A 56,626-nucleotide genomic window follows, 5' to 3' on the forward strand; every position below is an offset into this window, starting at 1 on the left:
CCCCAACACCACGACCGGCACCCCACACCCGCCCACACCCGACACCCACCCCGGCCCACCGGCCCCCCGGCGAACCGGCGCCCCCTCGGGGCGGTTTCTTGCCAGGGCGACGTTGCTCTCGGCCGCACTGTCCATGGCCGGGGCGTTGCTCGGGCTGGGGCGGGACCAGGCGCTTGCGCATCTGTTCGGTGCCGGTGCGGACACCGACGCCTTTCTGGTGGCCTGGACGCTGCCCGAGATCGCGTCGACGCTGCTGATCGAGGACGGTATGGCGTTCGTGCTGGTGCCCGCGTTCAGCGTGGCGCTGGCGCGGCGGGCGAGTGGGGTCGGGGCCCCGGACCCGGTGCACGCCCTGGTCGCCGCCACGCTGCCGCGGCTGTGCCTGGCGCTCGCCGGGACGGCTGCCGTGCTCGCGGCCGGGGCGCCGCTGCTGGTCTCCGTCCTCGCGCCCGGCCTGCCCGACCCGTCCCTGGCCGTGTCCTGCACCCGGCTGACCGCGACCTGCGTGCTGAGCTTCGGGCTGGCCGGGTACTGCAGCGCGGCGCTGCGCGCCCACCGCAGCTATTTCGCGCCGGGCTCGATCTACATCGCGTACAACGCCGCGATCATCGCCGCGATGTTCTTTCTCGCCGAAGGCTGGGGCGTGCGGTCCGCCGCCCTCGGCGTGGCGCTCGGCGGGTGCCTCATGGCCGCCGTACAGGCGCCGTCCCTGTGGCGGCGGATCGCCGGGCGGCCCGGCCGGTCCGCGTCCGCGGCCCCGTACGACGGGGACGGTGGCCGGCCGCCAGGGACTGTGCCGGAAGCGGCGCCTGCCGGGGTGCACCTGGCACAAACGCCGCCCGGCCCGCCCTTCGGCGGGACGACGCCGCTTGCGGCACAGGCCCTCGCGGTCGGACTGGTCTGCGCGGTCCTGCTCTTCGCGCTGTGCCGGCAGTCGCAGGTCCTCATCGAGCGCTACTTCGCGTCCGGACTGCCCGCCGGTGCCATCTCGCACCTCAACTACGCCCAGAAGGTCGCCCAGTTGCCGATGTCGCTGTCGCTGATGGTGTGCGTGGTCACCTTCCCGGTGGTGGCGCGGGCCATCGCCGAGGGCGACACACGGCGGGCCAGGGACCGGGTCGAGCGGGACCTGGTGCTGACGGCCTGTCTGGTGCTGCTCGGCGCCGCCGTGGTCGTGGCCTGCGCGCCGCAGATCGTCCAGCTCCTGTTCCAGCGCGGCGCGTTCACGGCCGAGGACACCGCCGCGACCGCCGCCGTGATGCGGGTGTACGCGGTCGGACTGCTCGGGCACACGCTGGTGGGGGCGCTCGTGCAGTCGTACTTCTCGGCCGGCCGTACCACCTGGTACCCGCTGGGCGCGATGGGCGTGGGCACGCTCGCCACCGTCATCATCAGTGTCTGGGCCGTGGGTCCCTGGGGGGCGCGCGGCATCGCCGGGGCCAACGCGGCCGGCATCACCCTCACCGCGCTGCTCCTGCTGCACGGTCTGGGCCCGCGCACCGTGCCCGTACGCGTCCGCCGGGTCGTAGCCGCACTGGCGGGACCGGTGTACGCGGCCGTGTGCGCCACCGCAGCGGGGCTGCTCTGCTCGGGGCTGTTCGCCTCGCCCACGGCGGCCGTCGCCGCCTGCTGCATCTGCGTGACCGCCGTCTTCCTGGTGCTGACCTGGCTCCTCGACGCGGCGGACGCCCGGTCCCTCCTCCTTTCCGTCGCACGTTCTGTCGCACATACATTCCGTCGCTCCGTCACACGAAAGCCTCGCCATGGTCGCTGACATCTTGGCCGCGCCACGCGCGGACGGGCCCGATCCCGAACCACCCGTGGGGGGACGCCCGAGACGGCGTCCCGCCGCCTGGGTGGCCATGTACCACTCCGTCTCCAACTGCCGCGACGACCCGTACAACGTCACCGTCACGCCCGCGCGCCTCGATCGGCAGCTCGCCTGGATGGCCGGCCGTGGTCTGCGCGGGGTGAGCGTCCATGAGCTGCTCGCCGCGCGCGCCCGTGGCGCCGCGGGCGGACTGGTGGGGCTCACCTTCGACGACGGGTACACCGACTTCGTCACCACCGCGCTGCCCGTGCTGCGCCGCCGGGGTTTCACGGCGACCGTGTTCGTGCTGCCCGGACGGCTCGGCGGCGAGAACGCGTGGGAGCCGACCGGCCCGCGCAAGCCGCTGCTCGACGTGGACGGCATCCGCCGTGCCGTGGCCGCGGGCATGGAGGTCGCCTCGCACGGCCTGACCCACCTCGATCTGACCAGGGCCACGGACCAGGTCCTGCACACCGAGGTCGACGACAGCCGCCACCGACTCGCCGAGATCACCGGCGGCGACGTCGAGGGTTTCTGCTACCCGTACGGCCGTCTCGACCAGCGTGCCGCCGACGCCGTGCGCCGGGCCGGTTACCACTACGCCTGCGCGATCGACCCCGGCCCGGCCGGCTCCGGCGACTTCGCGCTGCCCCGCATCCACCTCGGGGAGGCGGACACCTCGGTGCGGCTGGAGCTGAAGCGGCGCCTGGCCCGGTTCTACGGCCGTGCCCTGGAGGCGGTGTGAAGGCCCTGCACATCATCACCGGCCTCGGCGTGGGCGGGGCGGAACAGCAGCTGCGGCTGCTGCTGCGTCACCTCCCCGCCCAGTGCGACGTGGTGGCGCTGACCAACCCCGGCCCGGTCGCCGCGGGCCTGACCGCCGACGGTGTCCAGGTCACCCACCTCGGGATGACCGGCAACCGCGACTTCCGCGCGCTGCCGCGCCTGGCCCGGCTGATCCGCGACGGCGGCTACGACCTCGTCCACACCCACCTGTACCGGGCCTGCCTCTACGGCCGGATCGCGGCGCGGCTCGCGGGAGTCCGCACCGTCGTGGCCACCGAGCACTCGATCGGCGCCACCCGGTTGGAGGGCCGGCTGCTGACCGGGGGCGTCCGCGCGCTGTACCTGGCCGGCGAACGCCTCGGCCACACCACGGTCGCCGTCTCGCCGACGGTGGCCGAACGGCTGCGGCACTGGGGCGTGCCCGGGCCGCGCATCCGGGTCATCCCGAACGGCATCGAGGCGCCCCGGTTCCGCTACGACGAGGGGCGCCGCAAGGAGGCACGGGCGTACCACGGGCTGCCCGACAACGCGTACGTCGTCGGGGGCGTGGGACGCCTCGCCCCGGGCAAGCGCTTCGTCCTGCTCCTGCAGGCACTGGCCCTGCTGCCCGGCAACGTATGGCTGCTGCTGGTCGGCGGCGGGCCCGAGGCGGAGGTGCTGCGGCGCACCGCCCGGGATCTGGGCGTCGCGAACCGGGTGGTGCTGACGGGCGAGCGGCCGTATCTGCCCGACCCCGGCGACCATGCACCCGACCTGGTCGCCCTGCTGTCCGCGATGGACGTGCTCGCCTCCCCCTCGCCGGAGGAGTCCTTCGGCCTGGCCGTGGTGGAGGCGCTGGCGGCCGGGCTCCCCGTGCTGTACACGAGCTGCCCCGCCGTCGAGGACCTGCCGCCGGACGCGGCACCCGGTGCCCGGCGCGTCATGGGCAGCGCCGGGGCGTACGCGCGGGAGCTGCTGCGGCTGCGGGCGGCAGGACCGGGCGAGCGGACCGCCCCGGACGTCGTACACCGCTACGACATCGCCTGCACCGCCCGGCAGCTGATGGATGTGTACACGGCCGCACTGGCCGGATCGACCCCGGAAGTGAGTTCCTGATGACCGACAACCCCGATCGGCGTGCCCCGCTGTCCGACCGTGCGCACCCGCGTGGGAAGCGGCTGCCCTCGTGGTGGCTGCTGCCCGCCGGCGCGCTGCTCGGTGCCGTGGCCGGCGGCGCGTACGGGCAGCTGAGGCCGCCGCAGTACACGGCGACGAGTTCCGTCGTCGCCGTGGCGACCGGCGAGACCGAGGCCGACTGCACCGATGCGCTCGGTTTCGCGCAGGCGTACGGCCGGGTGGCCCCCCAGCTCGCGGTGCTCGGCGACGCCCAGATGTGGGCGGGCGTGCCGGTCGCGACGTTGCGCGAGAGCGTGCAGGTGGCGACGTCGCCGGACGCGCCGATGGTCGCGGTCTCGGCGACCTCGTCGAAGCCCGCCCAGGCCGTCGACATGGCGAACGCGGTCTCCCGCGCGCTGGTGACGCAGGCGGACTACACCAAGGGCAACACCGGAATCAAGCTGGAGCGCCTCGCCCGCGCCCTGAAACCCACCGAGCCGTCGTCCGCGTCACCGGCACTGACCTCGCTCGTCGGCGCGAGCGCGGGAGGTCTGCTGGGCGGGCTCGCGCTGCTGGCCCGGCCGCGGCGGCCCGGCGAGGACGACGACCGGAGCGTGGCGTCGGTACCCGGGCCGGCAGGCGCCGCCGACGCCCGCGGGACGCTTGGATGACGGCGTCCGGCCGCGCACTGTCGGTGGAGGTGTGCACCGAGGAGCACGCCTTCGCGGAGCTGGCCGGGGAGTGGCAACGCCTGTACCGGGCGTGCCCGTCGGCGACGCCGTTCCAGAGTCATCCCTGGCTGCACTCGTGGTGGCTGTCGTACGGCAGCCCCGGCAGGCTGCGGCTCGTCCTGGTGCGCAGGAGCGGTGAACTGGTGGCGGCGGCACCGCTGATGCGGGTGCACCACCCGCTGCCGGCGCTGGTGCCGATCGGAGGTGCCATCACCGACTTCTGCGATGTGCTCCTCGACCCGGCGGCGGGCCCACAGGGCGCCGGGGCGCTGGCGGACGCCCTGACCGACCTGGCCCGCACCGCCCTGATCGACTTCCGTGAGGTGCGGCCGGGCGGCGCGATGGAGCGGGTCTACCTCTGCTGGCGCGGCCCGCGTCACCGGGTGCGCGACTCGGTGTGTCTGGAGTTGCCGGCCGTACCCATGGGCGAGTTGGTCGAGCGGCTGTCGTCCAGGCACGCCCAGCGGGTCCGCAACAAGGTCAACCGGCTCGCCCGGCTCGGCATCGAGTGGCGCGACGTGAGCCCCGAGGAGGCCGGGGCCGCGCTGCGCCGGCTCCTCGAACTGCACCGGCTGCAATGGCAGGGCAGGGGGATGTCGCCGGAGCACGCACGGCCGCGGTTCCTGGAGCACCTGGTCCGCGCGGTGGTCCCCATGGCCCGATCCGGCGAGGCTGCGGTGACGCAGTTCGTGCTCGACGGGGAGGTGGTGGCGGTCAATCTGAACGTGCTGTCACGAAGGTTGGCGGGCACGTACCTGTACGGCTTTCACCCGCGGTTGCGGGAGGAGCGGAAGGTGGACGTGACGGCGATGCTGCTGCACGCGTCCACCGAGCACGTCGTGTCCGGCGGCGAACCCCGGGTGCTGAGCCTGCTGCGCGGCGCCGAACCGTACAAGTACCGCTGGCACCCCGAGACGGTCCCCAACCAGCGTTTCCTGCTGGCCCGGCGCCGCACCGTCCCGCTGCTGGCGGCCGCAGCCGGGGAGGCGGCCGCCCGACGCCGCGCCAAGCAGGTCCTGCGCCGGACCCCAGGCCCACCGCCGGATCACCACTAGGGCTCCGCCCACTGCAGGCAGACGGTGAGCTTGCCGCCGACCTGCTGCTCGAACCACTTCGCGAGGTCCAGCGGCACGCAGTACGGCAGCTGGGAGGGCATGGGCGTGGGCGTCGCGGGCCCGTCCGGCGCCGGTTTCGCGTCCGGCTCGGCGGGGGTTGTGGGCGCGGTCGGGACGGAGACCGTCGGCCTCGGTTCTGGCCCCGGTTCCGGCCGGGGGTGCGGCTGCGGGACGAAGGGGCTGGACAGCAGCAGGCGGTACAGGGCGGAGGCGCGGGGATTGTCGGTGCACGTCCACACGCCGTGCGGGCAGTAGTCGGTGATCGTGTTGTACAGCGGCTTGTGCTCGTCCATCCACGCGAGCATGCGCAGCATCCACGTGATGTTGTCGCCGTTGCGGAACAGGCCCCATTCGGGATACGAGATCGGCTTGTCGTGAGCCCGCGCGAAGTCCACGTGGTGCTGCAGTCCGTAGGGCTCGGACACCTGCTGGTCGAAGGTGAGTCCGCGCGGCTGGTCGTAGGCGTCCATGCCGACGATGTCGACGTAGTCGTCGCCGGGATAGCACTGGGTCCAGGGAATCGCGTCCCGGCCCCGGCTCGGCGCGAAGTCGAACCTGAAGTCCTGTCCGGGAACCGAGCGCATGACGGTGACGATGCGCCTCCAGTACTCCTTCCAGCGCTCCGGGTCGGGGGCGCAGCGATGGGTGTAGGTGACGCCGTTCATCTCCCAGCCGAGCACGATGACCGTGTCTTCGGCACCCAGGTCGACCAGGCGCTCCGCCAGCACCTCGAAGTGGTCGTCGAACTCACCGTCCGCGGCGCGCCGCAGCAACTGCCGGACGTCCGCGTCGGAGACGTTCTCCTCGTTGCGTTCCATCATCGGGACGTTGAGCACGAGCATCCGGTCGGCCTTGTCCTGCCGCCACTCGGCCCAGCTGTCGAGGAAGCCGTTCCCGCCCTCGATGTTGCGCCACAGATCCCCCGGCAGATACGTGTGCCCCACGCGCGGTTCATGGCCGCCCAGCCAGCGGCCCAGCTCCTTGATGCGCTCCAGCCCGGCGGGCCCGTAGTCGAGGTAGGCGCCGAACGCCGGCTGACGCGCGATCCTTCCCCCAGGGGAGTGCGCGGCGTCGGCGGGCGAGGGGGACGGGGCGGGATCGGCCGGGAAAGCCGGGCCCGGAGCGAGAGCCGCTGACACGGCCACTCCGGCGGCGACGAACGCCAGCCGCCTGACGGCGGACCGGCGGTGTTCAGGGGCCATGCATCCTCCCTCGGGGCGGCTCCTCCCTCACAGTGGCGCATGGGCATATATACGCCTATTGCACCGATTGAGTGCAGCCTCGCGGCAGGGATCGCCCGCAAGGGTGAGCGACCCGGCGACCGCGAGCAGGTCGCCGAGGGGCCCTCAGTTGCCGTACAGCGCCTCGATCTCCCGCGCATACGCCGCCGCCACCGCATGCCGCTTGACCTTCAGCGACGGCGTAAGCAGGCCGTTCTCCTCGCTGAACTCGCCCTCAACCAGGGCGAACGCACGAATCGACTCGGACCGGGAGACGGCCTCGTTGGCGTAATCGACGGCCTTTTGGACGGCGGCGCGCATCCGGGGGTCCTGGGTCACCTCCGTCATCGGGGTGTCGGCGGGGAGTTTGCGTACGGCGAGCCAGTGGGCCACCGCGTCCGGGTCGAGGGTGATCAGGGCGGCGATGAAGGGGCGGTTGTCGCCGACGACGAAGCACTGGCCGACGGGCGGGCGGCTGCGCAGGCGGTCCTCCAGGACGGCCGGGGAGACGTTCTTGCCGCCGGAGGTGACGAGGATGTCCTTCTTGCGGCCGGTGATGGTGAGGTAGCCGTCCTCGTCGAGGGAGCCGAGGTCGCCGGTGGCGAACCAGTCGTCCGTCAGGACGGCGTCGGTGGCGGCCTGGTTGTTCCAGTACGAGCCGAAGACGATGCCGCCCTTGATGAGCACCTCACCGTCGTCGGCGATGCGGACGGCGGTGCCGGGGACGGGTTGACCGACCGTGCCCGGGCGGGGTTTCAGGGGCGGGACGATGGTGGCGGCGGCGGTGGTCTCCGTCAGGCCGTAGCCCTCGTAGACGATGATTCCGGCGGCGTAGAAGAACAGGTTGAGGTTGCGGTCGAGGGGTGAGCCGCCGCTGATGGCGTAGCGCATGCGGCCGCCGAGTTCCTTGCGGACGCGGCGGTAGACCAGCAGGTCGTACAGGGCCCACGCGGCGTAGAGGCCTGCGCCAGGGCCCTTGCCCGTGCCCAGGAACTTGTTCAGGTACGCCTCTCCGAAGCGGACGGCGATGCGGTCGGCGCGGTCGAAGGAGGAGCCGCGGCCCATCTTCTCGGCCGTCGCACGCCCGGTGTCGTGGATCTTCTCGAAGAGGTACGGGACGCCGACGAGGAACGTGGGGCGGAACTCGCTGAGGGCCGGGCGGAGTTCGTCGGGCTTGATGCTCGGGCAGTGGCCGATCTCTATGCGGGCCATCAGGCAGGCGATCTGGAGGGTGCGGCCGAGGATGTGGGCGAGGGGGAGGAAGAGGAGGGTCGAGGCGGTCTGGTGGGTGACCTCCTTGAAGATGGGGTGCAGGAGTTCGACGGTGTTGGCGGCCTCGGCGTGCAGGTTGGCGTGGGTGAGGACGCAGCCCTTCGGCCGGCCGGTCGTGCCGGAGGTGTAGCAGACGGTGGCGATGGTGTCGGGGGTGAGGGCCGCGCGGCGCTTGGTGACCTCGTCGTCGGGGAGGTCCCTGCCGAGGGTGGTGAGCTCGGCGAGGGCGTCTGCGTCCAACTGCCATACATGCGGCTGCTGTTGGTGCCGGGCCGTGCCCGTCACCACCGTTTCGGTGTTCTCTTCCGTCTCGGTGATGACGTAGCGGGCCCCCGAGTCCCGGACGATCCACTCCACCTGGTCGGCGGAGGAGGTGGCGTAGATCGGGACCGTCTGGCCGCCGGCGGCCCAGATCGCGAAGTCGAGGACCGTCCACTCGTACCGGGTGCGGGACATCACGGCGACGCGGCCGCCCGGTTCGAGGCCGGCCGCGAGCAACCCCTTGGCGACAGCGGTGACTTCGTGCGCGAAGGCGGTGGTGGTGACGGGGTGCCAGGTCGTGCCCTGCTTGCGCCGGAGGGCCACCGCGTCGGGGGCCTCGGCCGCGTTGGTGAAGGGCAGTTCGGCGGTGCTGCCGGTGGCGGCGTGCGGTGCGAGGGGTGGGGTGCGGGCCTCGCGGACCACGCCCTCGGCGTCCCTGATGACCTCGACCCTGGTGCGGTCCATCAGGTCGGTGCGCTGCTTCGCCCGCTTCAGATCTTTGCGTACGCCCATGACGGCTCCCGGTGCCAGTCGGACTTACTCGGGAGTCAACTTACTCACGCGTAACGGAAGGTCAATGGTTCACGCGTAGTGAAGGCGTGTGCGTCGGTAGGTTGCTGTACGACCGCCCCCACGGAAGGAACCCCTGTGCACCCCCGACTGCACTCCCGAACTCTCCGGTCCGCTCTGCTCACCGTCTGCGCCACCGCGGCCCTGTCCCTCGCCGGCGCCGCACCGGCCGCCGCACACACCCCGGCTCCGGTTCGCGCGGCCGCCGTCGCCCCCGGACTCACCCCGCTGACCGACCTGTTCGCCGAGCGGCTGCTGGTCGCCGACAAAGTGGCCGCCGCCAAGTACGGCACCGACAAGCCGATCGACGACCCGGTGCGCGAGCAGCAGATCCTGGACGACGTCGCCGCGCGGGCGACCGGGCTCGGGCTGGACCCGGCGGCCGTGCAGGCTGTCTTCCGGGACCAGATCGAGGCGAACAAGCTGGTGCAGCGCGGGCTGTACGCGCGCTGGGACGCACACCCCGAGGAGCGGCCCACCGAGCGCCCGGACCTGGTCAAGGAGGTGCGCCCGGTGCTGGACCGCATCACCACCCAGCTGCTGGAGGCTCTGCAGGACACCCAGCGGCTGAGGACGTCGCCCTCGTGCGAGCCGCGGCTGGGGGTCGCCGCCGTCCGGTCCGCGTACGGCCATGAGCTGGACGCGCTGCATGTGCGGGGGCTGGTGCGGGCGCTGCCCTCGGTCTGCGCGGACTGAGCCGCCGCACCCACCCCTGCCCCGCCCCCGCCTCAGTCCGTCATCCGGTCCGCCCGGCCGATGGCCTCGGCGAGCTGCCGCACCGCCCCGTCCTCCGTCTCCTTCGCCAGGCCCTCGGCGATCTCCCCGAGCTCGCGGAGGGACGGGGCACCGGGCAGTGAGCTCCAGCGCTCGTCCCCGCCCCCGTCGCGCAGAGCGTCGGCGAAGTAGGCGGCCGTCGCGGTCACCTGGAACCTCGGGGAGGCGTCGCCCAGGGAGTCGTGCAGGGAGCCGGTCTCCAAGCGGCCCGACTCCTCGTGCGGGGCGCGGGTCTTCGGGTCGAGCCAGCGGACGCTCGCCGTGGCGAGGTGGCCTGAAGTGCCGGGCCTGGTGCGGACGGCGTAGAGGGCGGTGACCGTGTGGCCGGGGCCGATCTCGCCGCCGTCGACGCGGTCGTCGCGGAAGTCCTCGTCGGCGACCTGGCGGTTGTCGTAGCCGATGAGGCGGAAGTCGGAGACGGTCGCCTGGTCGAAGGCGATCTGGGCCTTGGCGTCGCGGGCGGTCAGGTCGATGTTGCGGGGGAGGTCGTCGCAGAAGACCTTGCGGGCGTCGTCCTCGTCGGAGACGTAGACCGTGTGGCCGTCGCCCTTGTCGGCCAGGCGTTCCATCAGGGCGTCGCCGTAGTCACTGCCGACGCCCACGCCGAAGAGGGTGATGCCGTGTTCGCGGCGCTCGGAGGCGATGCGTTCGAGGATGGTGTCCGCGTCGGTGTCGCCGGTGTTGGCCAGGGCGTCGGAGACCAGGACGACGCGGTTCGTGGCGCCCTCCCTCAGGCCCTCCTCGGCCGTCTCGTAGCCGGTTTCCATGCCCGCGCCCAGGTTGGTGGAGTCGGTGGGCTCCAGGCTGTCGACGGCGTCGTGGATCTCGTCACGGTTGCCGTCCAGGCGGGTCATCGGCAGGACCGTCTCGGCCTCGTCGCTGAAGGTGACGATGGCGACCGAGTCGTCGTCGCGCAGTCGGTTCGTCATCACGCCGAGGGAGTCCTTGGCGAGGTCGAGGCGGCCCGGTTCGCCCATGGATCCGGAGATGTCGATGACGAAGGTGAGGGCGGCGGGCGGGCGTTCACCGGAGTCCTCGGCGGGCCGGGTGGCCAGGCCCACGCGGACCAGGGACCAGTCCTCGCGGTCGGTGCGGGCGCCGTCGACGGTGACCGTGAAGCCGTTGCCGTCGGGGCGGTCGTAGTCCTGGCGGAAGCTGTTGACGAACTCCTCGGGGCGGACCGTCGACGGGTCGGGCAGGCGGCCCTCGGCGAGGGTGCGGCGAGCGTAGCCGTAGGAGGCGGTGTCGACGTCGAGGGCGAAGGTGGACAGGTAGTCGGGGGCGGGCGCGAACTCGCGGGAGTCCGAGTCGCCGGAGTCGGAGTCGGTGCCCTTCTGCTCACCCGTTCCACCGCCGCTGCTGTTGTTGTAGCCGGGGGCGGGGAAGCCTTTGCCGTTGCTTCCGTCGTCCGCCTGGTAGCCCCCGCTGTTGCTGCTGTTGCTGCCGTCCCCGGCGCTGCAGCCGGTGAGCAGCAGGCCGCCTGCCGCGGTGAGTGCGAGCAGGGCGGCGCGCAGCCTTCGTATGCGGTACCGCTCCATCATCCGTGCCCCCTTGGTCCGTTGACGTCGACTTCTGTGACTGTGACGGGCCAGGGGGCCGGAACGTGCGCTACGGAGCGTTGCGGATGAGTCTCGAAGAGGGCACGGGAGCGGCCCGTCGAGACCGGTGGGTGATCTTCCGGTGACCTAGGACACGATGTCCTTACGGGCGAAACCGCGGAAGGCCAGGGCGAACAGCACGAGGGCGTACGTTACGGAAATCGCCGTGCCCTGGATCATGCCGGACCACTCGGGGCGGGCCTGTACGGCGTCCGCCCAGGCGAACTGCCAGTGCGCGGGCAGGAAATGGCGCCAGTCGCCGAGGGCGGTCACGGCGTCGAGGACGTTGCCGACGATGGTCAGGCCGACCGCGCCGCCGACCGCGCCGAGCGGGGCGTCCGTCTTGGTGGACAGCCAGAACGCCAGGCCCGCGGTGACCAGTTGGGACACGAAGATGTACGCCACGACCACCACCAGGCGCTGCGCCGCCGTGCCCGTGTCGAGCGAACCGCCGGTGGGGATCTGCAACGGACCCCAGCCGTACGCGGCCGTACCGACTGCCAACGCCACCACCGGCAGCAGCACCATCGCGGCCAGGCTGAGCCCCAGCCCGACCACGAGCTTGGACCACAGCAGGCGCATCCGGGGCACGGGCGCCGCGAGCAGGTAGCGCAGGGAGGACCAGCCGGCCTCCGACGCCACCGTGTCCCCGCAGAACAGCGCGACGGGGATGACCAGCAGGAAGCCCGCGGAGACGAAGAGGTTGACGGCGGCGAAGTTCGCGCCGGACGCGGTGGCCGTGTCCATCAGGTTGATGCGGTTGCCGGAGCCGTCGTCCGTGTCGCCGCCGATCGCGAAGGCGACGACCAGCACGAACGGCAGCGCGGCCAGGATCGCGCCCATGACCAGCGTCCGGCGGCGCTTGAGCTGGCGGACCAGTTCGACCCGGAGGGGCAGCGTACGGCCCGCCCGGTAACCGGAGGCGACCTCGGTGCGCTCGGTGAGCGTGCTCATGCGGAACCTCCGATCAGAGTGAGGAAGGCGTCTTCCAGGCGCCGGTGCGGGCCGACCGACTGGACGGGCACCTCAAGGCGTACGAGTTCGGCGACCAGGCGCGTCGCACTGCCGTCGGTGTCGAGCCGGACCAGGAGTCCATCGTCGGTGCGCACGGCCGAAGCCACGCCCGGCAGGGCGGCGATCTTGTCGACGACCGGTTCCTCCACGGCTGTGGGGGTGCCGACGAGCAGTGTGTCGCCGGAGCCGATGATCTCGGCGACCGGGCCCGCCTGCACGAGGCGGCCGCGGTCCATCACCACGAGGTGGGTGCAGGTCTGCTCGACCTCCGCCAGCAGGTGGCTGGAGACGATCACCGTACGGCCGGCGGCGGCGTAGCGGATCATCACCTCGCGCATCTCGCGGATCTGGGGCGGGTCGAGGCCGTTGGTCGGCTCGTCCAGGATGAGCAGGTCCGGCAGGCCGAGCATGGCCTGGGCGATGGCCAGCCGCTGGCGCATGCCCTGGGAGTACGTGCGGACCGCGCGGGCCAGTGCGTCGCCGAGACCGGCGATCTCCAGGGCCTCGTCGAGGTGGGAGTCCTCGGGCGGGCGGCCCGTGGCCTGCCAGTACAGTTCCAGGTTCTCCCGGCCGGACAGGTGCGGCAGGAAGCCCGCGCCCTCCACGAAGGCGCCGACCCTGGACAGGACGGGCGCGCCCGGGCGGATCGCGTGGCCGAAGACGCGGATCTCACCGGCGTCCGGCTTGATCAGGCCCATCAGCATGCGCAGAGTCGTCGTCTTGCCGGCGCCGTTCGGGCCGAGCAGGCCGAGGACCTGGCCCTTCTCGACGCGGAAGGACAGATCCCGTACCGCGTAACGGTCCTCGGAACCCGCGTACCGCTTGCTCAGGTCGGTGATCTGGAGCGGCACTTCGGCCAGCTCGGGGTCGGGCGCGGGGGTGGCGGTGCGGCGGCGGGCCGTCAGCAGCAGGGCCAGGGCGATGAGCGCGCCGGTGAGCGGCAGCCACCACACCCAGGACGGCAGCGGGGCGGCGGCGGTGCTCACGCCGGGGGCCGTCGGGACCGACAGGTCGCCCTTCAGGGAGACCGTGTACGTCGCCGGGGCGACCGGGGAGGCGTAGCCGAGGTCCGTGGAGGACAGGACCAGGCGCAGGCGGTGGCCGCTGTCGAGGTCGTGGTCGATGGCGGGGAGCGTGATCGTCACGTCCTTGCCCGCCTTGGCGCCCTCGACGCGCAGGGGCGTGACGAGTTGGGACGGCAGCACCTGCTGGGTGCCGCCGGGGCCGACGTCGTAGACCTTGGCGAAGAGCACGGCGTCCTCGCTGGTGGACTTCACATGGACGGTCGCCGTCGGGGAGCCGGTGATGCGCAGGTCGTCGCGGACCGGCGCCGACTCGAAGCGGGCGAACTGGCCCGGGAAGTCCAGTGACACCCCGACACCGAGCGAGGACAGCTGGGCGAGCCCGCCGGAGCCACCGAGGCCGGGCAGGGCCGAGACGGCGGGCGGGTTGGCGCCGGCCGGGTTGGCGAAGCTCTGCTCGCCGCCGGTGAGGGAGACGGACTTGCGGCCGCTCTCCAGGCCGGGGTAGGAGTCGGCGCTCGCGCCCCTCAGCGTGGCCTGGCCGTCGGTGGAGTCGACGCCTCCGGTGCGGGTGACGCGGAAGGCCGGGCCGGTGTCGGCGCTCTTGTCGTCCTTGAGGTAGCGGTCGAACCAGGACTGCAGGCGCGCCTGGATCCGGCCCGTCTCCGTGTCGCCGCCGTCGTGGCCGCCGGCGATCCAGTCGACGTCGACGGGGGCGCCGTTGGCACGGATCGCCTTCGCCGCCTGGTCGGCCTGACCGAGCGGGAAGAGGGAGTCGGACTGGCCCTGCACGAGCAGGGTGGGCACGTCGATGCGGTCGCCCACGGCGGACGGCGAGCGCTCCTCCAGCATGGTGCGGGCCTCGGCGTCCGGGATGCCGGACTCGGCGACCCGGTCGTACATCTCGCAGATCTGCGTCTCGAACTTGTCGCAGCCGCCGCCCGAGTTGACGAAGATGCCCGCCCAGAGCTTCTTGAAGACGCCGTTCGGGAACAGGGCGTCCGCCAGGTTCCAGTACGTGATCGCCGGGGCGATGGCGTCCACCCGGTCGTCGTGCCCGGCGGCCAGCAGCGCGATGGCGCCGCCGTAGGAGCCGCCCGCCATGCCGACCCGCGGGTCGCCGGTCTTGTCGAGCTCGACCTGGGGCTGCTTCGCCAGCCAGTCGAGCAGCTTGGAGACGTCGGCGACCTCGCCCTTCGGGTCGTTCAGCCCGATCTTGCCGGTCGACTTCCCGAAGCCACGGGCCGACCAGGTCAGCACCGCGTAGCCGTCCCGGGCGAGGTCCTCGGCCTGCTGCCGTACGTCGTCCTTGCTGCCGCCGAAACCGTGTCCCAGCAGGACGGCCGGTCGGCGGCCTGAGGGGCCGGACGTGAAGTACGAGGTGTCGATGCGTACCCCGTCGCCCATGTCCATGACCCGGTCGGTGCTGCGCACCGGCGGCGCGTCGTCGTCGGCGACGGCCGTCCATGTACCGGCACCGGCGAGGACGACGACGGAGGCCGCGGAGGCGAACCACCGTCGCGGCCTCCGTACGCGCCCTCGCAGTCCGGGCAGTCGAAGATCCATGTTTCAACGGTACGGGGTGAAGCTGTCGGTCAGTTATCGACCGAAGGCTGAATCGCGGGCCCTTCCGTGGGGGTACGGCGCGGGATTTGTCTACCGCGTTCGTGGTACGGGGCGGCTCAGAGCTCGGGCAGATCTGTTGTCGGCCAAGTGCGGGTTCATGGTGGTTGATCGCGCCCACGCGGCGGAGCCGCACATCGGTACAGCCCCGCGCCCCTAAAGGGCGCCTACTCGTCCGTCGGTATCGACACCAGCCATCGGGTGTCCCGGCGCGGGCGCAGGTACAGGGCCCAGTACAGAGTGGCCACCGCCGTTATGCCGCCCGTCCACAGCAGATAGCTCGTCTCCTGCTGGCTCAGGATGTACACCAGCACCGCGATCAGCAGGACCGGCATCGCCGGCCACAGCGGCATGCGCCATGCCGGCCCGTGCTTGTGGGTGCCTCGGCGGGACAGCAGCGCGGCTACCGCGACGAGCAGGTACATGCCCGTCACCGAGACCCCCGTCACGCCATACAGGGTGTCGAGGTTGACGAAGCACAGGGCGGCTCCGGGGACGCCGACCGTGAGGGTGGCGACCCAGGGGGAGCCGAAGCGGCCGAGTTTGGCGAGGACGTTGTTCACCGGGGCGGGCCAGGCCTTGTCGCGGGCCGAGGCGAACAGGACGCGGGAGTTCTGGATGACCATGACGATTCCCGCGTTGATGATCGCAAGGGCCACGCAGAGGCTGACGAAGGTGCCGACGGCGGAGTTGGACCAGGCGGTGACCATGGTGCTGATGTCGCCGCCGGCGAGTTCGTCGAGGTTCGATGCGCCCAGGGTGATCGCCACGACCGGGACCAGGATGATCACGGCGGAGAGGCCGAGGGTGGCGAGGACCGTGCGGGCGACGTTTCGGCGCGGGTTCTCCATTTCCTCGGAGAGGTAGACGGCGGTCGAGAAGCCCTGGGTGACGAAGAGGGCGATGGCGAGCCCGGAGACGATCAGCAGAGCCGTCACGGTGTCCGTGCCGCCGTCGGCGCCGGCCACCTGCATGGAGACCAGGCTGTCCGGGCCGCGCTCGGCGTGCGCGAAGCCCAGCACCGCCACCACGGCCGCCGCGATGACCTCCAGGACCAGGAAGACGCCGGTGATCCAGGCGTTGGCGCGCAGGTCGAGCAGGCCGGCGAGGGTGGCGAGCAGCATGACGCCGGCGCCGGCCAGGGACGGGTCGAGGTCGACGATCGGCGCGAGGTAGTCGGCCGTGCCCATCGCGATGACCGGCGGGACGACCATGACGACCAGCAGGGAGAGCACGAAGACCAGCCAGCCCGCGAGGCGTCCGGCCAGCGTGGACACCATCGCGTATTCGCCGCCCGCGCTGGGGACCAGCGTGCCCAGCTCCGAGTAGCAGAACGCCACGGCGACACAGAGGAGGGAGCCGATGGCGATCGTGAGGGCGGTGGCGGTGCCGAGCGAGCCGAACAGGTCGGGGACGACCACGAAGAGGGTGGAGGCGGGGGTCACGCAGGAGAGCGTGAGCAGGGTGCCACCGACGATGCCGATGGAGCGCTTGAGCTTCTGAGGGGTGTCGGACGCCTCGGGGACGGCGGTCTCGACAGGGCGGAGCGTGTCGGTCATACGGGGGTTCCGATCGACTCGTACAGCGGGACTGCGCTGCATGGAACCCCGACGAAAACCAACACGTCAATGGCCTTCCTCCTACGAAATCCGTAGACGGAAGGCCATTTGACTGCCTTATGCATCAGAAACTGCTGTTCCCTGACGAGCTTTCGCGCCCTACGGGAACCGCAGGGCGCGCGCGCAAAAAAACCTCAGTGGTTGCGCGGGAAGCCCAGGTCGACGCCGGTCGGGGCGTCCGCCGGGTCGGGCCAGCGGGTGGTGACGACCTTGCCGCGGGTGTAGAAGTGCGTGCCGTCGTTGCCGTAGATGTGGTGGTCGCCGAAGAGCGAGTCCTTCCAGCCGCCGAAGCTGTGGTAGCCGACGGGGACCGGGATCGGGACGTTCACGCCGACCATGCCGGCCTCGATCTCCAGCTGGAAGCGGCGGGCGGCGCCGCCGTCCCGGGTGAAGATCGCGGTGCCGTTGCCGAACGGCGAGGCGTTGATGAGGGCCACGCCGTCCTCGTACGTCTCGGCGCGCAGCACGCACAGCACCGGGCCGAAGATCTCGTCCTGGTACGCCTTCGCGCTGGTCGGCACCTTGTCGAGGAGCGAGATGCCGATCCAGTGGCCGTCCTCGAAGCCGTCGACGGTGTAGCCGGTGCCGTCGAGGACGACCTCGGCGCCCTCGGCCGCCGCGCCCGTGACATAGGAGGCCACCTTGTCACGGTGCGCGGCGGTGATCAGGGGACCCATCTCGGACGTCGGGTCGTTGCCCGGGCCGATCTTGATCTTCTCGGCGCGCTCGCGGATCTTCTCCACCAGCTCGTCGCCGATGGCGCCGACCGCGACGACCGCGGAGATGGCCATGCAGCGCTCGCCCGCGGAGCCGTAGGCGGCCGATACGGCGGCGTCGGCGGCCGCGTCGAGGTCGGCGTCGGGGAGGACCAGCATGTGGTTCTTGGCGCCGCCCAGGGCCTGGACGCGCTTGTGGTTGGCGGAGGCGGTGGTGTGGATGTAGCGGGCGATCGGGGTCGAGCCGACGAACGACACCGCCTTGACGTCGGGGTGCTCAAGGAGGCGGTCGACGGCCACCTTGTCGCCGTGGACGACGTTGAACACGCCGTCCGGGAGACCGGCTTCCGCCAGCAGCTCGGCGATCTTGATCGAGGCCGACGGGTCCTTCTCGCTCGGCTTCAGCACGAAGGTGTTGCCGCACGCGATGGCCATCGGGAACATCCACATCGGGACCATCGCCGGGAAGTTGAACGGCGTGATGCCCGCGACGACACCCAGCGGCTGCCGGATCGACGAGACGTCCACCCGGCTGGCGACCTGCGTCGACAGCTCACCCTTCAGCTGCACGCTGATACCGCAGGCGAGGTCGACGATCTCCAGGCCGCGGGCCACCTCACCGAGGGCGTCGGAGTGCACCTTGCCGTGCTCGGCGGTGATCAGCTCGGCGATCGCGTCGCGGTTGGCGTCCAGCAGCGCGCGGAACTTGAACAGGATCGAGGTGCGCTGGGCCAGCGACGACTGGCCCCAGGTCAGGTAGGCCTCCTTGGCGGCCGCGACCGCGGCGTCCACCTCATCGACCGAGGCGAACGCGACCTTCGTGGTGACCGCGCCGGTCGCCGGGTCGGTGACCGGCCCGAACGTTCCCGACGCGCCTTCGACGGTCTTGCCGCCGATCCAGTGGTTGACGATCTTCGTCATGACCGGTTACTCCTTCACAGATGGCGGCGTCGGGTCGAGACGTGCCGTTCGTACAGCTCACGTGCCTTGACCGCCGACGCTCGGGTCGCGGTCTCGGCCACAGGAACATCCCACCAGGCCTGCGCGGGCGGCGGGCCCGACACTGTGTCTGCCGTTTGGGTCTCGACGTAGACACATGTGGGAGTGTCGGCCGCGCGGGCCTCGGCGAGCGCCTCACGCAGATCGCTCACGGTCTTCGCGCGCAGCACGCGCATGCCGAGACTGGCCGCGTTGGCGGCCAGGTCGACGGGGAGCGGGGCGCCCGTGAATGTACCGTCGTGCGCACGGTGGCGGTACGCCGTGCCGAAGCGCTCGGCGCCCGTCTCCTCCGACAGGCCGCCGATGGACGCGTACCCGTGGTTCTGCACGAGCAACACCTTGATCGCGACGCCCTCCTGCACGGCCGTCACGATCTCCGTCGGCATCATCAGATAGGTGCCGTCGCCGACCAGCGCCCACACGGGCCGGTCCGGGGCGGCCATCTTCACGCCGATGGCGGCCGGGATCTCGTAGCCCATGCAGGAGTAGCCGTACTCCAGGTGGTACTGGTCGCGCGAGCGCGCCCGCCACAGTTTGTGCAGGTCGCCGGGGAGGGAGCCGGCCGCGTTGATGATCACGTCCGACTCGTCGACGATCGCGTCCAGCGCGCCCAGCACCTGCGGCTGCGTCGGCCGTACGTCCGGCTCGTCGGCCTCGTAGCAGGCGTCGACGCGCTGCTCCCAGCGCTCCTTGTCCTCGGTGTACTCGGTGACGTACGACGGCGCGACCCGGTGCTCGTGCATCTCCAGCCTCCCGGTCAGCTCCTCCAGTCCGGTGCGGGCGTCCGCGATCAGCGGCATTCCCGCGAGCTTGTGCCCGTCGAAGGGGGCGATGTTGAGGTTGAGGAACCTGACGTCCGGGTTGCTGAACAGGGTGCTGGAGGCGGTGGTGAAGTCGGTGTAGCGCGTGCCGACGCCGATCACCAGGTCGGCGGTGCGGGCGAGTTCGTCGGCGGTGGCGGTGCCGGTGTGGCCGACGCCGCCGACGTCCTGGGGGTGGTCGAAGCGCAGGGAGCCCTTGCCCGCCTGGGTGGAGGCGACCGGGATACGGGTGACCTCCGCGAACTCGGCGAGCGCCTCCTCGGCGCGGCTGTGGTGGACACCGCCGCCCGCGATGACCAGGGGCCGCCTCGCCGCGCGGATCGCCCGTACGGCCTCGGCGAGTTCGGTCGGGTCGGCGCCCGGCCGGCGGACCACCCAGGTGCGCTCGGCGAAGAGGTCGTCGGGCCAGTCGTACGCCTCGGCCTGCACGTCCTGCGGGAGCGCGAGGGTGACCGCTCCCGTCTCCACGGGGTCGGTGAGCACGCGCATGGCCTGGAGGGCCGAGGGAATCAGGGCCTCCGGCCGGGTGATCCGGTCGAAGTACTTCGACACCGGGCGCAGGCAGTCGTTGACCGACACATCGCCCGCGTACGGCACCTCGAGCTGCTGGAGGACCGGGTCTGCGGGGCGGGTGGCGAAGATGTCGCCGGGGAGGAGCAGGACCGGGAGGTGGTTGATGGTCGCGAGGGCGGCGCCGGTGACGAGGTTGGTCGCGCCGGGGCCGATGGAGGTGGTCACCGCGTGCGTGGACAGGCGGTTCGACTGGCGGGCGTAGCCGACCGCCGCGTGCACCATCGCCTGTTCGTTGCGGCCCTGGTGGTACGGCATGACATCGCTGTACTCGACGAGCGCCTGGCCGATCCCGGCCACGTTTCCATGGCCGAAGATGCCCCAGGTGGCGCCGATCAGACGCTGCCGTACGCCGTCGCGCTCCGTGTACTGGGCGGCCAGGAAGCGGACGAGCGCCTGCGCGACCGTGAGCCTCGTCGTTGAGGTCATCGGTAACCCTCCGTGTGGTTCGGATGGGGGTTATCGGGGACCTCCGGCGCGGGGCCGTAGCGGGCGGGGAGTCTTCGCTCGCACTTCGCTCCTGCCAAAGCAAAGCGGCTACCCGCGCCGGAGGCGTTCTGTGGGCGGAACGTACGGCTCGTGGTCATGGCGACCTCACAGGAGTCCTACGGCAGTGTCCACCGCGGCGGCAACGTCCCCGTCCGCCGGGTAGAGCAGCGAGCGGCCGACCACCAGGCCCCGCACGGTGGGCAGTTGGAGGGCGCCGCGCCACTTCTCGTATGCCCCGGCTTGTTCCTCTGCGGAGCCGCCGACCTCACCCCCCAGGAGTACGGCGGGCAGGGTGGAGGTCGCCATGACCTCGGCCATGTCGTCGGGGTTGTCGGTGACCGGCACCTTCAGCCAGGTGTAGGCCGAAGTGCCGCCCAGGCCGGAGGCGATGGCGATGGACTTGATGACGGCCTCGGCGGACAGGTCGTTGGTGACCTTGCCCTCGGGGGTGCGGTGGCTGATGAACGGCTCGACGAAGACCGGGAGTCGGCGTGCGGCCATCTCGTCGATGGCGCGGGCGGTGGACTCCAGGGTGGTGAGGGAGCCCGGGTCGTCGTAGTCGATGCGCAGGAGCAGCTTGCCGGCGTCGAACCCGAGGCGCTGGATGTCCTCGGGGCGGTGGCCGGTGAAGCGGTCGTCGAGCTCGAAGCTCGCGCCCTGAAGGCCGCCGCGGTTCATGGAGCCCATGACGACCTTGCCGTCGAGGGCGCCGAGCAGCAGCAGGTCGTCGAGGATGTCGGCGGTCGCGAGGACGCCGTCGACGCCGGGGCGGGACAGGGCCAGGCAGAGTCGTTCGAGCAGGTCGGCGCGGTTGGCCATGGCGAGCCCCCGGCCGCCGACGCCGAGGGCGCCGCGGGCCGGGTGGTCGGCGGCGACGATCATCAGCCGGCCGGAGTCGCCGAGGAGGGGCCGCCGGGTGCGGCGGGCGGCGGCCTCCGCGATCGCCTCGGGGCGCTGGGTGCGGATGCGGACGAGTTCCGCGATGTCGACGCTCACTTGACGGCCCCCGCGGCGATCGCGGCCTCGATCTCGTCCGGCGTCGGCATCGCGGAGGAGCACTCCAGGCGGGAGGCCACGATGGCGCCGGCGGCGTTGGCGTGCCGCATGATCTTCTCCAGGTCCCAGCCTTCCAGCAGCCCGTGGCAGAGGGAGCCGCCGAAGGCGTCACCGGCGCCGAGGCCGTTGAGGACGTTCACCGGGAGGGGCGGGACCTCGGCCTGGTCGCCCTTGCTGTTGACGGCGAGGACGCCCTTGGGGCCCTGCTTGACGACGGCGATCTCGACACCGGCGTCGAGGAGCGCGCGGGCGGCGGCATGGGGCTCACGGACGCCGGTGGCGACCTCCACCTCGTCGAGGTTGCCGACGGCGACGGTGGTGTGCTTCAGGGCCTCGGCGTAGAAGGGGCGGGCCGCGTCCGGGTCGCTCCAGAACATGGGGCGCCAGTCGAGGTCGAAGACCGTCGCAGCGGACTTGGCGCGGTGGGCGAGGGCCGCCAGCGTCGCCGTACGGCTGGGCTCCTCGCTCAGGCCGGTGCCGGTGATCCAGAAGATCCGGGCGTCGCGGATGGCGTCGAGGTCGAGCTCGTGGGCGTCGATCTCCAGGTCCGGGGCCTTGGGCCGGCGGTAGAAGTACAGCGGGAAGTCGTCCGGCGGGAAGACCTCGCAGAAGGTGACCGGGGTGGGCAGGCCCGGGACCGGGGTCACCCAGCGGTCGTCGACGCCGAAACCCTGCAGGGCCTCGTGGAGGTAGGTGCCGAAGGGGTCGTCGCCGGTGCGGGTGATCACCGCGGTACGCCGTCCCAGGCGGGCCGCGGCGACCGCGACGTTCGTCGCCGAGCCGCCGAGGAACTTGCCGAAGGACGTGACCTGCGGCAGCGGGACGCCGGTCTGCAGCGGGTAGAGGTCCACTCCGATCCGCCCCATGGTGATCAGGTCGTACGCCATCGCGTTCCCTTCGTATCGGCTCTCCCGGCTTTGTAGTCCGCCGCACGCAGCCCTGTCAATGTTTTGTCCAGACATTCGGACCAGACCTTGACAGCGCTTGCCGTGCGCGCTGAAGCTGACCGCCATGACGTCGTTGTCACCTCAGTCCTCACTGTCCCGCATCCGCATCGGGTCGGCTCCCGACTCGTGGGGCGTCTGGTTCCCGGACGACCCCGCCCAGGTCCCCTGGCAGCGCTTCCTCGACGAGGTCGCCGAGTCCGGCTACGAGTGGATCGAGCTGGGCCCGTACGGGTACCTGCCGACCGATCCCGCCGTCCTCACCGAGGAGACGGCCAGGCGTGGCCTGAAGGTGTCGGCCGGGACGGTGTTCACGGGGCTGCACCACGGTGCGGCCGTGTGGGAGAAGACCTGGGCGCACGTCGCGGACAACGCCGTGCTCGCGCAGGCGATGGGGGCGAAGCACCTGGTCGTCATCCCGTCCTTCTGGCGGGACGACAAGACCGGTGAAGTGCTGGAGCCGGACACCCTGACGCCCGAGCAGTGGCGGAACCTGACCTCGCTGACCGAGCGGCTGGGGCGTGAGGTGCGCGAGCGGTACGGGTTGCGGATCGTCGTCCATCCGCATGCCGACACGCACATCGACAGCGAGGAGAACGTCGTCCGGTTCCTCGACGGGACCGACTCCGACCTGGTGTCGCTGTGCCTGGACACGGGGCACTACGCGTACTGCGGCGGGGACAGCGTCAAGCTGATCGAGACGTACGGGTCGCGGATCGGGTATCTGCATCTGAAGCAGGTGGATCCGGAGATCCTGGCCGACGTACGGGCGAAGGGGACGCCGTTCGGGCCGGCCGTGGCTCAGGGCGTGATGTGTGAACCGCCGGGCGGGGTGCCCGCGTTGGGGCCGGTGCTGGAGGCCGCGGGGAAGCTGGACGTGGATCTGTTCGCGATTGTCGAGCAGGACATGTACCCGTGCGAGCCGGACACTCCGCTGCCGATCGCGCGGCGGACGCGGGCCTTTCTGAGGTCGTGCGGGGCGTAGCCCTCCGGGGGTGGGCCGGGCGTATACAGGGGTGCCGGGTGCTGTGGTTTTGCGGGTGAGGGTTCGCCCCTGAGGCGGTGGCAGCCCGGGCGACCTTGTCGCTCGGCCCCGCTGACCCCCGTTGTCAATGCGCCGCGCCCTTGCGCTCGCGTGCGCCTTTGCGTCACCTGTGTCACAAACGCACCTTTCCTGTCACGTGTGTCGCAAGTACGCGGGCCTTGCGTCACACCCGGTGCACAGGCCCTTTCCCCTTCTCACGCTGCGCCGTTCACGGGGCACAGGCTTTGTGATCGCCAGCGCAGCGCACGGTCCCCCCGACGACCGCACCTGGTCGCCGCCGCGGCGCGCGCAGGGAGGTGCAACTGATGACCGACCGAAGGCTCTGGTCGTACAAGGAGATCGCGGCGCACATCAAGGTGCAGCCGGACACCGTGCGGTCGTACCGCAAGCACGGGTTGCTGCCATCGCCGGACCATGTGGAGGGCGGCAAGCCCTTCTGGTACGCGGACACCGTGCGGGCCTGGGTGGAGTCCCGGCCGGGGAACCGGGGGCGCAGATCGGGCTGACCTCCCAAAAAAATCACCTGTGCCCCACCGGTGGGTGGGGCACAGTCGCTCCATGAGCGACTTCTCCGTAAAACCCGTACTCCGCGGCGAGCGGGCGCTGCTGCGTCCCTTCACGGAAGAGGACGTTCCCGTGATGGCGCGCATCCTGTCCGACCCCGAGGTGATTCGGCTCACCGGCAGCTCGGAGGAGGAGTTCGGACTGGACCGGCTGCGCGCCTGGTATGGGAGCCGGAACGACCAGACCGACCGGCTCGACCTCGGCATCGTGGACCGGGAGAGCGGCGAACTCGTCGGCGAGGCCGTCCTGAACGAGTGGGACGAGCCCAACCGCAACTGCAGCTTCCGCATCCTGATCGGTCCCGGCGGACGCGACCGAGGCCTGGGTACGGAAGCCGTCAGGCTGATGGTGGGCCACGGCTTCGAGCAACTCGGGCTGCATCGGATCCAGTTGGAGGCCTACGGCCACAATCACCGTGCCCTACGGGTCTACGAGAAGGCCGGTTTCGTGGTGGAAGGGGTTCGGCGGGAAGCCGACCTGCGGGACGGCCAGTGGGTCGACTGGGTGTTCATGGCCATCCTCGACCGCGAGTGGGCGGCCCTGTCCCGGCGGTGAGGGCGCGTCAGCTCCACGGCTCGATCACCGTCACCCCCGCCCCCGGTGCCGTCCCGAGCGCCGTCAGCGCCGACGGCACCGCGTCCAGCGGGATCGTCGATGTCACCAGCAGATCCGGCCGCAGCACTCCCGCGCGCACCAGCTCCAGCATCGGCGGGTAGGTGTGCGCCGCCATGCCGTGGCTGCCCAGCAGTTCCAGTTCGAGGGCGATCGCGCGGGCCATGGGGACGGGGGTCGTGCCGGACGTCGAGGGCAGCAGGCCCACCTGGACGTGCCGGCCCCGGCGGCGCAGGCCGTTGACGGAGGCGGCGCAGGTGGTGGGTGAGCCGAGGGCGTCCAGGGAGAGGTGGGCGCCGCCGTCGGTCAGGTCACGGACCGCCGCCGCCGTGTCCGGCGTGCCCGACGCGTCCAGGCACTGCACCGCCCCGAACTTCCGGGCCAGGTCCAGGGCCTGCGGTGAGACGTCCACCGCGACGACCCTCGCACCCGACGCCGCCGCGATCATCACCGCCGACAGGCCCACCCCGCCACAGCCGTGCACCGCGACCCACTCCCCCGCCGCCACCCGGCCCTGCTGCACGACCGCCCGGAACGCGGTGGCGAACCGGCAGCCGAGCGAGGCGGCGGTCGCGAAGGACATCTCCTCGGGGACGGCGACGAGGTTGACGTCGGCGTGGTCCAGCGCCACGTACTGGGCGAAGGAGCCCCAGTGGGTGAAGCCGGGCTGGGTCTGGCGCTCGCACACCTGCTGGTCGCCCGCCGCGCACGCCCCGCAGCTGCCGCAGGCGCACACGAAGGGCGCGGTGACCCGGTCGCCGGGGACCCAGCGCGTCACCCGGTCGCCCACCGCCTCGACGACACCGGCGAGTTCATGGCCCGGCACATGCGGCAGCGTGATGTCCGGGTCGTGGCCCTGCCAGCCGTGCCAGTCGCTGCGGCACAGCCCCGTCGCCTCGACGCGCACGGTCACTCCGTGGGCGGCGGGGTGCGGGTCGGGCACCTCACGTACCTCGGCCGCTTCCCCGTACCGCTCGAACACCACAGCCCGCATCCGCCCCACCTCACCTCTCGTCCGTGTCCGGTGATCACCGCACGGCCTCGCCGGAGATCATCCCTCCCGGCGAACGCTAACTGTGTACCGCCACCTTGTCCCTCTCCTCCACGGCGGCCGAGGCCGGTTCGCCGCCCGACTCGCTCAGCCCGAACCGCTGGTGGAAGCGCCTGAGCGGACCCGGGGCCCACCAGGTCGCCCGGCCTGTGAGGCGCATGACCGCCGGGACCAGGAGGCTGCGGACGATCATCGCGTCCATCAGGACCGCCAGGGCGATACCGAGGCCGAGCATCTTGGTGTTGGTCACCCGGGAGGTGCCTATCGCGACCATCACCACCGCGAGGATCACGGCGGCGGCGGTTATCAGCCCGCCGGTGCGCTGCAGGCCGTGCCGGACCGCCTGGTCGTGGTCACCGGTCGCGTCGTATTCCTCCTTGATGCGGGACAGCAGGAACACGCCGTAGTCCATCGACAGGCCGAAGGCGACACAGAACATCAGCACCGGGAGAGTCGTCTCGATCGAGCCGGGGCTGGTGAAGCCCAGCAGGCCGGACAGATGACCGTCCTGGAAGACCCAGACCACCGCGCCGAACATCGCCGTCAGGCTCAGCGCGTTGAGCACCACCGCCTGGATCGGGATCAGCACGCTGCCCGTCAGGAGGAACACCAGCAGCAGGGTGACGATCGCGATGAAGGCGGCCGCCATCGGCAGGCGTTCGGCTATCGCGTCCTTGGAGTCGACCAGAACCGCCGCGGCGCCGGTCACCTCGGTGTCGAACGGCGCCTGTGTGGCGCGCAGTTCACCCACCAGGGCCTGCGCCGGGCCGTCCACCGCCTCGCCCTTCGGCAGCACCGTGAAATACGCCGACTCGCGCTTCACCAGTGGCCCGTCGACCCGCAGTACATCCGGCAGCTCCGCGATCCGCTCCTTGTACGCGGCGTACTGCGCCGGCGTGGCCCGGCCCTCGGCGAGCACCTCCAGGCCGCCGCCGGGGCTGCCCGGGAAGCCGTCGCGGATGTGCTGCTGCACGACATGGGACTCGGCGCTCGACGGCAGCTGCCGGTCGTCGGCGGTGCCGAACTTCACGCCCAGGAAGGGCAGTCCGAGCAGAACCAGGACGGCAGTGGTGCCCAGCGCGAAGAAGGGGGCGCGGCGCATCACGAGGTTCGCGGTACGGGTCCAGGCCCTGCCCTCCGCCGTACCGGACGCGCCACCGGACGCCTCACCCGACGGCTTCGGCCGCCCGCGCCGGAGCAGGCGGCGCAGGTCCAGGGAGTTGACCCGGTGGCCGAGCAGGATCAGTGCCGCCGGGAGCAGGATCAGCGCGGCCGCCGCGGCCAGCAGCACCACCGCGATCCCGGCGTAGGCGAAGGACCGCAGGAAGTACTGCGGGAAGACCAGCATCGCCGCGAGGGACACCGCGACCGTGAGGGCCGAGAACAGGACCGTACGGCCGGCCGTGCGCAGGGTCGTGCCGACCGCCGTCAGCGGTTCGGCGCCGGCGGCGAGCTCCTCGCGGAAGCGGCGGACGATGAACAGGGCGTAGTCGACGGCGAGGCCGAGGCCCAGGGCCGTGGTGAGGTTCATCGCGAAGACGGACACGTCGGTGAACTCGGTCAGGCCGCGCAGCACCGCGTTCGTGCCGAGTATCGCGACGATGCCGATACCGAGCGGCAGCAGGGCAGCGACCGCGCTGCCGAAGACCATCACCAGCAGCACCAGGGTGACCGGGAGGGCGATCACCTCGGCGCGGACCAGGTCTTCCTGGATGGTCGTCTGCATCTCGTGCCGCACGGCGACCGGACCGCCGACGCCGACCTCGACCGGGCCGTGCGCGCCCCGGAACTCGGGCGCGATGCGGTCCAGTGTCTCCCCCATCTGCTTCTCGTCGCCGGTGATGCGGGCGGTGATCAGCGCCTCATGGCCGTCCTCGGCGCGCAGGGCGGGAGCCGCCGAGGAGTCCGCCTGCCAGTACGAGCCGACCCCGGTGACGCCCTTCTCCTCGGCCAGTCGCTCCGCGAGCCGCCGGGCCTCGGCGGCGACCGCGGGGTCGTCCACTGAGGCGCGGCCCGCGTCCACCAGGAGCAGGAGGTTGGGCTGGGAGGCGGGGAACTCGCGCTCCAGCGCCTTGGTCGCGTAGGTCGACTCGGCGTCCGGGTCCTCCCAGCCGCCGCTGCCGAGACGGTCGGCGACCCCGCTGCCGGCCAGCACGGCGAGTGCGGTGATCACCAGGGCCACGAGCAGCGACAACCGTGGTCGGGCCGTGACGAAACGGGTCCAGCCTCCGACTCGGGGCGGCCTGTTGACTTCGGTCATTGTGCGGTGTCCCCTTCACCCTGATCCATGCTGTGCGCAGCCGGGCATCATGAAGCTGTCACTGCCATAGACTGACAAACACGAGAGATCGCTCGCGTTTCTCCAGAATGCGAGCGAACACTCGCGTTTGTCAATCGCGTCCGGAGAACTGGGGATAACGCGTGCCCGCCAACCAGGAGAAGGAGCAGCCGCGCCGCCGCCAGGCCCGCGGCGAGCGCCGTATCGCCCAGCTGCTCGAGGCGGCGGCGGCCGTCTTCACCACCACCGGCTACACGGCCGCCAGCACCAACGCCATCGCCCGCGAGGCAGGCGTCTCGCCGGGCACGCTGTACCAGTTCTTCCCGAACAAGGAGGCGATCGCCATAGAGCTCGGCGACCGGCTCATTCACGAGATGCGCGAGACATACGGCGAGGCACTCGCCCCGGTCGACCCCACGACGCCCCTGGAGGAGGCCGTCGGCTCGGCCGTCGACCGGTTCATCGCCTTCAACTGCGAGCACCCGGTGTTCTTCGCGCTGATGCACGGCCCCGACATCCCCGGCCGCATCGCCGAGGAGCACGACGCCCTGCACGCGACCCTGCTGTCCCGGATCGAGGGCCTGCTCGCCGCACTCCTGCCCGACGTCACGCCGGCCGACCTCACCCGGACCGCCCACATGTGCCTGGGCCTGTACAAGGCGGGCCTGGAGCTGGTTCTCGCCCACGAGGGCGCCGAGCGCGAGGCCTACGTCCAAGAGCTGAAGAACGCCCTGATCCGTTACCTCGACCCCTTGGTGGGCACCCGACTCGGACGCCGCGACACGCTGCGAACCGCACCATGACGCACACCTGAGACAAGATGCGCATAAATCAGCTCCCGGGCTCGGGGAAACCCCGCCGTGATCCACTCTCCACCGCCCGGCGCGGCCCCGCATCCCGGGGCACCCCGGGGGCGACGAAGCCGGAGCGCACTGATGTTCACCCGACTCCGGCAGGCACCCGCCTCCTCTCGCACACCCTTCGGGCGCCTCTTGGATCCCTTGGATCCTCTTGGAAAAATACCCCATAGGGGTATACCTTGGAGGTAGAGGGACCCCGTGGGTCCCGTCAGCCCCACATGCCTCGACGAGGAGAACGACATGACCGCCCAGACCGACACCCCGGGTTCCGTCACCACCGTCTACCAGGTGAGCGGCATGAGCTGCGGGCACTGCGAGGGTGCCGTCTCCGGCGAGATCTCCGAACTCCCCGGCGTCAGCTCGGTGAAGGCCGTCGCGGCGACCGGCGAGGTCACCGTCGTCTCCGCGGCCCCGCTGGACGAGGAAGCCGTACGCGCCGCCGTCGACGAGGCGGGCTTCGAACTCATCACCAACGTCTGATCCTGACCATGACCCGCACCACCGACGAACCGCCGATAGCCGTGACGGCCGACACGACCAGTACAGCCGAGTCGACCGGCACCACCGGCACGACTGCCATCTCCGAAGCAGAGCTGCTCATCGGCGGGATGACCTGCGCCTCCTGCGCGGCCCGCGTCGAGAAGAAGCTGAACCGCATGGACGGCGTGACCGCCACGGTGAACTACGCGACGGAGAAGGCGAAGGTCAGCTACCCCGCGGGCATCCAGGTCGCCGACCTGATCGCCACCGTGGTGAAGACGGGCTACACGGCCACGGAGCCGGCCCCTGCGGAGCCCGCGCCCCAAGCCACTGCGGCCGCTCCGGAAGACCCCGAACTGACCGGCTACCGCCGGCGCGTCACCGTCTCCGCGCTGCTCGCCGTCCCCGTCGTCCTGCTGTCGATGATCCCGGCCCTGCAGTTCGACAACTGGCAGTGGCTCGCGCTCACCCTGGCCGCACCGGTCGTCGTCTGGGGCGGACTGCCCTTCCACCGGGCCGCGTTCACGAACGCCCGGCACGGTGCGGCGACCATGGACACGCTGATCTCGATGGGCACGCTGGCCGCGTTCGGGTGGTCGCTGTGGGCGCTGTTCCTCGGCGACGCGGGCATGAGCGGCATGCGCGACGACTTCGAGTTCACGGTCGCGCGCGTGGACGGCGCCTCGCAGATCTACCTCGAAGTGGCGGCCGGGGTCGTCACCTTCATCCTCCTCGGCCGCTATCTGGAGGCTCGCGCCAAGCGCCGCGCGGGGGCGGCGCTGCGGGCACTGATGGAACTGGGCGCGAAGGACGTGACCGTGCTGCGGGACGGCCGCGAGATGCGCGTTCCTGTGGACCGGCTGGCCGTCGGCGACCGGTTCGTCGTACGGCCGGGCGAGAAGATCGCCACCGACGGCACCGTCGTCGAGGGCACCAGCGCGGTGGACGCCTCCATGCTGACTGGCGAGTCGGTGCCGGTGGACGTCACGGTCGGGGACGCGGTCACCGGTGCGACGGTCAACGCGGGCGGACGGCTCGTCGTCGAGGTGACCCGGATCGGCGCCGACACCCGGCTCGCGCGGATGGCGAAGCTGGTGGAGGACGCGCAGAACGGCAAGGCCGAGGTGCAGCGGCTCGCCGACCGGATCTCCGCGGTGTTCGTACCGACGGTCATCGTCCTCGCGGTCGCCACCTTCGGGGCGTGGCTCGGCGTCACCGGTGACACGGTCGCCGCGTTCACCGCGGCCGTCGCGGTCCTGATCATCGCCTGTCCCTGCGCGCTGGGCCTGGCCACTCCCACGGCCCTCATGGTCGGCACGGGGCGCGGCGCGCAGCTCGGCATCCTCATCAAGGGCCCCGAGGTACTGGAGTCCACGCGCCGGGTCGACACCGTCGTCCTGGACAAGACCGGAACGGTCACCACCGGTCGCATGACCCTCCAGAAGGTGTACGCCGCCGAGGGCGAGGACGAGGAACAGGTGCTGCGCCTCGCGGGCGCCGTCGAGCACGCGTCCGAGCATCCCGTTGCCCGGGCGGTGGCCCAGGGCGCTGAGGAGAGGTTCGGGCGGCTGCCGGAGGTCACGGGGTTCGAGAACGTACCCGGGCGGGGCGTGCACGGGCGCGTGGAGGGCCGTGACGTGGCCGTGGGGCGCCTTTTCGACGCGCTGCCCACCGGGCTCGCCCGCGCCAGGGAAGAGGCCGAGAGGGACGGTCGTACGGCCGTCGTGGTCGGGTGGGACGGAGTGGCACGCGGTGTCGTCGCCGTCGCGGACGCGGTGAAGGAGACCAGCGCCGAGGCGGTGCGCGAGCTGCGCGCGCTGGGGCTGGCTCCGGTGCTGCTGACCGGGGACAACCGGACGGTCGCCGAGGCCGTGGCGGACGCGGTCGGTATAGATCAGGTGATCGCGGAGGTCCTGCCCGAGGACAAGGTGGAAGCCGTACGGCGACTGCAGCGCGAGGGGCGGTGCGTCGCGATGGTCGGCGACGGCGTCAACGACGCGGCCGCGCTCGCCACCGCCGATCTGGGTCTCGCCCTGGGCACCGGGACTGACGCGGCGATCGAGGCGGGCGATCTGACGCTGGTGCGCGGGGATCTGCGGGTGGCGGCGGACGCGATCCGGCTGTCCCGGAAGACGCTGGCCACGATCAAGGGCAACCTGGTGTGGGCCTTCGGGTACAACGTCGCCGCGTTGCCGCTGGCCGCGGCGGGGCTGCTGAACCCGATGATCGCGGGGGCCGCGATGGCGTTCTCCTCGGTGTTCGTGGTGACGAACAGCCTGCGACTGCGGACGTTCCGGTGAATTCGTAGGAAGAACCCCACTGGGCCCCTCTGGAGTCCGACGCCCAGCTCACATAAGCTCTTCACAAGGCTCACGCATCATCCTTACGCTGGGATCCCGATCGCCATATCGGGGCTCTTGCGTATCTAACGGACATATGCAAGAGACGCAGATCACAGTGATGTGAACGTAACCATCGAAGGGGTTCGAAGGTCTAAGTTGACGATGTCAGGCAGCGTCTTGGGGGGCGCTTACTGGCATCTGGGGATGTCTTGGGGGACTTCCTCAGAGTTGCGTTGCCGGGGCACGCACGTCGGGAAGCTTTGAGCGGCCCTCCCGAGTGTGCGCTGTCCCGGCAGACCGCACACCCATGAGTACGACGAGTTTTGCTCGTTCTGCTCAACGGCAGTACCGAAAGACAGCGATTTCAGGCGCTGCTCTCTCAGACGCCCGGCCGGATCCCGTGGGGGGAATCCGCACCGGGACATGGGAAGGCGCCCTGGACGTCGGCCCGTGGGGGGACCGCCGCCAGGGCGCCTTCTTTTATCCGCCTTTTATCCGCGCATACCTGTAGCTGCGGGCCGGCCGCACATAGCCAAGAGCCCCGCACCCGGCCGAAGCCGTGCGCAGGGCTCTGTACGCGAGACCCGAGTGTGACGGGACACCGGCAACCCGGCACCCGTCCCCGGCCGGTGTCAGCGCGCCTCAACAGCAACGACGTCGCGCCCGACCGCACCCGTGCCCGTGCCCATGGTGCCCAGAAGCCCGCAGCATTCGATGACGGCTCCACCGCGGGCCACACCCGGCAGCACGCACAACCCATCGCACGCCACACCGGGAAGCCGGACGGGTTCCCGAAACCGAGGGCACGACCCCACCCACGGGACACCGGCAACCCGGCGCCCCCACCGGCAGGTGTCAGCGCTCCTCGACCGGAACGAAGTCGCGCTCGACGACACCCGTGTAGATCTGGCGCGGGCGGCCGATGCGGGAGCCCGGCTCCTTGATCATCTCGTGCCACTGGGCGATCCAGCCCGGGAGGCGGCCGAGGGCGAACAGGACCGTGAACATCTCGGTCGGGAAGCCCATGGCGCGGTAGATCAGGCCGGTGTAGAAGTCGACGTTCGGGTAGAGGTTGCGCGAGACGAAGTAGTCGTCGGAGAGCGCGTGCTCCTCCAGCTTGAGCGCGATGTCCAGCAGCTCGTCGGACTTGCCGAGGGCCGACAGGACGTCGTGCGCCGCAGCCTTGATGATCTTGGCGCGCGGGTCGAAGGACTTGTACACCCGGTGGCCGAAGCCCATCAGGCGGACGCCGTCCTCCTTGTTCTTCACCTTGTTGATGAAGGAGTCGACGTCGCCGCCGTTCGCCTGGATACCCTCCAGCATCTCCAGCACGGACTGGTTGGCGCCGCCGTGCAGCGGGCCCCAGAGGGCGGAGATGCCGGCCGAGATCGACGCGAACATGTTCGCCTGCGACGAGCCGACCAGACGGACCGTCGACGTCGAACAGTTCTGCTCGTGGTCCGCGTGCAGGATCAGCAGCTTGTCGAGGGCGGAGACGACGACCGGGTCCAGGTCGTACTCCTGCGCCGGCACCGAGAAGGTCATCCGCAGGAAGTTCTCGACGTAGCCGAGGTCGTTGCGCGGGTAGACGAACGGGTGGCCGATCGACTTCTTGTAGGCGTACGCCGCGATCGTCGGAAGCTTGGCGAGCAGACGGATCGTCGAGAGGTTGCGCTGCGTCTCGTCGAACGGATTGTGGCTGTCCTGGTAGAACGTGGACAGCGCGGAGACGACCGACGACAGCATGGCCATCGGGTGGGCGTCGCGCGGGAAGCCCTTGTAGAAGTTCTTGACGTCCTCGTGCAGCAGGGTGTGCTGCGTGATCTCGTTCTTGAAGGTCGAGAGCTCGTCGACGGTCGGCAGCTCACCGTTGATCAGCAGGTAGGCCACCTCCAGGAAGGTGGAGCGCTCGGCCAGCTGCTCGATCGGGTAGCCGCGGTAGCGGAGGATGCCCGCCTCGCCGTCGAGGTAGGTGACGGCGGATTTATAGGCGGCGGTGTTGCCGTAGCCGCTGTCCAGCGTCACCAGACCGGTCTGGGCGCGGAGCTTGCCGATGTCGAAGCCCTTGTCGCCGACGGTGCTGTCAATCACCGGGTAGGTGTACTCGCCGTCGCCGTACCGCAGTACTACAGAGTTGTCGCTCACGTCTTCCCTCACCGACGTTGTGCCTCATCTTCGAGGTTGCCCTGACTGTCTCTACCCTCCCCCATTCGGCTCAGGAGAGTGCACTCGGGGTCGACCATTGGGCCTATTGGCGGCACTGAGTGCCGCCAACTTGTCATCCTGCCCCCTGTTTTCCCCATCCGGAAGTGCTCTGTGACCTTCACGACTCGTTTGATCGATCATTTTTTTCCATGCCTCACGAATCGCCAGGTCAGAAGGGGGCCCCGGCGGCAAACCAGGAGCAGGGTTCAGGAGGAGCCCGCGAGACGGAAGTCGAGCGCCGTGCAGCGCCGCCCCGCCGACACCGTGCGCACCGCCTGACCGATCGCCTTGCGTGAACCCACTAGGACGACCAGCTGCTTGGCGCGGGTCACCGCCGTGTACAGCAGGTTCCGCTGAAGCATCATCCATGCTCCGGTGGTGACGGGGATCACCACAGCGGGATATTCACTTCCCTGTGAACGGTGGATCGTCACCGCGTACGCATGCGCCAGTTCGTCCAGTTCATCGAATTCGTACGGAACCTCCTCGTCCTCGTCCGTCAGCACCGTGAGCCGCTGGTCGACCGGGTCGAGCGAGGTGACCACGCCCACGGTGCCGTTGAAGACACCGTTCTTCCCCTTCTCGTAATTGTTGCGAATCTGGGTGACCTTGTCGCCGACGCGGAAGACCCGCCCGCCGAACCGCTTCTCCGCCAGATCGGGGCGCCCGGGGGTGACGGCCTGCTGGAGCAGACCGTTCAGGGTGCCCGCGCCGGCGGGCCCGCGGTGCATGGGGGCCAGGACCTGGACGTCCCGGCGCGGGTCGAGGCCGAACTTGGCCGGAATGCGACGGGCCGCCACATCCACCGTGAGCCGTCCGGCCGCCTCCGTGTCGTCCTCGACGAAGAGGAAGAAGTCCTTCATGCCGTCCGTGACCGGGTGCTGCCCGGCGTTGATCCGGTGCGCGTTGGTCACCACGCCGGACTGCTGGGCCTGGCGGAAGACCCGGGTCAGGCGTACGGCCGGGATGGGGCTGCCGTCCGCCAGGAGGTCCCTGAGCACCTCCCCCGCGCCGACGCTGGGCAACTGGTCCACGTCCCCGACGAAGAGCAGATGGGCGCCCGGCGGTACGGCTTTGACCAGCTTGTTGGCGAGCAGCAGGTCCAGCATCGACGCCTCGTCGACCACCACCAGGTCGGCCTGGAGCGGACGGTCCCTGTCGTACGCCGCGTCGCCGCCCGGCTTGAGCTCCAGGAGGCGGTGGACGGTGGAGGCCTCGGCGCCGGTGAGCTCGGCGAGGCGCTTGGCGGCGCGGCCGGTGGGGGCGGCCAGCACGACCCTGGCCTTCTTCGCGCGGGCCAGCTCCACGATCGAGCGGACCGTGAAGGACTTTCCGCAGCCGGGGCCCCCGGTGAGCACGGCGACCTTCTGCGTCAGCGCCAGCTTGACGGCGGCCTCCTGCTCGGGGGCGAGGTCCACACCCGTACGGCCCTTGAGCCAGCCCAGCGCCTTGTCCCAGGCCACGTCATGGAAGCCCGGCATCCGGTCCTCGTCGGTGCGCAGCAGGCGCAACAGCTGGGCGGAGAGGGAGAGTTCGGCCCGGTGGAAGGGGACGAGGTAGACGGCGGTCACGGGCTCGGAGTCGCCGTCGGGGCCGGGCACCTTCTCCCGTACGACACCCGGGTCGCCGCCGTCCTGCGGAACCTCGGCCAGCTCCGTGAGGCATTCGATGACGAGCCCGGTGTCGACCTGGAGCAGCTTCACCGCGTCCGCGATCAGCCGCTCCTCGGGGAGGTAGCAGTTGCCCTGGTCGGTGGCCTGCGAGAGGGCGTACTGCAGGCCAGCCTTGACCCGCTCCGGGCTGTCGTGCGGGATGCCGACGGACTGGGCGATCTTGTCGGCGGTGAGGAAGCCGATGCCCCAGACGTCGGCGGCCAGCCGGTACGGCTGGTTCTTCACGACGGAGATCGAGGCGTCGCCGTACTTCTTGTAGATGCGGACCGCGATCGACGTCGAGACCTCGACCGTCTGGAGGAAGAGCATGACCTCCTTGATCGCCTTCTGCTCCTCCCAGGCGTCGGCGATCTTCTTGGTGCGCTTGGGGCCGAGGCCGGGGACCTCGATGAGCCGCTTGGGCTCCTCCTCGATGATCTTCAGGGTGTCCAGGCCGAAGTGCTGGGTGATGCGGTCGGCGAAGACCGGGCCGATGCCCTTGACCAGGCCGGAGCCGAGGTAGCGGCGGATGCCCTGGACGGTGGCCGGCAGGAGGGTCGTGTAGTTCTCGACGGTGAACTGCTTGCCGTACTGGGGGTGGGAGCCCCAACGGCCCTCCATCCGCAGGGACTCGCCGACCTGGGCTCCCAGCAGTGCGCCGACGACCGTGAGGAGGTCACCCGCTCCTCTGCCGGTGTCTACCCGGGCGACCGTGTAGCCGTTCTCCTCGTTGGCGTACGTGATTCTCTCCAGCACGCCTTCAAGTACGGCCAGCTTCCGCTCGCCCGTGGAGTTCCCCGCCTGGTTGGACATGATCCGACGCTACCGCCCGGGTGTGACAGCGGCGGGGCGTGCGGGTCAGCGGTGGGGGTTCTCCTTGAGGGCTTCGATGAAGGCGGCGAAGGTTTCGGTGGGGAAGGAGAGGGTGCCGTAGGCCGGGGCCTTCGAGTCACGTACGGCCAAGCGGGCGGGGCGATGGGCGATCTCCACGCAGGCGTTGCCGTCGCCGCTGCCGGAGTAGGAAGACTTCCGCCAGTTGTCGGAGGTGGTCACCGCGCGCCTCACAGTTCCTTGGCCAGCCTGAGGATCAAGTCACGCGACCCTGCGGGGTCGAGTGACGCCGCCTCCACTCTACGGAAGAGTGTTCGGAAGACACCAAGCTGGGCTTCGGAGTCAATGAAGACGCTGCCATGGGGACCGTCACGCAGTACGGTATCCAGCTTCGGAACGGCGCCGCCGGCGTACACCATGGCAGCTGTGATGTCGGCGAAATCCTCCAGCTCGAAGGGGATGACACGAACCGTGACGTGGTCCGCCTCGGAGAGTTCCAGGATTCGGTTGAGCTGAGCACGTGAGACAGCGCGCCCGCCGACGCGGATCCGCAGCGCCGCCTCGTGGACCAGCGCTTCGTAGGGAACAGCCCGCTCCGCCCCAATGATGACGCGCCGCTGCATGCGATGGCGGACGCGCAACTCAAGCTCGTTTTTGGGGAGTTGTGGAACACGGCAGGAAAAGAGCGCTCGCGCATAGCCTTCGGTCTGAAGGAGGCCTGGGATGTGCAGGAAGTCCACATCCCAGCGATACGCGGCGTGGTGCTCCAGTTCGGACAGGTCCAGGAACGCTGCGGGCAGGAGGCCCCGGTACTCCTCCCACCAGCCGCGAGTCCGATCGGTGGCCATGGCGATCAGTGCGTCGATGAACTCGGCGTCCGTGCAGGTGTAGTGGGACGCCAGGCGCCGCAGCCGATCCTCACTCACACCGGAGAGTCCGGACTCGATATGGCTGATCTGGACGTGACTCACGCCAAGCTGCGCCGCCGATTCCTTGGCGCTGAAGCCCGCCGCGTCGCGAAGTCTCCGCAACTCGGCCGCCAGGCGCATCTGGCGTGCCGTCGGTTCGCGCCTCGTCGTCATTCACCGCTCCTTGGTGCAACACGCTTGTGAGCACGACTCGTTCGGAGGTCAGATTACGCGATCGGCTTGCGCCACCGAAAATGTAACCCCTACCGTCAGTGATGCGACGCACACGCTGCGGATTGCCGGGGCTCCGGAATCGCACCACTCCGCCCTGCCTCCGCAGCTCTCCGAAATCCCCACCACCGAAACGGAGTTGCCGCATGCCCGAAAACGAGCCCGAGCCCTGGGAGTACTGGCTCTACCTTCCGAACGACCTACGCGCCGTCACCATCAGCCGCCGAACCCTCCGGCTGATCCTCACCATGCACGGCCTCATCGGCCTCGTGGACGTGGCCGAACTCCTCGCAACGGAGCTGGTCAGCAACGCCGTACGGCACACGAAGGGACCCGCCGCCCTGCGCGTGCGCTGGTCGGCGGGCGTGTTGCGGATCGGCGCGTGGGACACGGACCCGGAACCGCCCGAGCCGCCAGGGCCCCTGGAAGGACTCCCTGACGCGGAGGACGGCCGCGGCCTCGCCCTGGTCCGCGCCTGTGCCGACCTCTGGGGCTGGCAACCGCTGACCAGGCACGGGGACCGAGGGAAGTATGTGTGGTGTGAGCTCGCCGCAGCCTGAAACGTTTAGGCAGGTGCGCCCAGGAAGCAAGATGGACACCGACATGCGCACACCCTCATGACCGCTCCTGCGGCGATTCCGGCTTCTTCTTGACGATGGCCGGGCTATGGGAGCCCCGGGAGCGCCGTGACGCAGGGAAAGGCACGGGCCAGGCCCCCGGCTCTCAGCGAGGACGCTGTTGGCGAATTCGTCGTAGGACGCGATTGGCGCGAACTTCCCGGTGACACGCCGCATGTACGCGGTGACGCCGGGACGGACGTGCCAATCGTCGCCGCAGGGCATGCGCCTGGCAGCCGTCGGCCGGATCAGCTGCTGGAAGAGGCTCGCTCAAGTCATCATTCGGGGACACGGTCCTGTTGACTCATCGCGGTGACGAGGGTGGAGGAGATGTGGGCCAGGGCGGGGTCTGCAGCGATGAAGAACGTTTCGACTCCGGCCAGTTCGTGGTTCATGCAGGCCATCGGCATTTCGTAGTCCAGGTCGGGAACGCCGCGGACTCCGCGGATGACGACGTCGATTCCGACTCGGCGGCAGTAGTCGACCAGCAGGCCGCCGGTGTGGGAGTCGACCGTGACGTTGCTCAAGTCAGTTGCTGCCGCGCGGAGCCGGTCCAGCCGTTCCGTGATGGGGAAGCGGCCGGTCTTGTTCGAATTGAACATCACGCACACGACGACCTCGTCGAACAGGAGGGCAGCGCGCCGGAGTACGTCCTGGTGCCCTTGAGTGACCGGGTCGAAGGATCCGGGGAAGAGGGCTCGCATGATCGGAAAGAGTAACAAGCGGCCGCCCCCGGTGGTGAGGTGCCAGGGCAGCCAAACCACCAAGATCAAGCGTGACAGGGAGAACGTCTAGCGGGACGGGACAACCGCAACGTCACACATAGATCACGGCCACGTGGGACACGCTCTTAGCGAGAGCCGGGGGGCGGTCAACGGCTTCGCGTCCGTCGGGCACGCCATCATCGACACGAGTCAGGTGAACGACGATCGGCCGAATGCGGCCCACGCCCTTGCTCTGAATGCTGCGCTCGCATCACGGTCCAAGCCGGGAAACTCCGTGATCACCTTGCGATACGCGCCGCGCTGTCCCACATCGATCAGAAGAGCGGCCCCGGCCCATCATCGGTGGACCCCGGAACTGTGGTCGCGGATCTCGGTGGCGTGGCGCGCAGCCTGCGTAATGTCCCCGGCGTCCTTGGCCGCGTTCAGTTGCTTCCAGTTCGACGCGCAGACCTTGCAGCCGGGGACGGGCACACAGTCCAACAGCCAAGCGTTGAGCCCTACAGGGAGTTCAACGGGCGGTTCCTGGGTGGCCTTGTGTCGCGTAGCTGCCATGGGATGCTCCCGACTGTCCGTGAATCCGGTGACGACGGTAGGAAGCCGCGAACGGGCCGGTCCACGAGGTTGCACGTGGTTGCACATGATCCGTGGTGCCCTTGACGTCCATTGCAGCTCAGCGTGAGGCTCTGCAACCGACAGCAACCGGCTCGACATGGGGAGAGGAAATGAGCCTACGGTTCGTCGGGAAGGATCCTGAGTCCGGGGATCACGGCTGCCCGGCGGTATGGGTGGACGAGGAGTCCCACGATCTTGTCATCCAGGGCACCAGGGCCGACGCCGGCACTGTGGCCCGGACTGTCCAGGACAGCCCGCTGCCGGACCATGAGAGTGTGATCCGGCTACCGCAGCGCATAATCCCGCTGCTGAGGGAGGCACTTGATGGCGCAAAGCCTCAGTAGCTTTGCCGACCTGATCCGGTCCGTGGAACGCTCCGCCGTCCACCTGGAGACAAGAGACGTGTACGCGATCTCCAACGAAGACGAGGGGTTCGCGGCCTGGAAGCGGGGTCACCGGCTCGACCCGGAGGACCAGGAATCGTGGTGGCGTCCCTGGCTCGACCTGGTCCAAGAGGTCACCGCCAAGGGCGTTGTCATCCGCCGCGCCCGGATCGTAGGCGAGCCGCCGAGCGAGTACATCCGCTACGAGCACTCGTTCACGTTCACCAACGTCGCCGCGGGCGAGGAGATCCGTTGGTTGCCGAGGCGGCAGGCTTCCGATCTCGCGCTTCCCGGGAACGACTTCTGGCTCTTCGATGACCGTATCGTTCAGTTCAACGTCTTTGACGGTGACGGGCGCTGGGTCAACACCGACCAGACCGACGCGCCGGCTGTCGTCCAGTTGTGCTCGACAGCCTTCAACGCCGTCTGGGAGAAGGCCATCCCGCACGACAAGTACGTCATCTGAGAAGACCGGTACGCCAGTTCATGTCCACATCCCCGCTGTCCACCGCCCAGGCTGCCCGTGTGGCCATCGCGACGCGCCTGGACGAGATCAGAAAGGACGCCGGGATCACAGGGCATGAGCTGGCGCAACGGTGTGGCTGGCACAAGTCGAAAGCGTCTCGCATCGCACGCGCCAGGACCACCCCGTCCGACGACGACATACGGGCATGGTGCCGGGCCTGTGACGCCGAAGAGCTGGCAGCGGATCTGATCGCCGCCTCCCGAACCGCCGAGTCCATGTACCTGCAGTGGCGGCAGATCCACCGCGACGGCATGCGGCGCGTCCACGAAAGGACCGTCCCGCTGTATGAACGCACGACCCACTTCCGCGTCTACGCCTCGAACGTGGTCCCCGGCATGGTCCAGACCGGCGACTACGCGACGGGGCTCCTGCGGTCCATCACGGACTTCCAGGGCACCCCCGACGACGTGGCCGCCGCCGTCCAGGCACGCCTGAACCGCTCCCGCGTGGTCCATGAGGGCAACCACCGGTTCGCCCTGCTGCTGGAAGAGACAGTGCTCTACTACCGGGTCTGCGACAACGCAGCGATGGCCGGGCAGCTCCGGTACCTTCTGCAAGTCATGTCGCGGCCGAACGTGTCCCTCGGGATCATCCCCTTCACGGCCCGTCGCACCGTGTGGCCCCTGGAAGCCTTCTACGCCTTCGATGGCGCTCAAGTAGCGGTCGAGACCCTGACAGCAGAGGTCAATATCACAGCTCCCGGCGAGATCCAGACGTACTTCAAGGCGTTCGCCGAGCTGTCCCGGATCGCAGTGCACGGCACGGACGCGAGAGCCTGCATCACCAAGGCCATCGACGCCTTCTGCTAAGCCCGACGTCATCGGCCCAGGCAGCCGAGACCGGGGACCTCGATGAGCCGCTTGGGCTCCTCCTCGATGACCGTCAGGGTGTCCAGGCCGAAGTGCTGGGTGATGCGGTCGGCGAAGACCGGGCCGATGCCCTTGACCAGGCCGGAGCCGAGGTAGCGGCGGATGTCCTGGAGGGTGGCCGGGACGACGGTGGTGTAGTTCTCCACCGTGAACTGCTTGCCGTACTGAGGGTGGGAGCCAGCGGCCCTCCAGCCACAGAGCCTCACCTACCTGGGCGCCGAGCGCGCCGAGCAGCGCGCCGACGACCGTGAGCAGGTCGCCGACGCCGCGTCCGGTGTCGACCCCGGGCGACCGTGTAGCCGTTCTCCTCGTTGGCGTACGTGATCCGCTCCAGGACGCCTTCGAGTACCGCCAGTCGCCGTTCGCCCGTGGAGTTCCCCGCCTGGTTGGACATGATCCGACGGTACCGCCCGGCACCGACAGGCCCCGCGACCTCTGCCGCCGGGGGCAGTCACCGTGAGGTGACCCGGTGTTCGATCGGCTTGAGATCAGGGTGCTGCCCCCGGGCCCCCAGAACCGAAGCCGGGCTCCCCACCGGTGCTGGGGAACCCGAGTGCACCGGCGGCTGCTGTGGCTTCCTGTCCGTGGTCGTACAGCGCGCCGGGGATACCGTGCGGTGGACGGACTGGCAGGTTCCGCACCTGGAGACCGCGCCACCGGAGTTCTCCTTCGAAGGCCGCCGGTACGACGTCGAACTGTCGCGCGTGGAGGGGGCTCGGGGCGGACGGAGCCACCCGCCGGCCGTCAGCACCCGTAGCCGGCCCTTCAACAGCAGGCCCCACTGCGGGCACTGGCAGGCGTCGCCGTCGAGGCCCTTGAGGGCGGGGCCCATGTCCGTGCCCTCGGGCAGGCGGATGCAGCCGACCGCGAGCGCCGCGACATCACGATCCGGTTTCGGGATGTGGTTGAGGGCTTGATTAACCCTCGTGTAATCGATTCCAATCCTCCGTACACGTCGATGTAATCGATTCCACGAGCATCGATTGCACCGAACGATCCACGAACGATCCACAAGGAGGTGGAGCGGCGATGGCGAGCATCAAGGACGTCGCTGCCGAGGCGGGCGTCTCCGTCGCCACGGTCTCGCGCGTCCTGAACGACCATCCGTCGGTCAGCGCCGAGGCACGCACGCGTGTGCTGGCCGCCGTCGAGACCCTGGGCTACCGCCCGAACGCCGTCGCCCGCTCCCTGCGCACCGACCAGACCCACACCCTCGGCCTGGTCATCAGCGACGTGCTGAACCCCTACTTCACCGAGCTGGCCCGCTCCGTCGAGGAGGAGGCCCGTGCGCTCGGCTACAGCGTCATCATCGGAAACGCCGACGAGCGGCCCGACCTCCAGGACCACCACGTACGGAACCTGCTGGACCGTCGTATCGACGGCCTGCTCGTCTCCCCCACCGACGGCGGCTCGCCGCTGATGCTGGACGCCGCGCGCGCGGGGACGCCGATGGTCTTCGTGGACCGGTGGATCCCGGGCGTGGACGTGCCGGTCGTGCGATCGGACGGGCGGGCCGCCGTACGGGATCTCGTCGCGCACCTGCACGGGCTGGGGCATCGCAGGCTCGCGATCATCGCGGGGCCGGCGGCGACCACCACCGGGCGGGAGCGTGTGGAGGCCTTCCGGGAGGCGCTCGGCGCGTACGGGCTCGAACTCCCCGACGCCTACATAGGGCAGGGCGACTTCCAGGCCGAGAGCGGGCGGCGCGTCACCGAGGGCTTCCTCGACCTGCCCGAGCCGCCCGAGGTCGTCTTCGCGGCCGACAACCTGATGGCGCTCGGCGCGCTGGACGCGGTACGCGCGCGTGGGCTGCGCGTACCGGACGACATCGCGCTCGCGGCCTTCGACGACATCCGGTGGTTCGTGCACACCGATCCGCCGATCACCGCGATCGCCCAGCCGACGGGCGAGCTGGGCCGGGCCGCCGTACGCGCCCTGGTCGACCGCATCGAGGGCCGGCCCGGCGAGTCCGTCACCCTCCCCGCCCGTCTCGTCGTACGCCGCTCGTGCGGCGAACCACCGGCTTCCTCAGAGCCGTCCCCCGTAACGAACAGGAGCCAGTCGTGAGCAACGCGGACGAGTTGCTGCGCATCGAGGGCATACGGAAGGCCTTCCCGGGCGTGGTCGCGCTGGACAGCGTCGACTTCGATCTGCGCCGCGGCGAGGTGCATGTGCTGCTCGGCGAGAACGGCGCGGGCAAGAGCACCCTCATCAAGATGCTCTCCGGTGCCTACACGCCCGACGCCGGGCGGATCCTGGTCGGCGGCAAGGAGACGCGCATCCATGGTGCGCAGGACTCCGAGCGCCTCGGGATCGCCACCATCTACCAGGAGTTCAACCTCGTTCCCGATCTGACGGTCGCCGAGAACATCTTCCTGGGGCGGCAGCCGCGTCGCTTCGGAATGATCGACCGGAAGAGGATGGAGGCCGACGCCGAAGTCCTGCTGAAGCGCGTCGGAGTCCACGTGTCCCCACGCGCGCGTGTCCGTGAACTCGGCATCGCGCGCCTGCAGATGGTCGAGATCGCCAAGGCGCTCAGCCTCGACGCGCGCGTGCTGATCATGGACGAGCCGACGGCCGTGCTCACCTCCGAGGAGGTGGAGAAGCTCTTCGCGATCGTGCGCAAGCTGCGCGAGGACGGCGTCGGGATCGTCTTCATCACGCATCACCTGGAGGAGATCGCCGCCCTGGGAGACCGGGTGACGGTCATCCGGGACGGCAGGAGCGTCGGGCAGGTCCCGGCCACCACGCCCGCGGACGAGCTCGTACGGCTCATGGTGGGGCGCTCCATCGAGCAGCAGTACCCGCGCGAACGGGCCGACCGCGGTGCCGCGTTGCTGTCGGTCGAGGGGCTGACCCGAAACGGCGTCTTCCACGACGTCAGCTTCGAGGTGCACGCCGGTGAGGTCGTCGGCATCGCCGGGCTGGTCGGTGCCGGCCGTACCGAGGTGGTGCGGGCCGTGTTCGGGGCGGATCCGTACGACAAGGGGGCCGTGAAGGTCGGCGGTTCCTTCCTCCCCAAGTACGACGTCAACGCGGCGATGACCGCGGGCATCGGGCTGATCCCCGAGGACCGCAAGGGCCAGGGCCTGGTGCTGGACGCGTCGGTCGAGGAGAACCTCGGTCTGGTGACGCTGCGTTCGGCCACGCGCGCGGGGCTCGTCGATCTCAAGGGCCAACGGGAGGCCGCCGCGCAGATCGCCGGGCAGCTCGGCGTGCGGATGGCGGGCCTAGGGCAGCACGTGCGCACGCTCTCCGGCGGCAACCAGCAGAAGGTCGTCATCGGCAAGTGGCTGCTCGCCGACACCAAGGTGCTGATCCTCGACGAGCCGACGCGCGGCATCGACGTCGGCGCCAAGGTCGAGATCTACCAGCTCATCAACGAACTGACGGCCGCGGGTGCCGCCGTCCTCATGATCTCCAGCGATCTGCCCGAGGTCCTCGGCATGAGCGACCGGGTCCTGGTCATGGCCCAGGGCCGGATCGCGGGCGAACTCCCCGCCGACGAGGCCACCCAGGACGCCGTCATGGCGCTCGCCGTCAGCAACCCCACGAACCAGAAGACCGGAACGGAGGCCTCCCGTGGCCACTGACACGCTCAAGAGCACGCCGGGCGCGAGTGGCGCCTCGGGGCTTCGCCGCCTCCTGCTCGACAACGGCGCGCTCACCGCGCTGATCGTCCTCGTCATCGCCATGTCGGCCCTGTCCGGCGACTTCCTGACGACGGACAACCTCCTCAACGTCGGCATCCAGGCGGCCGTGACCGCCATCCTCGCCTTCGGCGTCACCTTCGTGATCGTCTCCGCGGGCATCGACCTGTCGGTCGGCTCGGTGGCCGCCCTGTCGGCCACCGTCCTTGCCTGGAGCGCCACTTCGGAGGGCATGCCGGTCGTCCTCGCCGTACTCCTCGCCATCGCGACCGGCATAGCGTGCGGCCTGGTCAACGGCATCCTGATCTCGTACGGGAAGCTGCCGCCGTTCATCGCGACGCTCGCCATGCTGTCCGTGGCGCGCGGCCTGTCCCTGGTGATCTCGCAGGGCTCCCCCATCGCCTTCCCCGACTCGGTCTCGCACCTCGGCGACACCCTCGGCGGCTGGCTGCCGGTGCCGGTGCTCGTGATGGTCGGCATGGGGCTGATCACGGCGTTCGTGCTGGGGCGGACGTACATCGGCCGCTCGATGTACGCGATCGGCGGCAACGAGGAGGCGGCCCGCCTCTCCGGTCTGCGGGTGAAGAAGCAGAAGCTCGCGATCTACGCGTTCTCCGGCCTGTTCGCCGCCGCCGCGGGCATCGTGCTCGCCGCCCGGCTGTCCTCCGCGCAGCCGCAGGCCGCGCAGGGCTACGAGCTCGACGCCATCGCGGCGGTCGTGATCGGCGGCGCCTCGCTCGCGGGCGGCACCGGCAAGGCGTCCGGCACGCTGATCGGCGCGCTGATCCTGGCGGTGCTCAGGAACGGCCTCAACCTGCTGTCCGTGTCCGCGTTCTGGCAGCAGGTCGTCATCGGTGTGGTGATCGCGCTGGCGGTGCTGCTGGACACGGTTCGCCGCAAGGCCGGGGCGACTCCCGTGGCGGCCGGTACCGGCGGCAACAAGGGCAAGCAGGCGGCTACTTACCTGCTTGCGGCCGTGGTCGCGGCGGCGGTCGTCGGCGCGTCGTCCTTCCTGCACAGCGGCTCGTCGGAGGCGAAGAGCCAGAAGATCGGGCTGTCGCTGTCGACGCTCAACAACCCGTTCTTCGTGCAGATCCGGGCGGGTGCGCAGGCCGAGGCGGAGAAGCTGGGCGTGGACCTGACCGTCACCGACGCGCAGAACGACGCCTCGCAGCAGGCCAACCAGCTGCAGAACTTCACCAGCGAGGGCCTCGGCACGATCATCGTCAACCCGGTGGACTCCGACGCGGTGACCCCGGCGGCGAAGGCCGTCAACCAGTCGGACATCCCGCTCGTCGCCGTCGACCGGTCGGTGAACAACGCCGCCACCGCCGCGCTCGTCGCCTCCGACAACGTCACCGGCGGCAAGCTCGCCGCCAAGTCGCTCGCCGAGAAGCTGGGCGGCAAGGGCACGATCGTGATCCTGCAGGGCCAGGCGGGCACCTCCGCCAGCCGTGAGCGCGGCTCGGGCTTCGCCGAGGGCCTGAAGGCCTACCCGGGCATCGAGGTCGTCGCCAAGCAGCCCGCCGACTGGGACCGCACCAAGGGCCTGGACGTCATGACCAACCTGCTCCAGGCCAACCCGGACATCGACGGCGTCTTCGCGGAGAACGACGAGATGGCGCTCGGCGCGATCAAGGCGCTGGGCGCCAAGGCCGGCAAGTCCGTCCAGGTCATCGGCTTCGACGGAACCGCGGACGGTCTCCAGGCCGTCGAGGCGGGCACGCTGTACGCGTCGGTCGCGCAGCAGCCGACGGAGCTCGGCAGGATAGCCGTGCAGAACGCGGTGAAGGCCGCCGAGGGCGACAAGGTCGAGAAGTCGGTGATGGTGCCGGTGAAGGTGGTCACGAAGGAGAACGTGGCCGGCTTCACGGGCTGAGAACGACGGGTGGGCGGATCCTTGGCGGAGTCCTCCGCGGGATCCGCCCGCCTCACGTCACTACGGGGACCTGACAGGGGAGCAACTCATGTACGACTACGACCTCCTGGTCGTAGGGTCGGCCAACGCCGACCTGGTGATCGGCGTCGAGCGTCGGCCGGGTGCCGGCGAGACCGTGCTCGGCTCCGATCTGGCCGTCCACCCGGGCGGCAAGGGCGCGAACCAGGCGGTCGCCGCCGCCCGGCTCGGTGCCCGTACGGCCCTGCTGGCCAGGGTCGGCGACGACGCGCACGGCCGGCTGCTGCTCGACTCGCAGCGGGCGGCCGGCGTCGACACGGTGGGCGTCCTGGTCGGCGGCGCGCCGACCGGGGTCGCGCTGATCACGGTGGACCCGACCGGGGACAACAGCATCGTGGTCTCGCCCGGCGCCAATGGACGGCTCACGCCCGAGGACGTACGGGCCGCCGCGAGCCTCTTCCAGGCATCCCGGGTGGTGTCGGCGCAGCTGGAGATCCCGCTGGAGACGGTCGTCGAGGTCGTCCGCAGCCTGGCGGACGGCAGCCGCTTCGTCCTCAACCCGTCCCCGCCGCGCCCGCTGCCCGCCGAGGTGCTGGCGGCCTGCGACCCGCTGATCGTGAACGAGCACGAGGCAAAGGTCGTCCTCGGCGACTCCGCGGTCGGCGAGAGCCCCGAGGACTGGGCGCGGATCCTGCTCGCCAAGGGCCCCCGCTCGGTGGTCGTGACCCTCGGCGCACAGGGTGCGCTGGTGGCCTCGGCGGAGGGTGTGACGCGAGTTGCGTCCGTGAAGGTGGACGCGGTGGACACGACGGGGGCGGGCGACGCGTTCACGGCCGCGCTGGCCTGGAAGCTCGGGACGGGCTCGTCCCTGGCCGAAGCGGCGGCGTACGCGGCCGGGGTCGGGGCGGCGGCCGTCACGAAGGAGGGCGCGCAGGAGTCCTTCCCCACGGCGGCGGAGGTCGACGCGCTGTGCTGTGCCAATCCGGGGGACGCAGCATCCGATAGCGGCTCCGCCGCGGGCCGGACCCCCGGCCGAGGGTCGGACAGCGCACCCGGCACTGGTCGGCGCGGGGGGTCCGAGTGAAGCGAACCGGAATCCTGAACCGCCACCTCTCCGGCGCCCTCGCCGAGCTGGGCCACGGCCACGGCGTGCTGGTGTGCGACGCCGGCATGCCGATACCCGACGGCCCCCGGGTCGTCGACCTGGCCTTCCGGGCCGGGGTGCCGTCCTTCGCCGAGGTGCTGGACGGTCTGCTGGCCGAGCTGGCGGTGGAGGGCGCGACGGCGGCGCAGGAGGTACGCGAGGCCAATCCGGCGGCGGCCGCGCTGCTGGAGGGCGAGTTTCCCGGGCTGGAGCTGGTCCCGCACGAGCGGCTCAAGGAGCTGTCGGCCGGGGCGCGGCTGGTCGTACGGACCGGGGAGGCGCGGCCGTACGCGAATGTGCTGCTGCGCTGCGGGGTCTTCTTCTGACCTGCCGACCGCAACGTTTCGAGGGGCTCGGTCGTCGACCGAGCCCCTCGGGTTTCCCTCCCCATCAGAACCCCCGCGATCCCCCCAGATCCCCCTCCAGAAGTCCTGATGCCAAGTACGACCCGCAAGGTGGGGGAAGGGTTGTACGGTCTCCGGGAATTTCTTTTCCGAGGCGTCCTCGCGCACCCCTGCGCCCACCCCTGCGCCCCTTCGACATGCCGAGGAATCGGGGCAGACGTAGCGTTTAGTCATGTCAGAGGTAGACGAAAACCCCCTCACAGCCCTCCAGGACGACGTGCTCGACGAACTCGGCGACGACCGGATCGGCGCCATCGCGGAACTGCTGGGCACCGACGAGCCAGGCGCCCGGCAGATGGTGTGTACGACGGTGTCGGCCCTGTCCGGCGAGGCGGAGACCGTGGCGACCCCGCACGAGGCCCCGCTCACCGGCGTGGCCACACTGGGCGGCTTCGCGACGGGCGGTCTCATGGCCGGTGTCCTGGCCGAAGAGGCGAGGCCTGTCGCGAAGGCGGTCGCCGCGCGGACGGGGCTGCGGCACACCGCCGTGTCCGAGGTCGTCGAGATGGTGGTGCCGGCGGTCATGGCCGTCCTCACGAAGCGTGCGGCCAAGCCGTAGTCACGGGGTCGCACCCACTTCGCACCACCTGCGCACTCCCCACGCACGGCTCCGGTGCCCGCCCCCGGATCGCACGACGTCGGCCGCCGCCTCGGCCCCGCCAGGTCCGGCGTCCTTCACTCTGCGGGACCTTCTTTGATGCAGCCGATGAGGAGGTCCAGCTTGCCCTCTCCCGTCTCTGCCCGGGCGGGGAAGCTCATCGTTCCGGGGCCGATGGTCGTCCAAGGCGTGGGCAGTACGGCAGCCGCCAGGACCCACGCGCCGGCCCCGGACACGGGCGACGCCACGCCCGTGTCCGGATGCCTTCAGAAGCCCCCGCTCAGCCCGCGTGCTCCACGAACCGTGCCGCGGTCTCGGCGAGTACTTCCCGCCCGTCCCGCGCCCACAGCCCGTCGTTGAACAGCTCGACCTCGATGGCCCCGCGGTAACCTGCCGCCTCGACGTACCCCTTCCACTCCCGCATGTCGATCGCGCCGGCCCCGATCTGACCGCGCCCGGTGAGCACGCCCTCCGGCAACGGGGTCGTCCAGTCGGCGAGCTGGAAGGTGTGGATACGGCCGCCCGCCCCCGCCCGAGCGATCTGCTGCGGCGCTGTGTCGTCCCACCAGATGTGGTACGTGTCCACGGTGACGCCGACCTGGTGGGCCGGGAAGCGTTCCGCGAGGTCCAGGGCCTGGGCCAGGGTCGACACCACGCAGCGGTCGGAGGCGTACATCGGGTGCAGCGGCTCGATGGCCAGCTTCACGCCGCGCTCCTCGGCGTACGGGCCCAACTCGCCGAGTGCGTCGGCGATCCGCTCCCGCGCCCCGTGCAGGTCCTTGGAGCCGGCGGGCAGGCCGCCGGACACCAGCACCAGGACGTCCGTGCCCAGCGTCGCCGCCTCGTCGACGGCCCGGCGGTTGTCGTCCAGCGCCGTCGCCCGCTCCTGCGGGTCGATCGCCGTGAAGAAGCCGCCGCGGCACAGGGTGGTGACCGTCAGGCCGGCGTCACGGACCAGCTTGGCCGTAGCCTCCAGGCCGTACGTCTGGACGGGCTCGCGCCACAAGCCGACGTTTGCCACACCCAACTCGCCGCAGGCCTCGACCAGTTCGGGCATGCTCAGCTGCTTCACCGTCATCTGGTTGATGGAGAAGCGTTCAAGTCCGGTGCTCACTGGGCCACTCCGTACAGGGCGAGCAGGTTCTTCATCCGCTCCTCGGCCAGCTTCGGGTCCGGGAACAGGCCCAGTCCGTCGGCGAGTTCGTAGGCGCGGGCGAAGTGCGGGAGGGAGCGGGCCGACTGCAGGCCGCCGACCATCGTGAAGTGCGACTGGTGGCCGGCCAGCCAGGCGAGGAAGACCACGCCCGTCTTGTAGAAGCGGGTCGGCGCCTGGAAGAGGTGGCGGGACAACTCCACCGTGGGGTCGAGCAGTTCACGGAAGCCGCCGACGTTCCCCGTGTCCAGGACCCGGACCGCCTCGGCCGCCAGCGGGCCCAGCGGGTCGAAGATGCCGAGCAGGGCGTGGCTGAAGCCCTTCTCGTCGCCCGCGATCAGCTCGGGGTAGTTGAAGTCGTCGCCGGTGTAGCAGCGCACGCCCTGCGGGAGGCGGCGGCGGATGTCGATCTCCCGCTGGGCCTCCAGCAGCGACACCTTGATGCCGTCCACCTTGTCGGGGTGCGCGGCGATGACCTCCAGGAAGGTGTCCGTGGCCGCGTCGAGGTCGCTCGACCCCCAGTAGCCCTCCAGCGCCGGGTCGAACATCGGACCCAGCCAGTGCAGGATCACCGGCTCGGCGGACTGCCGCAGCAGGTGGCCGTAGACCTCCAGGTAGTCCTCGGGACCCTTCGCCACGGCCGCGAGCGCCCGGGAGGCCATCAGGATGGCCTGCGCACCGGACTCCTCGACGAGCGCGAGCTGCTCCTCGTAGGCCGCCCGGACCTCGTCCAGGGACGCCGGCCCGGTGAGCTGGTCGGTGCCGACACCGCAGGCGATCAGCCCACCGACCGACTTGGCCTCGCGGGCGCTGCGGGCGATCAGCTCGGCCGCGCCCGCCCAGTCCAGGCCCATCCCCCGCTGGGCGGTGTCCATGGCCTCGGCGACGCCGAGCCCGTGGGACCACAGGTGCCGGCGGAAGGCGAGGGTGGCGTCCCAGTCGACGGCGGCGGCCGAGTCGGGCGAGACGTCGGCGTACGGGTCGGCGACGACGTGCGCCGCCGAGAAGACCGTACGGGAGGTGAGGGGCGCGCCGGAGGTGACGGCGAGCGGCTCCGGGCGGGGCTCGTACGTCCTGAACCCGCCCTTGAAATCAGGCAGTTGGATGGTCACAGCGCGATCTCCGGTACGTCGAGACGGCGACCCTCGGCCGAGGACTTCAGGCCCAGCTCGGCGAGCTGGACGCCGCGGGCACCGGCGAGGAGGTCCCAGTGGTAGGGGGCGTCGGCGTAGACGTGCTTGAGGAAGAGCTCCCACTGGGCCTTGAAGCCGTTGTCGAAGTCGGCGTTGTCCGGGACCTCCTGCCACTGGTCACGGAAGGAGTAGGTGGCCGGGATGTCCGGGTTCCAGACCGGCTTGGGGGTGAGGGAGCGGTGCTGGACACGGCAGTTGCGCAGGCCCGCGACCGCCGAGCCCTCGGTGCCGTCGACCTGGAACTCGACGAGCTCGTCGCGGTTGACGCGCACGGCCCAGGAGGAGTTGATCTGGGCGATGGCGCCGCCGTCGAGCTCGAAGATGCCGTAGGCGGCGTCGTCGGCCGTGGCGTCGTACGGCTTGCCGTTCTCGTCCCAGCGCTGCGGGATGTGGGTGGTGGCGATGGCCTGCACGGACTTGACCCGCCCGAAGAGCTCGTGCAGCACGTACTCCCAGTGCGGGAACATGTCGACAACGATGCCGCCGCCGTCCTCGGCCCGGTAGTTCCACGACGGGCGCTGCGCGTCCTGCCAGTCACCCTCGAAGACCCAGTACCCGAACTCGCCGCGGATGGAGAGGATCCGGCCGAAGAAGCCCCCGTCAATGAGCCGCTTCAGCTTCAGCAGGCCCGGCAGGAAGAGCTTGTCCTGGACGACGCCGTGCTTGATGCCGGCGCCGGCGGCCAGCCGCGCGAGCTCCAGAGCGCCTTCCAGCCCCGTGGCCGTCGGCTTCTCGGTGTAGATGTGCTTGCCCGCGGCGATCGCCTTCCTGATCGCCTCCTCGCGTGCGGAGGTGACCTGGGCGTCGAAGTAGATGTCGACGGTCGGGTCGGCGAGGACTGTGTCGACGTCGGTCGAGACGTTCTCCAGGCCCAGGCCGTGCTGCTCGGCGAGCGCCTTCAGGGCGTGCTCGCGGCGGCCGACCAGGATCGGCTCCGGCCACAGCACGGTGCCGTCGCCGAGGTCGAGGCCGCCCTGCTCACGGATGGCCAGGATGGAGCGGACCAGGTGCTGGCGGTAGCCCATGCGCCCGGTCACACCATTCATAGCGATACGCACCGTCTTGCGTGTCACGTCGTTCCCTTCGTAGGTGTCGTACGCAGCGTTCGTGCGCGTTTCGTACGCGGTTGTGCGCGCCGAGTACGCCCCTACCCTGTTGAGCGTCACAGCAAGCGCTTTCTATCTGATGAGAAGCTAGCCTCTGAGCAGCGGTGTAGACAAGACCGTGACGGGGTTGAGTTGTTCGAGGGGACGAACAACCGGGGTTGTTGGCCGTAAGGTCTGCTCGACATACACGGAACCGTGGCCACTGGCGGCCTGTCTACGAGGACGCAGGCCCTGTCCTGTGAGCACGTGACCACATGGTGAGCACGTGGTGAGACGTACGAGGTGGTACGACGAGATGCGCGACCGGAGGACGACGAGATGACGGTGACCCTGGCGGACGTGGCGGCCCGCGCCCAGGTCTCCCCCGCGACGGTGTCGCGCGTGCTGAACGGGAACTACCCCGTCGCCGCATCCACCCGTGAGCGGGTGCTGCGGGCGGTGGACGAGCTGGACTACGTACTGAACGGTCCCGCGAGCTCGCTGGCCGCGGCCACGTCCGACCTGGTCGGCATCCTGGTCAACGACATCGCCGACCCCTTCTTCGGGATCATGGCGAGCGCGATCCAGCTGGAGATCGGGGGCCCGGGCGGCCGGGCGGGCGGCGAGCGGCTGGCCGTGGTCTGCAACACGGGGGGTTCGCCCGAGCGCGAGCTGACGTATCTGACCCTGCTTCAGCGGCAGCGGGCGGCCGCGGTCGTCCTGACCGGCGGCGCCGTGGAGGACGCCCCGCACGCGGCGGCGGTCGCGGCGAAGCTGCGGAAGCTGGCGGACGCCGGGACGCGTGTGGTGCTGTGCGGCCGGCCGCCGACGCCGGACACCGGCGCGATCGCCCTGACCTTCGACAACCGCGGGGGCGGACGTGAGCTGACCGAGCACCTGATCGGGCTGGGGCATCGACGCCTCGGCTACATCGCGGGCCCGGAGGAGCGCACGACGACCCGGCACCGGCTGGAGGGCCACCGGGCCGCACTCCAGGCGCACGGCATCGAGGAGGACCCGCGCTGGACGGTCTACGGCCGCTACGACCGGCAGTCGGGCTACGAGGCGACGCTGGAGCTGTTGCGGCGTGATCCGTCGCTGACGGCCGTGGTCGCGGCGAACGACTCCGTCGCGCTGGGAGCGTGTGCGGCACTGCGGGATTCGGGACTGCGGATTCCGGACGACGTGTCGGTGGCGGGGTTCGACGACCTTCCGTTCAGCATCGATGCGGTGCCTTCTCTTACGACGGTGAGGTTGCCGTTGTCGGACGCGGGGGCGCGGGCCGGACGGATCGCGATGGGGCGGGAGGAGCCGCCGCCCGGGGGGATCGCGACGATTCGGGGGGAGCTGATGGTTCGGGGGTCTTCCGGGGGGCCTCGGGAGTAGAGCCCCTGGGGGTGGGGGCCGGCCTGTGCTGCTGTCCTGTCAGCGGACGATGGACACGATCTGGCAGGCGGCTTCCGCGAGTCGGGCGTCGCCGTCGATACGGGCACGGGTGAGCGCGTCGGCCGGTTCGATACCGCGGACGCAGAGGCGCCAGGCTGTCTCCGCGTCCAGGTGGACGAGGGCGGAGGGGCGGGCGACGGGTGGCTCGGCCAGGGACCAGTTGCCCTCGGCGGTGGGGGCTGTGGCTGTCCAGGTTCCGCCGGCCGGGCCCGCCACGCACACCTGGACCTGGATGCCGACGGGGGCGGGGGTGTCGCGCAGAGTGTGCGGCAGGGCGCGCAGGAAGGTGTCCAGGACCACGGAGAGAAGCCTCGGGTCGGGGTCGGTGTCCTGGCCGGTGGCGTGGCGGATCTGCTGGCGGTGGGTCCAGTACTCGGTCAGCTCCCGCGCGCTGTCCAGCCACATCGGCGCCGGATCGACCCCGGCCCAGGAGACCCCGATCGAAAGCGCCGCCGGGTCGGTGCCCTCGAAGAGGCGGGCGACCTGACCGCCGACCAGCTCCAGGGTGTCGGTGAGCGCGGCAGGGCTCACACGGCGGTGGGCGTCGACCCACTCTTGATTGACGCGGTGGATGTACGCCTCCAGGGTCTCGCCGGGCGCGAAGGCGGGCCCCTCCTGATGGCCGTCGCGGTGCCGGGCAAGGCGCCCGTAGCAGTCGCCCAGCAGGTGCGCGGCGACATCCCGGACGCTCCAGCCGGGCACGGCCTCCCGGGCCCAGTCGGCCGGGGCCAGGGCGCGCAGGGTGGTGATCAGGGCGGTGTGCTCGGGTGCGAAGAAGGGGCGGGCGTCTATTGGGGGGCCGAGCCAGGAGTCGTCGGGTGGGGCGGCAGCGGGATGCGGGGCCATGAAGTCAAGGCTGCCGTCACGGTGTTGGGAGCGCCATCGCTTATGCCTCTCGACGGCGGCGCAGGCGCGCGACCGCCACGAACTCGACGCGGTGTTGCGCACCGGATGCCGATGATTTCCGGGCCCCACCCCGGTCTGCACTGCTGTAATCACCCGAGCAGTACCCACGCGCAACAACCAGGAGTGTCTCCCATGCGCATCGTGATCACCGAGTTCATCAGCCTCGACGGGGTCGTGCAGGCCCCCGGCGGCCCCGAGGAGGACACCGACGGCGGCTTCGCGCACGGTGGCTGGTCGCACCCGTACTTCGACCCGGAGGTGCTCGGCCCCGCGTTCAGCGAGGGGCTGGAGAAGGCCGAGGCGCTGCTGTACGGGCGCCGTACGTATCTGACGATGGCGGGGGCCTGGCCCGAGCGGGCCGGTGACCCGTTCGCCGACCGGCTGAACTCCCTGAAGAAGTACGTCGTGACCGACACCCTCGGCGACGACGAGCTGACCTGGAACAACACCTCCCGCATCCCGGGCGGCGAGGCCGTCGCGCGGATCCGTGAGCTGCGTGAGCGCGAGGGCGGCGACCTGGCGATGATGGGCAGCCCCACCCTCGTGCGCACCCTCATCCAGGAGGGACTGGTCGACGAGCTCCAGCTCGTCGTGATGCCGGTGCTGCTGGGCGGCGGCAAGTCGATCTTCCCCGAGGACGGCGGGAAGCGGCCGTTCGAGCTCGTGTCCACGGTCACCGGGAAGACGGGCGTACAGGTGTGCGTCTACCGGCCGGCCGCCGAGGACTAGCAGCGAAGGCGCGGGCGTCCTACGCTTGACCCGACGGTATCTCTGACTGAGTCAACCATCCGAGGCAACCATCCAGGGGTCGACGCTCATGACCGTCCAGGACATCCGCGCCTTCAACCGCTTCTACACCAACGTCATCGGCGCCCTCGACTACAGCCGCCACCTCTACGCCCCGTACACCCTCACCGAGTCCCGCGTCCTGTACGAGCTCGCGCACTCCCCGCGTACCGACGCGGCCGATCTGCGGGCCGAACTCTCCCTGGACGCCGGGTATTTGAGCCGGATTCTGAACAAGTTCGAGCAGGACGGGCTCATCGAGCGCACGACCTCCCGGGAGGACCCCCGGCGCCGTCGCGTCACGCTCACCGCGCGCGGCCGTGAGACCGGCAAACTGCTGGAGAAGCGGGCGACCGAGTCGGTCGGCTCGCTGCTGTCGACCGTGCCCGCCGCCGAGCGCCCGCGCCTCGGCGAGGCGATGACGACGGTCCGCACGATCCTGTCCCACGGCCGCCCTCCCCGCCGCGAGGACGTCCTGCTGCGCGAGCCCGGCCCCGGCGACCTCGGCTGGATCGTGCAGCGCAACGCCGCGCTGTACGCCGCCGAGTACGGCTTCAACGCCGACTACGAGGGGCTGGTCGCGAGGATCGTCGCGGACTTCGCGGAGGATCACGATCCGCATCTGGAGCGGGTGTGGATCGCCGAGCTGGACGGGCGGCCGGTGGGCTGCGTGATGTGCGTACGGGACGAGGCGCCCGCCACGGCCCGGCTGCGACTGCTGCTGGTCGAGCCCGACGCCCGCGGCCTTGGCATCGGCGACCGGCTCGTCAGGGCCGTCATCGACTTCGCCCGCGGCGTCGGCTACCGCGACCTCGTCCTGTGGACCAACGACGTCCTGGCCGCCGCCGGCCGCCTCTACCAGCGCCACGGCTTCGTCCTCGTCGCCGAGAAAGCCCACCGCTCCTTCGGCAAGGACCTGACCGGCCAGGACTGGCGCCTGAATCTGCACGGCACGCCGGAGTGACGTCCCCGCCTCCCGATCGCACGGCCGGATGGGCGTCCCCCGGTTTCCCTGGCAAGGTGGGTTGCATGAAACTGGCGTTCTCCACCCTCGGCGTCCCCGGTCTCCCCCTCCCCGACGTGCTGCGCCTGGCGACGGCGCACGGGTATCACGGCGTCGAGCTGCGCACGCACCCGGAGGAGCCGGTGCACCTGGGCCTCGGCCCCGCCGAACGGGCCGACGTGGCGGCCGAGTTCAAGGCCGCCGGCGTCGAGGTGCTGGGCCTGGCCGGGTACGCGCGCGTGGCCGCACCCGGTGACGACGGGCCCGTGATCGAGGAGGTCCGCAGGCTCGTCGACCTCGCCCACGACCTCGGTGCCCCCTTCGTCCGCGTCTTCCCCGGCGCCGACCCCGAGCAGAGCCGGCAGCCGGCGGACGCGATCGCCGCGCGGCGGCTCGGTACGGCCGCGGAGTACGCCGCCGACATGGGCGTACGGATCCTGCTGGAGACCCACGACTCGCACCGCA

Annotated in this window: 47 protein-coding genes and 2 pseudogenes; 25 read left to right on the forward strand and 24 right to left on the reverse strand. The window is 70.6% G+C overall.

Features of this window, described 5'->3' with window-relative positions:
• The 5 genes from murJ to ADL12_RS33850 all read left to right on the forward strand — a co-directional run.
• Positions 1-1,774, forward strand: a 1,774-nt coding sequence (murJ, locus tag ADL12_RS33830; protein WP_062709396.1) for a murein biosynthesis integral membrane protein MurJ, incomplete at its 5' end; no start/stop codon positions are given.
• On the forward strand, positions 1,764-2,555 hold the full coding sequence (locus ADL12_RS33835) for a polysaccharide deacetylase family protein (protein ID WP_079052424.1): 792 nt from the start codon (positions 1,764-1,766) through the stop codon (positions 2,553-2,555). The genes murJ and ADL12_RS33835, both read left to right, overlap by 11 nt.
• Positions 2,552-3,691 carry a glycosyltransferase gene (locus ADL12_RS33840; RefSeq protein WP_062709272.1) on the forward strand — a complete coding sequence of 380 codons (1,140 nt, stop codon included), beginning with the start codon at positions 2,552-2,554 and terminating at the stop codon, positions 3,689-3,691. Before ADL12_RS33835 ends, ADL12_RS33840 begins: the two co-directional genes overlap by 4 nt.
• On the forward strand, positions 3,691-4,362 hold the full coding sequence (locus tag ADL12_RS33845; RefSeq protein ID WP_062709275.1) for a YveK family protein: 672 nt from the start codon (positions 3,691-3,693) through the stop codon (positions 4,360-4,362). Before ADL12_RS33840 ends, ADL12_RS33845 begins: the two co-directional genes overlap by 1 nt.
• Positions 4,359-5,477 carry a GNAT family N-acetyltransferase gene (locus tag ADL12_RS33850; protein ID WP_062709278.1) on the forward strand — a complete coding sequence of 373 codons (1,119 nt, stop codon included), beginning with the start codon at positions 4,359-4,361 and terminating at the stop codon, positions 5,475-5,477. Before ADL12_RS33845 ends, ADL12_RS33850 begins: the two co-directional genes overlap by 4 nt.
• Here the strand turns inward: ADL12_RS33850 and ADL12_RS33855 are convergent.
• On the reverse strand, positions 5,474-6,739 hold the full coding sequence (locus tag ADL12_RS33855) for a glycoside hydrolase family 26 protein (RefSeq protein WP_062709281.1): 1,266 nt from the start codon (positions 6,737-6,739) through the stop codon (positions 5,474-5,476). The genes ADL12_RS33850 and ADL12_RS33855 overlap by 4 nt on opposite strands.
• 144 nt (positions 6,740-6,883) lie before the next feature.
• Positions 6,884-8,803: an AMP-dependent synthetase/ligase gene (locus ADL12_RS33860; protein WP_062709284.1), complete on the reverse strand. Its 1,920-nt coding sequence runs from the start codon at positions 8,801-8,803 to the stop codon at positions 6,884-6,886.
• 135 nt (positions 8,804-8,938) lie between these two features.
• Between ADL12_RS33860 and ADL12_RS33865 the strand changes: the two genes are divergently transcribed.
• Positions 8,939-9,556, forward strand: coding sequence for a chorismate mutase (locus tag ADL12_RS33865; protein WP_244188149.1), 618 nt, complete (start codon positions 8,939-8,941; stop codon positions 9,554-9,556).
• A gap of 32 nt (positions 9,557-9,588) precedes the next feature.
• Here ADL12_RS33865 and ADL12_RS33870 read toward each other — a convergent pair whose 3' ends face one another.
• The 9 genes and pseudogenes from ADL12_RS33870 to iolC form a co-directional block, all read right to left on the reverse strand.
• On the reverse strand, positions 9,589-11,175 hold the full coding sequence (locus tag ADL12_RS33870) for a vWA domain-containing protein (RefSeq protein ID WP_107120088.1): 1,587 nt from the start codon (positions 11,173-11,175) through the stop codon (positions 9,589-9,591).
• Between the two features lie 144 nt (positions 11,176-11,319).
• On the reverse strand, positions 11,320-12,186 hold the full coding sequence (locus ADL12_RS33875) for an ABC transporter permease (RefSeq protein ID WP_062709287.1): 867 nt from the start codon (positions 12,184-12,186) through the stop codon (positions 11,320-11,322).
• On the reverse strand, positions 12,183-14,834 hold the full coding sequence (locus tag ADL12_RS33880) for a CocE/NonD family hydrolase (protein WP_062709290.1): 2,652 nt from the start codon (positions 14,832-14,834) through the stop codon (positions 12,183-12,185). Before ADL12_RS33880 ends, ADL12_RS33875 begins: the two co-directional genes overlap by 4 nt.
• A gap of 224 nt (positions 14,835-15,058) precedes the next feature.
• A complete protein-coding gene (locus ADL12_RS33885) occupies positions 15,059-16,450 on the reverse strand; it encodes an APC family permease (RefSeq protein ID WP_062709293.1) in 1,392 nt (463 codons plus the stop codon).
• Between the two features lie 194 nt (positions 16,451-16,644).
• Positions 16,645-18,147 (reverse strand): CoA-acylating methylmalonate-semialdehyde dehydrogenase, encoded by a 1,503-nt coding sequence (gene mmsA / locus ADL12_RS33890; protein WP_062709296.1) that lies wholly within the window; start codon positions 18,145-18,147, stop codon positions 16,645-16,647.
• Positions 18,148-18,161: 14 nt separating this feature from the next.
• Positions 18,162-20,045, reverse strand: a complete 1,884-nt coding sequence (iolD, locus tag ADL12_RS33895; RefSeq protein ID WP_062709298.1) for a 3D-(3,5/4)-trihydroxycyclohexane-1,2-dione acylhydrolase (decyclizing) — start codon at positions 20,043-20,045, stop codon at positions 18,162-18,164.
• A 35-nt stretch (positions 20,046-20,080) separates the two neighbouring features.
• A pseudogene (locus tag ADL12_RS57025) lies at positions 20,081-20,191 on the reverse strand (5-deoxy-glucuronate isomerase); the annotation flags it as partial.
• Positions 20,192-20,210: 19 nt separating this feature from the next.
• Complete coding sequence (locus ADL12_RS33900) at positions 20,211-21,101, reverse strand: Cgl0159 family (beta/alpha)8-fold protein (protein ID WP_062709301.1); 891 nt, start codon at positions 21,099-21,101, stop codon at positions 20,211-20,213.
• Complete coding sequence (gene iolC, locus ADL12_RS33905) at positions 21,098-22,048, reverse strand: 5-dehydro-2-deoxygluconokinase (RefSeq protein ID WP_062709305.1); 951 nt, start codon at positions 22,046-22,048, stop codon at positions 21,098-21,100. The genes ADL12_RS33900 and iolC overlap by 4 nt, the downstream gene beginning before the upstream one ends.
• 124 nt (positions 22,049-22,172) lie before the next feature.
• Between iolC and ADL12_RS33910 the strand changes: the two genes are divergently transcribed.
• From ADL12_RS33910 to ADL12_RS33920, 3 genes are all read left to right on the forward strand, one after another.
• Positions 22,173-23,090: a sugar phosphate isomerase/epimerase family protein gene (locus ADL12_RS33910; protein WP_062709404.1), complete on the forward strand. Its 918-nt coding sequence runs from the start codon at positions 22,173-22,175 to the stop codon at positions 23,088-23,090.
• A 365-nt stretch (positions 23,091-23,455) separates the two neighbouring features.
• Positions 23,456-23,656 carry a helix-turn-helix transcriptional regulator gene (locus ADL12_RS33915; RefSeq protein WP_062709308.1) on the forward strand — a complete coding sequence of 67 codons (201 nt, stop codon included), beginning with the start codon at positions 23,456-23,458 and terminating at the stop codon, positions 23,654-23,656.
• 52 nt (positions 23,657-23,708) lie between these two features.
• Positions 23,709-24,269, forward strand: coding sequence for a GNAT family N-acetyltransferase (locus ADL12_RS33920; protein WP_062709311.1), 561 nt, complete (start codon positions 23,709-23,711; stop codon positions 24,267-24,269).
• Positions 24,270-24,276: 7 nt separating this feature from the next.
• On the opposite strand, the gene ADL12_RS33925 is transcribed toward ADL12_RS33920, so the two are convergent.
• Both ADL12_RS33925 and ADL12_RS33930 read right to left on the reverse strand, forming a co-directional pair.
• The gene (locus ADL12_RS33925) at positions 24,277-25,320 is read right to left on the reverse strand and encodes a zinc-dependent alcohol dehydrogenase family protein (protein WP_062709314.1); all 1,044 of its coding nucleotides are present in this window, start codon (positions 25,318-25,320) and stop codon (positions 24,277-24,279) included.
• A 76-nt stretch (positions 25,321-25,396) separates the two neighbouring features.
• Positions 25,397-27,637, reverse strand: a complete 2,241-nt coding sequence (locus ADL12_RS33930; protein WP_062709316.1) for an MMPL family transporter — start codon at positions 27,635-27,637, stop codon at positions 25,397-25,399.
• Positions 27,638-27,798: 161 nt separating this feature from the next.
• On the opposite strand from ADL12_RS33930, the gene ADL12_RS33935 reads away from it, so the two are divergent.
• The 3 genes from ADL12_RS33935 (at position 27,799) to ADL12_RS33945 (ending at position 31,295) form a co-directional block, all read left to right on the forward strand.
• Positions 27,799-28,458, forward strand: coding sequence for a TetR/AcrR family transcriptional regulator (locus tag ADL12_RS33935; RefSeq protein ID WP_062709319.1), 660 nt, complete (start codon positions 27,799-27,801; stop codon positions 28,456-28,458).
• A gap of 297 nt (positions 28,459-28,755) precedes the next feature.
• A complete protein-coding gene (locus tag ADL12_RS33940) occupies positions 28,756-28,995 on the forward strand; it encodes a heavy-metal-associated domain-containing protein (protein ID WP_062709407.1) in 240 nt (79 codons plus the stop codon).
• Positions 28,996-29,003: 8 nt separating this feature from the next.
• The gene (locus tag ADL12_RS33945) at positions 29,004-31,295 is read left to right on the forward strand and encodes a heavy metal translocating P-type ATPase (protein WP_079052425.1); all 2,292 of its coding nucleotides are present in this window, start codon (positions 29,004-29,006) and stop codon (positions 31,293-31,295) included.
• Between the two features lie 897 nt (positions 31,296-32,192).
• Here the strand turns inward: ADL12_RS33945 and ADL12_RS33950 are convergent.
• The 4 genes from ADL12_RS33950 to ADL12_RS33965 all read right to left on the reverse strand — a co-directional run bounded on the left by ADL12_RS33950 (position 32,193) and on the right by ADL12_RS33965 (position 37,107).
• A complete protein-coding gene (locus ADL12_RS33950; RefSeq protein ID WP_062709322.1) occupies positions 32,193-33,482 on the reverse strand; it encodes a citrate synthase in 1,290 nt (429 codons plus the stop codon).
• Between the two features lie 266 nt (positions 33,483-33,748).
• Positions 33,749-36,007: an SF1B family DNA helicase RecD2 gene (recD2, locus tag ADL12_RS33955; protein ID WP_062709325.1), complete on the reverse strand. Its 2,259-nt coding sequence runs from the start codon at positions 36,005-36,007 to the stop codon at positions 33,749-33,751.
• A 45-nt stretch (positions 36,008-36,052) separates the two neighbouring features.
• A complete protein-coding gene (locus ADL12_RS33960) occupies positions 36,053-36,247 on the reverse strand; it encodes a DUF397 domain-containing protein (RefSeq protein WP_062709328.1) in 195 nt (64 codons plus the stop codon).
• 8 nt (positions 36,248-36,255) lie between these two features.
• Positions 36,256-37,107, reverse strand: coding sequence for a helix-turn-helix domain-containing protein (locus ADL12_RS33965; RefSeq protein ID WP_062709331.1), 852 nt, complete (start codon positions 37,105-37,107; stop codon positions 36,256-36,258).
• Between the two features lie 203 nt (positions 37,108-37,310).
• On the opposite strand from ADL12_RS33965, the gene ADL12_RS33970 reads away from it, so the two are divergent.
• Positions 37,311-37,724 carry an ATP-binding protein gene (locus tag ADL12_RS33970; protein WP_062709335.1) on the forward strand — a complete coding sequence of 138 codons (414 nt, stop codon included), beginning with the start codon at positions 37,311-37,313 and terminating at the stop codon, positions 37,722-37,724.
• A gap of 335 nt (positions 37,725-38,059) precedes the next feature.
• On the opposite strand, the gene coaD is transcribed toward ADL12_RS33970, so the two are convergent.
• Complete coding sequence (gene coaD, locus ADL12_RS33975) at positions 38,060-38,485, reverse strand: pantetheine-phosphate adenylyltransferase (RefSeq protein ID WP_062709338.1); 426 nt, start codon at positions 38,483-38,485, stop codon at positions 38,060-38,062.
• A 357-nt stretch (positions 38,486-38,842) separates the two neighbouring features.
• Complete coding sequence (locus tag ADL12_RS51320; protein WP_079052426.1) at positions 38,843-39,058, reverse strand: hypothetical protein; 216 nt, start codon at positions 39,056-39,058, stop codon at positions 38,843-38,845.
• 384 nt (positions 39,059-39,442) lie between these two features.
• Here ADL12_RS51320 and ADL12_RS33985 point away from each other — a divergent pair, with 384 nt between their 5' ends.
• A complete protein-coding gene (locus tag ADL12_RS33985) occupies positions 39,443-39,967 on the forward strand; it encodes a DUF6879 family protein (RefSeq protein ID WP_062709344.1) in 525 nt (174 codons plus the stop codon).
• 20 nt (positions 39,968-39,987) lie between these two features.
• Positions 39,988-40,836 (forward strand): helix-turn-helix domain-containing protein, encoded by an 849-nt coding sequence (locus ADL12_RS33990; RefSeq protein WP_062709346.1) that lies wholly within the window; start codon positions 39,988-39,990, stop codon positions 40,834-40,836.
• A gap of 23 nt (positions 40,837-40,859) precedes the next feature.
• Here the strand turns inward: ADL12_RS33990 and ADL12_RS51325 are convergent.
• Positions 40,860-41,290 (reverse strand): annotated as a pseudogene (locus tag ADL12_RS51325) (YrrC family ATP-dependent DNA helicase); the annotation flags it as partial.
• A 635-nt stretch (positions 41,291-41,925) separates the two neighbouring features.
• Between ADL12_RS51325 and ADL12_RS34000 the strand changes: the two are divergent.
• The 6 genes from ADL12_RS34000 to ADL12_RS34025 all read left to right on the forward strand — a co-directional run bounded on the left by ADL12_RS34000 (position 41,926) and on the right by ADL12_RS34025 (position 48,550).
• Positions 41,926-42,963, forward strand: coding sequence for a LacI family DNA-binding transcriptional regulator (locus tag ADL12_RS34000; RefSeq protein ID WP_062709352.1), 1,038 nt, complete (start codon positions 41,926-41,928; stop codon positions 42,961-42,963).
• Positions 42,960-44,489 carry a sugar ABC transporter ATP-binding protein gene (locus ADL12_RS34005; RefSeq protein ID WP_062709355.1) on the forward strand — a complete coding sequence of 510 codons (1,530 nt, stop codon included), beginning with the start codon at positions 42,960-42,962 and terminating at the stop codon, positions 44,487-44,489. The genes ADL12_RS34000 and ADL12_RS34005 overlap by 4 nt, the downstream gene beginning before the upstream one ends.
• Positions 44,479-46,425, forward strand: coding sequence for an ABC transporter permease/substrate-binding protein (locus ADL12_RS34010; protein WP_062709357.1), 1,947 nt, complete (start codon positions 44,479-44,481; stop codon positions 46,423-46,425). Before ADL12_RS34005 ends, ADL12_RS34010 begins: the two co-directional genes overlap by 11 nt.
• Before the next feature lie 88 nt (positions 46,426-46,513).
• Complete coding sequence (locus tag ADL12_RS34015) at positions 46,514-47,527, forward strand: ribokinase (RefSeq protein ID WP_062709360.1); 1,014 nt, start codon at positions 46,514-46,516, stop codon at positions 47,525-47,527.
• Entirely contained in the window at positions 47,524-47,913 is a 390-nt protein-coding gene (gene rbsD, locus ADL12_RS34020; RefSeq protein ID WP_062709363.1) for a D-ribose pyranase, read from the forward strand. Before ADL12_RS34015 ends, rbsD begins: the two co-directional genes overlap by 4 nt.
• Positions 47,914-48,163: 250 nt before the next feature.
• On the forward strand, positions 48,164-48,550 hold the full coding sequence (locus ADL12_RS34025) for a DUF937 domain-containing protein (protein WP_062709367.1): 387 nt from the start codon (positions 48,164-48,166) through the stop codon (positions 48,548-48,550).
• A gap of 319 nt (positions 48,551-48,869) precedes the next feature.
• Here the strand turns inward: ADL12_RS34025 and ADL12_RS34030 are convergent, their stop codons facing one another.
• The 3 genes from ADL12_RS34030 to ADL12_RS34040 are packed head-to-tail and all read right to left on the reverse strand — an operon-like array spanning position 48,870 to position 52,008.
• On the reverse strand, positions 48,870-49,667 hold the full coding sequence (locus ADL12_RS34030) for a sugar phosphate isomerase/epimerase family protein (RefSeq protein WP_062709416.1): 798 nt from the start codon (positions 49,665-49,667) through the stop codon (positions 48,870-48,872).
• Between the two features lie 32 nt (positions 49,668-49,699).
• On the reverse strand, positions 49,700-50,854 hold the full coding sequence (locus ADL12_RS34035; RefSeq protein ID WP_062709380.1) for a dihydrodipicolinate synthase family protein: 1,155 nt from the start codon (positions 50,852-50,854) through the stop codon (positions 49,700-49,702).
• Positions 50,851-52,008, reverse strand: a complete 1,158-nt coding sequence (locus ADL12_RS34040) for a Gfo/Idh/MocA family protein (protein ID WP_062709413.1) — start codon at positions 52,006-52,008, stop codon at positions 50,851-50,853. Before ADL12_RS34040 ends, ADL12_RS34035 begins: the two co-directional genes overlap by 4 nt.
• 351 nt (positions 52,009-52,359) lie before the next feature.
• Between ADL12_RS34040 and ADL12_RS34045 the strand changes: the two genes are divergently transcribed.
• The gene (locus ADL12_RS34045; protein ID WP_062709384.1) at positions 52,360-53,406 is read left to right on the forward strand and encodes a LacI family DNA-binding transcriptional regulator; all 1,047 of its coding nucleotides are present in this window, start codon (positions 52,360-52,362) and stop codon (positions 53,404-53,406) included.
• Between the two features lie 39 nt (positions 53,407-53,445).
• Here ADL12_RS34045 and ADL12_RS34050 read toward each other — a convergent pair whose 3' ends face one another.
• Positions 53,446-54,312: a maleylpyruvate isomerase family mycothiol-dependent enzyme gene (locus tag ADL12_RS34050; protein WP_062709388.1), complete on the reverse strand. Its 867-nt coding sequence runs from the start codon at positions 54,310-54,312 to the stop codon at positions 53,446-53,448.
• Positions 54,313-54,504: 192 nt separating this feature from the next.
• On the opposite strand from ADL12_RS34050, the gene ADL12_RS34055 reads away from it, so the two are divergent.
• From ADL12_RS34055 to ADL12_RS34065, 3 genes are all read left to right on the forward strand, one after another.
• A complete protein-coding gene (locus ADL12_RS34055; RefSeq protein WP_062709391.1) occupies positions 54,505-55,101 on the forward strand; it encodes a dihydrofolate reductase family protein in 597 nt (198 codons plus the stop codon).
• Between the two features lie 88 nt (positions 55,102-55,189).
• Complete coding sequence (locus ADL12_RS34060) at positions 55,190-56,122, forward strand: bifunctional helix-turn-helix transcriptional regulator/GNAT family N-acetyltransferase (RefSeq protein WP_062709394.1); 933 nt, start codon at positions 55,190-55,192, stop codon at positions 56,120-56,122.
• A 65-nt stretch (positions 56,123-56,187) separates the two neighbouring features.
• Positions 56,188-56,626: sugar phosphate isomerase/epimerase family protein (locus tag ADL12_RS34065; RefSeq protein WP_159053367.1), on the forward strand; the 439-nt coding region annotated here is incomplete at its 3' end.

Origin of the sequence: Streptomyces regalis, from assembly GCF_001509475.1 — a bacterium.
In the GTDB taxonomy this organism is placed as follows: domain Bacteria; phylum Actinomycetota; class Actinomycetes; order Streptomycetales; family Streptomycetaceae; genus Streptomyces; species Streptomyces regalis.

Excerpts from the sequence above, each read along its gene's own strand:
- ADL12_RS33855 (WP_062709281.1), bottom strand. The coding sequence starts at position 6,739 with ATGGCCCCTGAACACCGCCGGTCCGCCGTCAGGCGGCTGGCGTTCGTC.
- ADL12_RS33915 (WP_062709308.1), top strand. The coding sequence starts at position 23,456 with ATGACCGACCGAAGGCTCTGGTCGTACAAGGAGATCGCGGCGCACATC.
- ADL12_RS33930 (WP_062709316.1), bottom strand. The coding sequence starts at position 27,637 with ATGACCGAAGTCAACAGGCCGCCCCGAGTCGGAGGCTGGACCCGTTTC.
- ADL12_RS34000 (WP_062709352.1), top strand. The coding sequence starts at position 41,926 with ATGGCGAGCATCAAGGACGTCGCTGCCGAGGCGGGCGTCTCCGTCGCC.
- ADL12_RS33870 (WP_107120088.1), bottom strand. The coding sequence starts at position 11,175 with ATGATGGAGCGGTACCGCATACGAAGGCTGCGCGCCGCCCTGCTCGCA.
- ADL12_RS33835 (WP_079052424.1), top strand. The coding sequence starts at position 1,764 with ATGGTCGCTGACATCTTGGCCGCGCCACGCGCGGACGGGCCCGATCCC.
- ADL12_RS33920 (WP_062709311.1), top strand. The coding sequence starts at position 23,709 with ATGAGCGACTTCTCCGTAAAACCCGTACTCCGCGGCGAGCGGGCGCTG.
- iolC (WP_062709305.1), bottom strand. The coding sequence starts at position 22,048 with ATGGCGTACGACCTGATCACCATGGGGCGGATCGGAGTGGACCTCTAC.
- mmsA (WP_062709296.1), bottom strand. The coding sequence starts at position 18,147 with ATGACGAAGATCGTCAACCACTGGATCGGCGGCAAGACCGTCGAAGGC.
- ADL12_RS33985 (WP_062709344.1), top strand. The coding sequence starts at position 39,443 with ATGGCGCAAAGCCTCAGTAGCTTTGCCGACCTGATCCGGTCCGTGGAA.
- ADL12_RS34045 (WP_062709384.1), top strand. The coding sequence starts at position 52,360 with ATGACGGTGACCCTGGCGGACGTGGCGGCCCGCGCCCAGGTCTCCCCC.
- ADL12_RS51320 (WP_079052426.1), bottom strand. The coding sequence starts at position 39,058 with ATGGCAGCTACGCGACACAAGGCCACCCAGGAACCGCCCGTTGAACTC.
- ADL12_RS33990 (WP_062709346.1), top strand. The coding sequence starts at position 39,988 with ATGTCCACATCCCCGCTGTCCACCGCCCAGGCTGCCCGTGTGGCCATC.
- ADL12_RS33945 (WP_079052425.1), top strand. The coding sequence starts at position 29,004 with ATGACCCGCACCACCGACGAACCGCCGATAGCCGTGACGGCCGACACG.
- ADL12_RS34025 (WP_062709367.1), top strand. The coding sequence starts at position 48,164 with ATGTCAGAGGTAGACGAAAACCCCCTCACAGCCCTCCAGGACGACGTG.
- ADL12_RS34030 (WP_062709416.1), bottom strand. The coding sequence starts at position 49,667 with ATGACGGTGAAGCAGCTGAGCATGCCCGAACTGGTCGAGGCCTGCGGC.
- ADL12_RS33875 (WP_062709287.1), bottom strand. The coding sequence starts at position 12,186 with ATGAGCACGCTCACCGAGCGCACCGAGGTCGCCTCCGGTTACCGGGCG.
- ADL12_RS33965 (WP_062709331.1), bottom strand. The coding sequence starts at position 37,107 with ATGACGACGAGGCGCGAACCGACGGCACGCCAGATGCGCCTGGCGGCC.
- ADL12_RS33940 (WP_062709407.1), top strand. The coding sequence starts at position 28,756 with ATGACCGCCCAGACCGACACCCCGGGTTCCGTCACCACCGTCTACCAG.
- ADL12_RS34015 (WP_062709360.1), top strand. The coding sequence starts at position 46,514 with ATGTACGACTACGACCTCCTGGTCGTAGGGTCGGCCAACGCCGACCTG.
- recD2 (WP_062709325.1), bottom strand. The coding sequence starts at position 36,007 with ATGTCCAACCAGGCGGGGAACTCCACGGGCGAGCGGAAGCTGGCCGTA.
- ADL12_RS33850 (WP_062709278.1), top strand. The coding sequence starts at position 4,359 with ATGACGGCGTCCGGCCGCGCACTGTCGGTGGAGGTGTGCACCGAGGAG.
- ADL12_RS33910 (WP_062709404.1), top strand. The coding sequence starts at position 22,173 with ATGACGTCGTTGTCACCTCAGTCCTCACTGTCCCGCATCCGCATCGGG.
- ADL12_RS34050 (WP_062709388.1), bottom strand. The coding sequence starts at position 54,312 with ATGGCCCCGCATCCCGCTGCCGCCCCACCCGACGACTCCTGGCTCGGC.
- ADL12_RS33970 (WP_062709335.1), top strand. The coding sequence starts at position 37,311 with ATGCCCGAAAACGAGCCCGAGCCCTGGGAGTACTGGCTCTACCTTCCG.
- ADL12_RS33885 (WP_062709293.1), bottom strand. The coding sequence starts at position 16,450 with ATGACCGACACGCTCCGCCCTGTCGAGACCGCCGTCCCCGAGGCGTCC.
- iolD (WP_062709298.1), bottom strand. The coding sequence starts at position 20,045 with ATGACCTCAACGACGAGGCTCACGGTCGCGCAGGCGCTCGTCCGCTTC.
- ADL12_RS34060 (WP_062709394.1), top strand. The coding sequence starts at position 55,190 with ATGACCGTCCAGGACATCCGCGCCTTCAACCGCTTCTACACCAACGTC.
- ADL12_RS33880 (WP_062709290.1), bottom strand. The coding sequence starts at position 14,834 with ATGGATCTTCGACTGCCCGGACTGCGAGGGCGCGTACGGAGGCCGCGA.
- ADL12_RS33845 (WP_062709275.1), top strand. The coding sequence starts at position 3,691 with ATGACCGACAACCCCGATCGGCGTGCCCCGCTGTCCGACCGTGCGCAC.
- ADL12_RS33860 (WP_062709284.1), bottom strand. The coding sequence starts at position 8,803 with ATGGGCGTACGCAAAGATCTGAAGCGGGCGAAGCAGCGCACCGACCTG.
- coaD (WP_062709338.1), bottom strand. The coding sequence starts at position 38,485 with ATGCGAGCCCTCTTCCCCGGATCCTTCGACCCGGTCACTCAAGGGCAC.
- ADL12_RS34055 (WP_062709391.1), top strand. The coding sequence starts at position 54,505 with ATGCGCATCGTGATCACCGAGTTCATCAGCCTCGACGGGGTCGTGCAG.
- ADL12_RS33925 (WP_062709314.1), bottom strand. The coding sequence starts at position 25,320 with ATGCGGGCTGTGGTGTTCGAGCGGTACGGGGAAGCGGCCGAGGTACGT.